At 66.2% G+C, this 57,671-nt stretch carries 41 protein-coding genes (2 of these 41 running past the window's edge); 18 read left to right on the top strand and 23 right to left on the bottom strand.

Features of this window, described 5'->3' with window-relative positions; all coding sequences use genetic code 11:
• On the bottom strand, positions 1-2,544 hold the 5' portion of the coding sequence (locus tag IFT87_RS14785; protein WP_052148914.1) for a TonB-dependent receptor. Its footprint begins 744 nt before the window's first position; 2,544 of the gene's 3,288 nt are visible here — the first part of the coding sequence; the start codon lies at positions 2,542-2,544; the stop codon falls past the left edge of the window.
• Between IFT87_RS14785 and IFT87_RS20150 the strand changes: the two genes are divergently transcribed.
• The 5 genes from IFT87_RS20150 to IFT87_RS14765 all read left to right on the top strand — a co-directional run bounded on the left by IFT87_RS20150 (position 2,543) and on the right by IFT87_RS14765 (position 9,004).
• On the top strand, positions 2,543-2,719 hold the full coding sequence (locus IFT87_RS20150) for a hypothetical protein (protein WP_197975285.1): 177 nt from the start codon (positions 2,543-2,545) through the stop codon (positions 2,717-2,719). The genes IFT87_RS14785 and IFT87_RS20150 overlap by 2 nt on opposite strands.
• A 209-nt stretch (positions 2,720-2,928) precedes the next feature.
• Positions 2,929-4,491, top strand: a complete 1,563-nt coding sequence (locus IFT87_RS14780) for a tryptophan halogenase family protein (RefSeq protein ID WP_342211167.1) — start codon at positions 2,929-2,931, stop codon at positions 4,489-4,491.
• Between the two features lie 56 nt (positions 4,492-4,547).
• Complete coding sequence (locus IFT87_RS14775) at positions 4,548-5,984, top strand: tryptophan 7-halogenase (RefSeq protein ID WP_274602545.1); 1,437 nt, start codon at positions 4,548-4,550, stop codon at positions 5,982-5,984.
• Positions 5,981-7,492 carry a tryptophan halogenase family protein gene (locus IFT87_RS14770; protein WP_192191059.1) on the top strand — a complete coding sequence of 504 codons (1,512 nt, stop codon included), beginning with the start codon at positions 5,981-5,983 and terminating at the stop codon, positions 7,490-7,492. The genes IFT87_RS14775 and IFT87_RS14770 overlap by 4 nt, the downstream gene beginning before the upstream one ends.
• Before the next feature lie 3 nt (positions 7,493-7,495).
• Entirely contained in the window at positions 7,496-9,004 is a 1,509-nt protein-coding gene (locus tag IFT87_RS14765; RefSeq protein WP_192191057.1) for a tryptophan halogenase family protein, read from the top strand.
• Between the two features lie 32 nt (positions 9,005-9,036).
• Here IFT87_RS14765 and IFT87_RS14760 read toward each other — a convergent pair whose 3' ends face one another.
• From IFT87_RS14760 to IFT87_RS14750, 3 genes are all read right to left on the bottom strand, one after another.
• Positions 9,037-10,056: a cupin-like domain-containing protein gene (locus IFT87_RS14760; protein WP_037527568.1), complete on the bottom strand. Its 1,020-nt coding sequence runs from the start codon at positions 10,054-10,056 to the stop codon at positions 9,037-9,039.
• A 161-nt stretch (positions 10,057-10,217) separates the two neighbouring features.
• Entirely contained in the window at positions 10,218-11,855 is a 1,638-nt protein-coding gene (locus IFT87_RS14755; protein ID WP_031441393.1) for an alpha-L-fucosidase, read from the bottom strand.
• Positions 11,856-11,949: 94 nt separating this feature from the next.
• Positions 11,950-14,346: a glycoside hydrolase family 31 protein gene (locus tag IFT87_RS14750; protein WP_192191055.1), complete on the bottom strand. Its 2,397-nt coding sequence runs from the start codon at positions 14,344-14,346 to the stop codon at positions 11,950-11,952.
• Positions 14,347-14,587: 241 nt separating this feature from the next.
• On the opposite strand from IFT87_RS14750, the gene IFT87_RS14745 reads away from it, so the two are divergent.
• The 8 genes from IFT87_RS14745 (at position 14,588) to IFT87_RS14710 (ending at position 27,463) form a co-directional block, all read left to right on the top strand.
• Positions 14,588-17,383 carry a TonB-dependent receptor gene (locus IFT87_RS14745; protein ID WP_162235436.1) on the top strand — a complete coding sequence of 932 codons (2,796 nt, stop codon included), beginning with the start codon at positions 14,588-14,590 and terminating at the stop codon, positions 17,381-17,383.
• 214 nt (positions 17,384-17,597) lie between these two features.
• The gene (gene galA / locus IFT87_RS14740) at positions 17,598-20,522 is read left to right on the top strand and encodes a beta-galactosidase GalA (protein ID WP_192191053.1); all 2,925 of its coding nucleotides are present in this window, start codon (positions 17,598-17,600) and stop codon (positions 20,520-20,522) included.
• A gap of 41 nt (positions 20,523-20,563) precedes the next feature.
• On the top strand, positions 20,564-22,225 hold the full coding sequence (locus tag IFT87_RS14735; RefSeq protein ID WP_192191051.1) for a DUF5597 domain-containing protein: 1,662 nt from the start codon (positions 20,564-20,566) through the stop codon (positions 22,223-22,225).
• A 189-nt stretch (positions 22,226-22,414) separates the two neighbouring features.
• The gene (locus IFT87_RS14730) at positions 22,415-22,948 is read left to right on the top strand and encodes a Csu type fimbrial protein (RefSeq protein WP_192191050.1); all 534 of its coding nucleotides are present in this window, start codon (positions 22,415-22,417) and stop codon (positions 22,946-22,948) included.
• A 65-nt stretch (positions 22,949-23,013) separates the two neighbouring features.
• Positions 23,014-23,469, top strand: coding sequence for a spore coat protein U domain-containing protein (locus IFT87_RS14725; RefSeq protein WP_206757232.1), 456 nt, complete (start codon positions 23,014-23,016; stop codon positions 23,467-23,469).
• Between the two features lie 17 nt (positions 23,470-23,486).
• Positions 23,487-24,224 (top strand): fimbrial biogenesis chaperone, encoded by a 738-nt coding sequence (locus IFT87_RS14720; RefSeq protein WP_052148908.1) that lies wholly within the window; start codon positions 23,487-23,489, stop codon positions 24,222-24,224.
• A 15-nt stretch (positions 24,225-24,239) separates the two neighbouring features.
• Positions 24,240-26,519, top strand: a complete 2,280-nt coding sequence (locus IFT87_RS14715) for a fimbria/pilus outer membrane usher protein (protein ID WP_192191046.1) — start codon at positions 24,240-24,242, stop codon at positions 26,517-26,519.
• Positions 26,519-27,463 (top strand): Csu type fimbrial protein, encoded by a 945-nt coding sequence (locus IFT87_RS14710; protein WP_052148905.1) that lies wholly within the window; start codon positions 26,519-26,521, stop codon positions 27,461-27,463. The genes IFT87_RS14715 and IFT87_RS14710 overlap by 1 nt, the downstream gene beginning before the upstream one ends.
• A gap of 51 nt (positions 27,464-27,514) precedes the next feature.
• On the opposite strand, the gene IFT87_RS14705 is transcribed toward IFT87_RS14710, so the two are convergent.
• From IFT87_RS14705 to IFT87_RS14685, 5 genes are all read right to left on the bottom strand, one after another.
• A complete protein-coding gene (locus tag IFT87_RS14705) occupies positions 27,515-28,687 on the bottom strand; it encodes a winged helix-turn-helix domain-containing protein (RefSeq protein ID WP_037527561.1) in 1,173 nt (390 codons plus the stop codon).
• Between the two features lie 136 nt (positions 28,688-28,823).
• Entirely contained in the window at positions 28,824-29,102 is a 279-nt protein-coding gene (locus IFT87_RS14700; protein WP_037527559.1) for a hypothetical protein, read from the bottom strand.
• 66 nt (positions 29,103-29,168) lie between these two features.
• Entirely contained in the window at positions 29,169-29,672 is a 504-nt protein-coding gene (locus IFT87_RS14695) for a ferritin-like domain-containing protein (protein WP_031439927.1), read from the bottom strand.
• A gap of 80 nt (positions 29,673-29,752) precedes the next feature.
• Positions 29,753-30,217: a hypothetical protein gene (locus tag IFT87_RS14690; RefSeq protein WP_037527552.1), complete on the bottom strand. Its 465-nt coding sequence runs from the start codon at positions 30,215-30,217 to the stop codon at positions 29,753-29,755.
• A 77-nt stretch (positions 30,218-30,294) separates the two neighbouring features.
• Positions 30,295-31,467: a zinc-dependent alcohol dehydrogenase gene (locus IFT87_RS14685; protein ID WP_192191045.1), complete on the bottom strand. Its 1,173-nt coding sequence runs from the start codon at positions 31,465-31,467 to the stop codon at positions 30,295-30,297.
• Between the two features lie 516 nt (positions 31,468-31,983).
• Between IFT87_RS14685 and IFT87_RS14680 the strand changes: the two genes are divergently transcribed.
• Together IFT87_RS14680 and IFT87_RS14675 are read left to right on the top strand one after the other, a co-directional pair.
• A complete protein-coding gene (locus IFT87_RS14680) occupies positions 31,984-32,649 on the top strand; it encodes an HAD family hydrolase (protein WP_037527550.1) in 666 nt (221 codons plus the stop codon).
• A gap of 5 nt (positions 32,650-32,654) precedes the next feature.
• Positions 32,655-33,668 (top strand): SDR family oxidoreductase, encoded by a 1,014-nt coding sequence (locus IFT87_RS14675; protein WP_037527547.1) that lies wholly within the window; start codon positions 32,655-32,657, stop codon positions 33,666-33,668.
• 72 nt (positions 33,669-33,740) lie between these two features.
• Here the strand turns inward: IFT87_RS14675 and IFT87_RS14670 are convergent, their stop codons facing one another.
• The 6 genes from IFT87_RS14670 to IFT87_RS14645 all read right to left on the bottom strand — a co-directional run bounded on the left by IFT87_RS14670 (position 33,741) and on the right by IFT87_RS14645 (position 40,960).
• Complete coding sequence (locus IFT87_RS14670) at positions 33,741-34,400, bottom strand: nicotinamidase (protein WP_042466708.1); 660 nt, start codon at positions 34,398-34,400, stop codon at positions 33,741-33,743.
• A 66-nt stretch (positions 34,401-34,466) separates the two neighbouring features.
• On the bottom strand, positions 34,467-36,068 hold the full coding sequence (gene treF, locus IFT87_RS14665) for an alpha,alpha-trehalase TreF (protein ID WP_031439931.1): 1,602 nt from the start codon (positions 36,066-36,068) through the stop codon (positions 34,467-34,469).
• A 69-nt stretch (positions 36,069-36,137) separates the two neighbouring features.
• The gene (locus IFT87_RS14660) at positions 36,138-38,834 is read right to left on the bottom strand and encodes a TonB-dependent receptor (protein ID WP_249403362.1); all 2,697 of its coding nucleotides are present in this window, start codon (positions 38,832-38,834) and stop codon (positions 36,138-36,140) included.
• Between the two features lie 99 nt (positions 38,835-38,933).
• Positions 38,934-39,914 (bottom strand): FecR domain-containing protein, encoded by a 981-nt coding sequence (locus tag IFT87_RS20500; protein WP_192191043.1) that lies wholly within the window; start codon positions 39,912-39,914, stop codon positions 38,934-38,936.
• Complete coding sequence (locus IFT87_RS14650) at positions 39,911-40,432, bottom strand: RNA polymerase sigma factor (RefSeq protein ID WP_235188309.1); 522 nt, start codon at positions 40,430-40,432, stop codon at positions 39,911-39,913. Before IFT87_RS14650 ends, IFT87_RS20500 begins: the two co-directional genes overlap by 4 nt.
• Positions 40,433-40,618: 186 nt before the next feature.
• The gene (locus IFT87_RS14645) at positions 40,619-40,960 is read right to left on the bottom strand and encodes a hypothetical protein (protein WP_031439936.1); all 342 of its coding nucleotides are present in this window, start codon (positions 40,958-40,960) and stop codon (positions 40,619-40,621) included.
• Between the two features lie 249 nt (positions 40,961-41,209).
• On the opposite strand from IFT87_RS14645, the gene IFT87_RS14640 reads away from it, so the two are divergent.
• The 3 genes from IFT87_RS14640 to IFT87_RS14630 are packed head-to-tail and all read left to right on the top strand — an operon-like array spanning position 41,210 to position 45,928.
• Entirely contained in the window at positions 41,210-42,967 is a 1,758-nt protein-coding gene (locus IFT87_RS14640; RefSeq protein ID WP_084215254.1) for a type I secretion system permease/ATPase, read from the top strand.
• The gene (locus tag IFT87_RS14635; RefSeq protein ID WP_037531502.1) at positions 42,964-44,337 is read left to right on the top strand and encodes an HlyD family type I secretion periplasmic adaptor subunit; all 1,374 of its coding nucleotides are present in this window, start codon (positions 42,964-42,966) and stop codon (positions 44,335-44,337) included. Before IFT87_RS14640 ends, IFT87_RS14635 begins: the two co-directional genes overlap by 4 nt.
• A complete protein-coding gene (locus IFT87_RS14630) occupies positions 44,327-45,928 on the top strand; it encodes a TolC family outer membrane protein (RefSeq protein WP_192191041.1) in 1,602 nt (533 codons plus the stop codon). Before IFT87_RS14635 ends, IFT87_RS14630 begins: the two co-directional genes overlap by 11 nt.
• 24 nt (positions 45,929-45,952) lie before the next feature.
• Here the strand turns inward: IFT87_RS14630 and pelF are convergent, their stop codons facing one another.
• The 8 genes in view from pelF to IFT87_RS20745 are tightly spaced (at most 24 nt apart) and all read right to left on the bottom strand, a layout consistent with a single transcriptional unit that may run on beyond the window.
• A complete protein-coding gene (gene pelF, locus IFT87_RS14625) occupies positions 45,953-47,485 on the bottom strand; it encodes a GT4 family glycosyltransferase PelF (protein ID WP_306286471.1) in 1,533 nt (510 codons plus the stop codon).
• Complete coding sequence (locus IFT87_RS14620; RefSeq protein WP_192191039.1) at positions 47,461-48,375, bottom strand: hypothetical protein; 915 nt, start codon at positions 48,373-48,375, stop codon at positions 47,461-47,463. The genes pelF and IFT87_RS14620 overlap by 25 nt, the downstream gene beginning before the upstream one ends.
• On the bottom strand, positions 48,372-49,340 hold the full coding sequence (locus IFT87_RS14615) for a hypothetical protein (protein ID WP_192191037.1): 969 nt from the start codon (positions 49,338-49,340) through the stop codon (positions 48,372-48,374). The genes IFT87_RS14620 and IFT87_RS14615 overlap by 4 nt, the downstream gene beginning before the upstream one ends.
• Positions 49,337-50,809 (bottom strand): hypothetical protein, encoded by a 1,473-nt coding sequence (locus IFT87_RS14610; protein ID WP_192191035.1) that lies wholly within the window; start codon positions 50,807-50,809, stop codon positions 49,337-49,339. Before IFT87_RS14610 ends, IFT87_RS14615 begins: the two co-directional genes overlap by 4 nt.
• The gene (locus tag IFT87_RS14605) at positions 50,806-52,527 is read right to left on the bottom strand and encodes a tetratricopeptide repeat protein (RefSeq protein WP_192191033.1); all 1,722 of its coding nucleotides are present in this window, start codon (positions 52,525-52,527) and stop codon (positions 50,806-50,808) included. Before IFT87_RS14605 ends, IFT87_RS14610 begins: the two co-directional genes overlap by 4 nt.
• Positions 52,524-53,420 (bottom strand): endo alpha-1,4 polygalactosaminidase, encoded by an 897-nt coding sequence (locus IFT87_RS14600; protein WP_306286374.1) that lies wholly within the window; start codon positions 53,418-53,420, stop codon positions 52,524-52,526. The genes IFT87_RS14605 and IFT87_RS14600 overlap by 4 nt, the downstream gene beginning before the upstream one ends.
• On the bottom strand, positions 53,417-54,814 hold the full coding sequence (pelG, locus tag IFT87_RS14595; RefSeq protein WP_192191031.1) for an exopolysaccharide Pel transporter PelG: 1,398 nt from the start codon (positions 54,812-54,814) through the stop codon (positions 53,417-53,419). Before pelG ends, IFT87_RS14600 begins: the two co-directional genes overlap by 4 nt.
• 24 nt (positions 54,815-54,838) lie before the next feature.
• On the bottom strand, positions 54,839-57,671 hold the 3' portion of the coding sequence (locus IFT87_RS20745) for a M10 family metallopeptidase C-terminal domain-containing protein (RefSeq protein ID WP_192191029.1). 563 nt of this gene lie beyond the right edge of the window; only the last 2,833 of its 3,396 coding nucleotides appear in the window; the start codon falls outside the window, past its right edge — the gene reads right to left on this strand; it ends in the stop codon at positions 54,839-54,841.

Here is a 57,671-nt window from a genome sequence, read left to right as displayed (position 1 = left end):
GATGTCGCCTGCCGTGATGTTCTGCGCACCCCGATCAATGCCGAACAGCGGGTCATTCTCATCGGTGATCGGCGGGAAGTTCACGCGGTTCGTGGTCACGACATATTCCTGCGACGCGCGCAGATCCTGTACGTTCGGCCGGCTTAGCCCCTTGCTGTACGCGAACCGGACGAGTTGCTGCGAGTCGACATTCCAGCGCAGGTTGAAGGACGGAAGCCAGTTCTCGTTGGTCTGCTTGAAGCTGATCGGTACGGCCGCCTGAGCGCCGTACGCGATCGACTGGGGCAGGAAGTCCGCGGGATCGTCCCGGCTCTCCGCATCATCGGTTCTGGTCCGCTCAAGAACCCCGTCGCCATCGGTGTCGGCAAACGCCGGTGTCTGGGCATCGGCCACGAACGGCCGGAACGCCTGGAACCCGGTCGATCGCAATTTGGTGCGGACATATCGGACGCCGAAGTTTGCGGCGATCGACATGCCGTTGTCGAACTCGTGCTTGAGATCAAGGCGAGCGTACGCGTTCGCCGTCTGCTCCGTGATATTGGACGTGTCCTCGGGGCGGAATATGGGGACCCCGAATTTACTGCCGTCGTCCGTACCCCTGGGCACCCAGTTGTAATTGCCGTTGGCCAGCTGCGGCTCTGCGTTCAGATATTTGCGGAATGCGGAATAGTCGTTGAGAAGTGCGGAGTTCGCAAAGACGAAGGTCTGGTTCGGCCCTTCGACCACGCCGCCCCGGAAGAAGTTGGCGAAGCTGATGGCTTCTGCAGCCTTGGTGGGCTCCTGAAAGGTGCCGACCACGCCGTAACCGCCGCGACCATCCCATGCAGGCGAGATTGCACCCCAGTTCAGCGCCATTTCCGAGTTCGTCTGGCTCCGCTCGGAGTAGCGACCGCCGAATTTGACGCTGTCGAACCAGCCGGCAAGTCCGTCACTCCCCGACACGTCGTACGCGGTATCGGCACGGAAGGCGTAGAGATCGCCCTTGCCGACCTGGAACTGGTCGGCCGCGAATTGCCAGGTCGCGCCGTTCAGATCGCCGGACGATGTCGGCGACGCGAGCGGATTGGCATCGCTGTCACCGCTGAAGCGCGTATTGCCCGGATTGAAGCGATGGGCCGGGTTGACCGAAAAGGCGATCCGCGGGTTATCGAGATCGGGCGCAATCTGCCAGTCGAGATAGGTGTTGAAGCCGCCCCAGATCTGACGCTGCCGTGCGCTTGCCTTGGTATATTGCCCGTCGACCGTCACCAGGAGGCGTTCGGTCGGCTGCCACCGCAGATTGAGGCTGAAATCCTCGGTCTTGCTCTCTTCCGTCCTGCCGATGCCGAGCGATCCGACCGGCGATCCCACCGCGCCCGTCCAGGCATCGATCCGGTTGGTGACGAAGCCCGATTCCATCAGACCGCCGCGAATTGGGATCAGCGTCTCGCAGTCGCCAGGGTTCGAGGGGAAGCCGCCCGCGCCGCTGCACATGGCGACACCATCAGATCCGAAGCCCGGCTTGACCTTGAGATTGCTGATCCCTGCCGTCGTGCCCGTATCGTGCTCGGGGAACCACTCGAACGTCCGCTCGATGCTGTCCGTGTCCTCCTCAACCCGGATATACTTGGCCGTGAGTTGCAGCGTATCATTCTTCCACTGCAGCGCGCCGTAGTAGCTTCGACGATCACGATCGACGTCGTTCGTACGCAACTGAAATCCCGGCGTCGTACCAAGGATGCGTGACGGATCCACGCCCGTGAACTCGGACAGCTTCGCCGCGCCGGTCAGGCTTGTCTGCGGAACGTTGCCGGTCGCGTCGAGGACGCGCGGAAACGGCGAATTCTGCTGCCAGCCGTTGATACGCGAACTCAGCTTTGACCGCGAAACCGACGCTACCACGCCGAATTCACCGATCCCCGTCTTCCATCTGCTGCCGCCCGTGATGCTGCCCGACGGCGACGACTTTTTGCGAAGGTCGGTGTAGGTATTGTCCGCCGAGATTGCGAGAAACGGCTTCTGGCGATCGAATGGTTCCAGGGTGCGCAGGTTGATCGTGCCGCTGATGCCGCCCTCGATGAGATCGGCCGTCTGGTTCTTGTACACATCGACTGCGCCGATGAGCTCCGGCGGAATACTCGAGAAATCGAGCACGCGCCCGCCATTGGCGCTGAACGCGTCGCGGCCGTTAAACTCGGAGCGGACAAAGCCCAGACCGCGGATCAGGTTGCCCTGGCCTTCGGGTGAGGGGAAGTCGGGTGACGCGCCGCCGGTCGCGAACCGCGAGATCGTCACGCCCGGGACGCGCCCGAGCGCCTCTGCCACCGACAGATCGGGCAAGGTGGCGATGTCGGAGGCTGTGATCGAGTCGACGACCGTGTCGGCGTTGCGCTTGATGTCCTTCGCGCTTTCGAGTGCGGCGCGGATGCCCCTTACGACGATGTCCTCGGTCGTCGTCTCGTCGAGCTCGGTCGTCTGAGGCGCGGTCGCCGGGTCGGTATCCGGCAAACCGGATTTCGGCGGCGAGGTCTGCTCGTTTGCCGGTGACGAAACCGTCTGGGCCATGGCTGGTGACCCGATCAACGCTATCGAGAGCGCCGAAGTCGAAAGCAGAAAGCGCTTGGTCGAGCTTGATAACGCCGGAAAAACCGAATTTTGCATCACAGCATCCCCTCTTTGTCCGGTTTGTTCCGGGCTTCCTCCTCACCTGCGCCAGCTTCTGAGTGATCTGAGCTTTTGAGCTCTTCATCACGACCGGTCGTCAAATGTAAGAGTAATGCTACGTCCGCTTTCTGCGACAATCAAGACCTGAATATTGCGACAGAATGCTTGTCTTTTAATCACTTGCCGACGTTCGCGACCGCGCTTGCCTTCCCGAGCTCAGGCTTTAATCAGGCGTAAGGCGCCAATAGGCGCGGGGAACAGGAGGGGCAGCGGCGATGCCATATTGTGGTGCACCCGCAAGATACGTGGTGGGCGTTCGTGGCAGAACAGTCTGACATTAGCAGCATCTGCATTGTCGGCGGCGGCACCGCAGGATGGATGGCCGCGGCCGCCCTGGCGGCCAAGCTGGCGGGCCTCCCGATAGCGATCACTTTGGTCGAGTCGGACGAGATCGGCACCGTGGGCGTTGGCGAAGCGACGCTGCCGCATATTCGAGCATTCAACCTCGCGCTCGGCATCGACGAAGCGGAAATGATGCGGGCGACGGAGGCCACCTACAAACTGGGGATCGAGTTTTGCGACTGGGGCCGCCGCGGCGATCGATATATCCACCCGTTCGGGGATTTCGGGCCGACGACCAACGACGTGCCCTTCTATCAATACTGGCTGAAGCTGCGCCAATCGGGAGACCGGAGCCGGATCGACGAATATAGTTACCCGGTCATCGCCGCGGAGCAGGGCCGCTTTCGACGGCCCTCTGGTGACCTGGACGCCGTCGAGTCGACCTTTGGTTATGCCTATCAGTTCGACGCGGGGCTCTATGCGCGATTTCTCCGAGGCTTTGCCGAGAAAAGGGGGGTGTCGCGCACCGAGGGGAGGGTGGTCAGGGTCGTACAGGACGGTGAAACCGGCTTTGTGCGCGATGTCGTGCTGACGAACGGCACGACGCTATCCGCCGACCTGTTCATCGACTGCTCCGGATTTCGCGGACTGCTGATCGAGACCGCCCTGCAGAGCGGCTATGACGATTGGAGCGCATGGCTGCCGTGCAATCGGGCGATCGCGGTCCCGACGCAGAGCAATGGCGCGCTGCGCCCGTTCACCCGGGCGACCGCACGCACCGCCGGGTGGCAGTGGCGGATCCCGCTGCAACACCGTGTCGGCAACGGCCATGTCTATTGCAGCAGCTTCATTTCCGATGACGAGGCGCATGACCAGCTCGTTGCCGGGCTCGACGCACCGATGCAGGCTGAACCGCGCCGGCTGTCGTTCACGACGGGGCGGCGGCGCGAGTTCTGGAAAAAGAACGTCGTGGCGATCGGGCTGGCAGGCGGCTTCCTCGAGCCGCTCGAGTCGACGTCGATCAACCTGATCCAGGATGGCATCACCGAACTTCTCGCGGTCTTCCCGGACAAGGGATTCGCGGCGCGCGACATCGCGGAATATAACCGCCGCATAGGCCTTCACTATGAGCGCATCCGCGACTTCCTGCTGCTGCATTACGTCGCAACGCAACGCGACGACAGCGAGATGTGGCGGCATTTCCGCAACCTCCGCCTGCCCGACAGTCTATCCGAGCGGATCGACGCGTGGCGTACCCGCGGTCACCTGATCCAGTACGAGTTCGGCCTTTTCCTGTCGCCGAGCTGGGTCGCGGTGTTCCTGGGTCAGAATCTCGTTCCCGACCGGCATGATCCGCGCGTCGAGAGCATGAGCGTCGATGCTCTGACGGCAAGAGCAATGGACGTGCGCGCGAGGGTAGATGCTGCGGTACGGCGGACACCCGAGCACACCGCGTTTATCCGGGAAAGCGGAGGAGCGGCGCGTCTGGCCGTTGCCGGGGCTTGATCGACGGACCGGGGTCACCTGCTGCGTTTACCCACGGAAACGGTGTCAGTCACATCATGGTCTGCGGTGGAGGACTTGCCGCCTGGATGACGGTGGCGACGCTTGCGCGCCAGCTCCCGGACACGGTGCGGATCACGCTTGCAGAGATCGATAGGGATCACCGCTGCGCCGACCTTTTCTACGGCACCGTCTCCGGTCCAGGCAGCTATGCGTTCAACCTGGCGGCCGGTGTCACCGAGCCCGCTCTCGTACTCGGCAGTTCCGCCGCCTTTTCCTGGGGCAGCAAATATGTGCACTGGGCTGAAGGCGGGCGATCCTGGATCCAGTGCTTCAACCTGACGCTGCCGGTGATCGACGGCGTCCTGATGCACCAGTATCTGGTACAACAGGGCATGACGCGGCTCGACCCGTTTCTTCTCGGTGCCGTCGCCGGAAGCCGGGGCACGTTTGCGCATCCCCCGCGATCACCTGGTGCTGCCGGTCAGCAGCCGCTGGCGCGTGCGGAATATGGCTACCATTTCGACCCGGCAAGCCACGCCCGGTGTTTCGCCGCCGCCGTACCGCCCGGCCGCATCCACCATCTGAAGGGGGCGCTGACCCGGGTCGCGGTGGGCGACGGAGCGATCACCGGCATCGCACTCGATGGTGCCGACATGGTGACGGCCGACCTGTATCTCGATTGCAGCGGACCGTCGGCCGAACTTCTATCCCGGCTCGATCCCGCGTGGCTGGGCGGGCGCGCGCTGCAGATCTCCGCAGACGACGTGGCCGAGGCCCGGCTTGGCCCGCCGGTTCGCAGCGTTTCGTTTCACGACCAGGGCTGGGCGGCACAGACCCCGCTGCGTGGGTCGACGCGATCGCTGACGGTCTCCGATGCAACTGCGTCGTGCAACGCGAGAGGCGGGCTGAGCGCGTCTGCGACGCTCGGGCGGCGCCGTCGGGCCTGGGCGGGGAACTGTGTCGGTATCGGGCACGCGGCCGGCATCGTCGAGCCCCTCACACCGGCGCCCATGATGCTGCTCGAACGCGACATCGAACGGCTGATGACGCTGATCCCCGTTTCGACGGCGTCGATGACCGTCGAAGAACGCGAATATAACCGCAGGCATGGCGAGGATCACGATCATGCGATGCGCTTCACCCGCGCGCTTCTCGAAACGTCCGCCCTGCCGGACAGCGATTTCTGGCGCGCGGCACGCGACGCGCCGGACGCGGAACTCGAGCACAAGCTCGCGATGTTCGCCGAACGCGGGTTGCTCGTCTCCTACGATCTCGAGCCCTTTCATCCCGAGGACTGGCTGATCATGCACTTCGGTATCGGGCGACGTCCGCGACGCCATGATCGCCTGGCGGACCGCGCCGATGCCAAACGGGTCCGCCGCTATCTCGACGATGCGGCACAGCAAATCGCGACTGCCGCCGCCGCGTTGCCGTCGAACCACGTCTATATGACGCAGCTGGAACGCTATCTCCGCCAGGATCCACGAAAATGACGCAGGCCCCCCTAGGATCCATCGTCATCGTCGGCGGCGGCTCAGCCGGCTGGATGACCGCCGCCGCGCTTTCCAGCCTTGTCGAAAGCAAGGACGTGTCCATCACGGTCATCGAGTCCGATGCGATCGGCACCGTGGGTGTCGGAGAAGCCACCATTCCGGACATGCTAGTCTTCAACCAGATGCTCGGCATCAGCGAAGCCGAGTTCATGCGTGCCACCGAGGCGACGTTCAAACTCGGGATCGAGTTCGTCGACTGGGGTCACAAGGGCGACCGCTACATTCACCCCTTTGGCCAGCACGGTGTCGACATGGAGGGGATCGACTTCCACCAATATTGGCTGCGCTTGAACAGGGATGGCGGCACTGCGCCGATCGAGGACTACAGCCTCTCCGCGGTTGCCGCCGGCGCGGGTCGCTTCGCCTTGCCTGACCCGAACCCGCGATCGGTGTTCTCGCATCTTCGCTATGCCTATCACTTCGATGCGACGCTGTACGCGCGATATCTGCGGCGTTACGCCGAAAAGCGGGGCGTCAAGCGCATCGAGGGCGTGGTGAAAGAGGTTCACCGGACCGCGCAGGGCGACGGCATCGCCGCCGTGACGATGGACTCGGGTGCGAAGGTCAAGGGCGACTTCTTCTTCGACTGCACGGGATTTCGCGCGCTGCTGACCGGGCAGACGCTGGACATCGATTTCGTCGACTGGAGCGCGTGGCTGCCGTGCGACAGCGCGCTGGCGGTGCCGAGCGCACATGTCGGCCCCCCCCCGCCCTATACCCGGTCCACAGCGCGCCCCGCCGGTTGGCAGTGGCGGATCCCGACACAACGCCGCGTGGGCAATGGCCATATCTACAGTCGAAGCTTCATGGACGATGACGAAGCGGAGCGGGTCCTGCGCAAGGGGGTCGAGGGCGCGCTTCTCGCAGAGCCCCGCGCGATCCGTTTCAAGGCCGGGCACCGGCGGCAGTTCTGGCGCGGCAATTGTATCGCTATCGGGTTGGCGGCTGGTTTTCTGGAGCCGCTTGAGTCGACGTCGCTGTATCTGATCCAGGAAGGGATCAGCCGCTTCATATCGCTTTTCCCCAACGGGGATATTCCCGATATACTCAGAGTAGAATATAACCGCTACATGCAGAAGAAATTCGAGCAGGTGCGCGACTTTATCGTGCTGCACTATGTCGCGACGAACAGGGACGATACGCCGTTCTGGCACTATTGCCGGACCATGAGCGTGCCGGACAGCCTCCGGCACAAGATGGAATTGTTCCGCGAAACGGGGCGCATCTTCCGCTATGATGACGAGCTTTTTGCCCGCCCGAGCTGGGTGGCGGTGATGCTGGGCCAGGGAATCATGCCCGAACGGTGCGATCCGATCGTCGCGGCGCTGCCCGCGCGCGACGTGGCGAACAGCCTGCAATCCATGGCGTCGGCGATGAAGGACGCTGCATCGCGCATGCCGACACATGCGAGCTTCATCGCGTCCTACTGCGCCGCGACGGAGGGCTGAGCGATGGACGAACTTGCCATTCGCAGGATCGTTGTGGTCGGTGGCGGCACCGCCGGCTGGATGGCGGCGGCTGCCCTATCCCGCGTCCTGGGTCGCGCGGTCGAGATCGAGCTGATCGAATCAGAGGCGATCGGGACGGTCGGCGTCGGCGAAGCGACCATCCCGCACCTGCAATATTTCAATAGGCTGCTCGGGATCGACGAGGACGACTTCGTCCGCCGCACGGCCGCGACGTTCAAGCTGGGGATCGAGTTCGTCGATTGGGGTCGCATCGGCGACCGCTATTTTCATCCGTTTGGTACCTATGGTCAGGAAATGGAGGGTTTGCACTTCCATCATTTCTGGCTTCGTCAGGCCCAGCTCGGCGGGGCCCTCGAACTGGACCGATTCAGCATCGGCGCCGATGCCGCGCGGGCCCAGCGTTTTCAGCGTCCCGACCACAGCCGCGCCGGCTCGCCGCTCGGGACGATCAGTTACGCGTTCCAGTTCGACGCCTCGCTCTACGCCCGCTACCTGCGCGAGCGGGCCGAGGCCAGTGGCGTACGGCGCACCGAAGGGCGCATCGTCGATGTCGCCCTCGACAGCGGCAATGGTCATGTCCAGGCGGTGACACTGGAGGACGGCAGCCGCGTTGCGGGCGACCTGTTCATCGACTGTTCGGGCTTTCGCGGCCTCCTGATTAGCAAAGCGCTTGGCGCCGGCTTCGAGGACTGGAGCCATTGGCTGCCCTGCGATCGCGCGGTGGCGCGCGCCTGCCGCCGGACCACCGACCCGCTTCCGTACACCCGCGCCACCGCCAAGGCGGCGGGCTGGCAATGGCGCATCCCGCTCCAGTCCCGCACCGGCAACGGCTATGTCTACTGCTCCGATCACCTGAGCGATGATGAAGCGCTCGCTGGGCTTAACGCCGCGCTTGACGGTGATCCTCTGTCGGAACCGAACTTCCTGAAGTTCAAGGCCGGCGTCCGGCACAAGGCCTGGGACCGCAACGTCGTCGCGCTCGGTCTGGCGAACGGCTTTCTCGAACCGCTCGAATCGACGTCGATCCACCTGATCCAGTCGGCAATTGCGCGCCTGCTCACCAACTTTCCGGACCGTCGTTTCAACCAGCACGACATCGACTATTATAATCGCCGCACGCGTGTCGAATATGAGCAGGTGCGCGACTTCATCATCCTGCATTATGCCACCACGACCCGCGATGACTCCCCGCTGTGGCGGTACTGCCGAAGCATGGCGTTGCCCACGTCGCTCGAAGAGCGCATCGCGATATTTCGCGAGAATGGCCGACTATATCGCCACGACAATGAACTGTTCAGCGAGACGAGCTGGCTCGCGGTCATGCACGGGCAGGGGCTTGTTCCAAGGCGCTACCATCCGCTCGCCGATCTGCTGCCCGAAGGCGAACTTGACAAGCGCATGACGCACATCGCAAATGCGATGCGGCTGGCGGTCGACCGTATGCCCTCGCACCAGCAGTTCCTTGACCAGATCGGTCGCACTGCGGCCTGACGTCCGGCCGGCAGCGGTGACGCCGGGAAGGCTTATCGCGCGCCTAGTGCGTGGAGGAGATACTGCTTGATGCGATCCGTCCGCGATGGCGACGCCGCCCCGAGCACGCCGCGTGCTGCCTCGGGCAGGTGATCGGCCACCCGTTCGGCCGCGTCGTCGAACGCATAGTGATCAAACCATTTCCGCCATACCGCGCGTTCGCGCGGCGGTAGGTCGCGTACCGCCATCAGCGCATGGATCATCGCGGTAAACGGGCTCGTCGCCTCGTGCCCTTCGGCCCAATAATTAACCAATATGTTGAGCGGCTCGTACGAGCGCACATTATGCCACCACAGTGCCGGAATGAAGATCGCGTCGCCGGGCCCAAGGTCCGCGACCAGCGCATGGCGCATCGCCTCGGCAAAGCGCGGGTAGCGTTCCAGGTCGGGTTGATCGGGGTCGACCATGCTCGCCGGCTGCCCCGCCATCGTATGATCGAGCGGCCCAACATAGAGATTCTCGAGCTGCTCGGGTGGGAACAGGAGGAAGCGGCGACGGCCCGCGACGACGCACGCCAGGTTCGCCGATCCGTCGTAATGCGTCGAAATCCGCGTCGCGTTGCCGATCCACACCCGCGCCTTCGCGCCAGGCAGCGTCAGGTCGAGCGGGTTTGCCTCGCTCCAGCCGGGCAGGAGCTGTCCTGTCGGCGCAGACCCAGCATAGAGGACGGGCGCCGCGGGATCGTTTTCAAACCGAAGCAATTCCGACAGCAGCAACTGCAACGGAACCATCTGACGGTTGAAGTTGAAGCCCTGGACGGCATCGTCGTAGAAGAAGCGGCCTTGTATCTCCGGCCGCCCCGCCATCACCTGAACGGGGACACCACCGTCGAACTTCTCCATGTATTGCGCTGCGCTCCGGGCACCGCCGCTTGCTGCCGCAACCGACGGCCAGGTGGAGACTTGAGCACGCAGGACTACCGGTTCACCACGGTTGAGGATTTCGGCTTCGAACGTTGCTGAGTCCACCCGCGCACGCTCGGCAAGCGGGCGCGCCCAGTCCAGATTGCTCACCCCTCGTCATCCTTTCATCCCGCCCCGCCAATAAGTTTGGCGCTGCGCTACCCAGGTTTCTCCGGATATAACTGGCTGCGAAGCTGGTGGCGACCGCGTATTCTACCTTCGAACGCCCGCTCGAGGGGGAGCAATGGCCGAGCACCGAGAAACCCGACGCCCTAGATCAGGCCGCGGCCCTCAATTTTCACGACCGGAACGAAGCCGTCGCCGCGGTCGGCGGGCATTGCGAAATGCAGGCCGTGCGGGTCGCGGCGGTGCGCTATGCGGTCGCCGCCGAGCAACGTTACGCGCTCGACGACGCCGTCGGCGAAGCGGTGGCGTGCGAGCGCCTCGATCGTCACGTCGCCGCGTGGCCAGCCGAGGAACAGCGCATAGAGCGCGCCCTTGTTCGTGGTGAAGCGCACGTCGCGCGGCGTGAACACCCCCGACGACTGCTCGTTCTGCATGCCCGTCTGCAGCTTGGTCGGGCCTTCGCCGTAGATCCGCCATGGGCGCGAGCCGAAAATCGCCTCGTCGTTGATCGCGATCCAGCGGCTCATCCCGTCGAGGATCTTTTCCTCCTCGCCGTCGATCGAGCCGTCGCCGGGCTGCGGGATCGAGAGCAGCAGATTGCCGTTCTTGGACACCACGTCGGCAAGCCGCTGGATGACCTGCTCGGCGGTCTTGTAGCTTTTGTCGTTCAGGCGCGCGACATTGTAGAACCAGTCGCCGATACATGTATCGGTCTGCCACGGCTCGTCCCACAGATGGTCGGTGAAGCCGCGTTCGACGTCCTGCACCAGGCCAAACCGGGCATAGGGCTTCAACTGCTTGGCGGTCAGCACGACATCGATCTTGCCGTGCCAGGCGATCGACCGATTATAGTAGTCCGCCGCCGCCTGGAGCCCGATCGGGCCGAACGGCAGCTCGTAATCGTCGAAATAGCAGAAGTCCGGCTTGTACTTGTCGATCAGGTCGGTCTGCCGCAGCAGCCATTTCGCGGCATAGGACGGGTCGTTCGGCGGCGGGGTCTCGATCCACTGGCCGTCATGCGCATCGTGCCAGGCGTTCATCGCGGCTATCGTGTCGATGCCGTTCGGCAGGACCGCGTGCGCGCCCGTATAGAGCTGTTGCGGATCGAGCCCGTCCCACCAGGTGCCGTGGCCATCGGCGGCCCGGAGCGTGAACGCGTCGTAACGCTGTCCCTTGCGCGGCCCGATCGGATCATAGCCATAGGCGGTCTGATACCAGTGCCAGCTATGCGCCGCATGGTTCGAGACGCCGAACTTCAGCCCGGCCTTGCGCGCGGCCTTCTCCCAGATGCCGACGACGTCGCGCTTCGGCCCGACGCGCAGCGAATTCCAGGCGTGATAGCGACTGTCGTAGCAGTCGAGATTGTCGTGATGATTGGCGAGCGAGACGAAATATTTCGCCCCCGCCTTGGCATAGCGGGCGATCAGCGCGTCTGGATCCCAGCGCGCTGCGGTCCAGCGGTTCATCACCTCCATCATCCCCGATCGGGTCGGATGGCCATAGGTCTTGAGGTGATGTTCGTACGCTGGATGGCCCTGCAGGTACATGAAGCGCCCATACCAGTCGCCTTGCTCGGGTACCGATTGCGGGCCCCAATGCGACCACAGGCCAAGCTTGGCATCACGAAACCACTCGGGGTAGCGATAGTGATCGACCAGCGACTGCCACGTCGGCTGCACCGGGCCCCGCGCCAGCCCCATCGGGCTCTGCGCGAGCGCATGGGTTGCGGGTCCGAGTGCAGCTATACCGGCGAGCACCGACCGACGGCTGAGGTCGCTGCTCACGGGGTTGCGACGGATCTGACGGGCACGCCGTCAAAGCGCGCGTGCGCTGCCGTCGGTAACCCGGTCAGGAGCCGTGCGGCGACGCGGCTACCGATCACTTCGGTGCCACGATCTGGACCAGGGACCCGGCGTCCTGCCCGGTCGGCAGCTTGCCCGACGCGGTCAGGCGCCGGCTCTTGTCGTCCCAGCGGAGGGTCGCCTTGCGTCCGCCCTTGGTCCGATAGTCATTGGTCACGCCATTGTCGTCGTAGAGCGCGAAACTGGCATCCGCGCCGGGATAGACGCGAATGGCCTCAAGCGACTGCGCCGTCGCGGTGCTCGGGACCTGGACGCCCATCGGGATGATCGACCCGGCGCGCACGAACAGCGGGATCCTGTCGATCGCTGCGTTCGCGGTGACGGTCTGCCCACCGGTAAAGCGCTGGTTGGTCCAGTAATCATACCAGTCCGCCCCGGCTGGCAGATAGACCTGGCGGCTGGTTTTGCCCTGTTCGGTGACGGGGGCAACCAGGAAGGCGGGGCCGAACATATACTCATCGCCCATGTCGGCGACGTTGGGATCGTTCGGGAAATCCATGAACAGCGCGCGCATCATCGGCGCATTGCTCTCATAGGTGTGGCGCCCGAGCGAATAGATATAGGGCATCAGCGAATAGCGCAGCTTCAGGAAGTTCGCGAGAACGGGCTCGGCCGCTGTGCCATATTCCCAGAGCGCAGTGGCGGGGCGCTGGCCGTGGATCCGCAAGGTCGGCGTGAACACGCTATAGGCGAACCAGCGCGTGAACAGCTCGGGATAATCCGCATAGTCGGGCGCCATCGCGGTCGCGCCCGCCGGATCGAGCAGCACCGGACGGGTCGCCTTGGGCCCGTTCGGCCACTGCCAGCCGCCGATGTCGCTGCCCCAATAGGCCATGCCGCTCGCGGTGAAGCCGAGCCCGGCGGGCACCTGCCGGTGCAGCGCCTCCCAGGTCGACTTGATGTCCGACGACCAGAACAGCCCGCCATTGCGCTGGGCGCCCAGATAGGCGGCGCGCGACAGGATCAGGTTGCGCATCGTGGGGCGATCCCGTGCCGACCCGTCCGCGACGCTCATCGTGTGGAGCAGCGGGAAGACGTTGTGATAACGGTCGCCCGAGCCGATCGAATAGAAGCTGCCGTCGGGCACCAGATCGGGCTCGGTCTCGTCGAGCCAGAACCAGTCGAAGCCCTGGCTGGCGATATTGTCGCGGATTCGCTCCCAGAACCAGTTGCGCGCATCGGGGTTGGTGCTGTCGAGCAAGGCGCCTGCACGATCGGACCGGATCGGCAGTCCGTCGACGGCGTTGCCATCCTTGTCCTTCAGCAGCCAGGACTTGCTCGACAGCAGATTAAAGTAGCGCGATTCCTTTTCGAACCGCGGCCACACGCTAATGATCGAATGCATCCCCATCGCCTTGAGCTTGTCGTTCATGCCCTTGGGGTCGGGGAAATAGGTGCGGTCGATGTCGAGCTGACCCATGCGCGACCAGTAGAACCAGTCGAGCACCATGATGTCGAGCGGCAGGCCGCGGCTGCGATACCCGTCAGCGATGCCGAGCAGTTCCTTCTCTGTCTCGTACCGCGCCTTGCTTTGGATAAGCCCGAACGCGGCCTTTGGCGGCAGCGGGGTCGTCCCGGTCAGCGTGGCGTAGCCGGCATAGATCTCGTCGGTGGTCGCGCCCGTGATGACGAAGAACGAGACGCGCTCGCCGACTTCCGACTGCCAGTGCGTCGCACTGTGGAGGCCGGGGGACACGACGGTCGAGGATGGATTGTCCCAGACGATGCCATAGCCCTTGTTGGTGACCATGAACGGCACGCAGACCGTCTCACCTGCGGGCGCATCGTAATTGTGGCGGCAGTCGATCGTGCGGCCGCGCAGGTCGAGCTTGCCTTCCTGGTTCTGGCCCAGCCCGTAATAATGCTCGTCGGCGGGGGAGGCGAAGCTTGCACCGACGCGGAACGTCTTTTCGCCGTTGACGGTATGCGGCCCCATCTCCCACCCGGTCATCTGCGTCAGCATCGTGCCGTCGGGCTTGCGGATCGTCACCGACACCGGCGGCAGCGATGGCGCGAAATAGCGTTCCATCTGCGTGGGGGCCTTGGGCCAGGGCTTGGCATCGACCGAAAGCGACAGCGCGGCGGACGTGAAGATATCGGCGCCTGCATCGTTGCGGTGCGTCCAGCCTGCGGCATTGGGCTTGGCGTTGGGACCGTCGCCCGGGGGGGCGTCGACCTGCCCGCGGTCGGTCGCGATCGTCACGCGGACGATGTTGGGGGCATAGGCCTCGATCGAAACCAGGCTGCCGTTGCGATCGACCGTCGCGATCGGCGCTGCGAACCCGCTCGTCGCAATCGTCGCCAGCGAAACCCCAACGGCAAATCGCGCGATCAGGCGCGACCAGCTCGGCGATACCGTGCTTCGGGAATCGTCGGACGGCTGCGTGACGACACAGGCTGGGGCGATATGCATCGAAATCCTCTCCGCGGGTCTGTGCCCGTTGTGGTACCGCAAACTTCGCCAAAGCGGCAAATTTGTCGTATAATTGCAGGTCCGGGCTATAGATCAACCGAATTCTCCGCCAAAAATATGACTTGTCAGACAATTCGTCGATTGATACCGATACCACACTTCGACCGCAGAGCGCTTCATGGCTCAAAATGCGGCACAAATTTCGAGCGGTGGTCCGTTCGGTATCCTGGGGAGATGGTGTTTGAACCGCGTAAAATTCCGTTCGGCTTGTGTGCTCAAGGCTCTGGCAAGCGGGGCATCTGCCCTCGCAATTGTCTCGGCATTCACGGTAGCCGCGAGCGCCCAGCAGGCGCCCGCTATCGTCCCCGACACGGCCGAAGAGGTTGCCCCGTCACCGATCGATCAGGGTGCGCAGGCGGGAACCGTCGCACCGAGCGGGGACGTTGCGAATGCGAATGCGGATGCGGACATCGTGGTCACCGGGGTCCGCGCCAGCCTTCGGAGCGCACAGGCGCGCAAGCGCAACGCCAGCCAGATCATCGATTCGATCGTCGCAGAAGACATCGGCAAGCTGCCCGACAACAACGTATCCGAGGCGCTGCAGCGGATCAGCGGCATCCAGATCGAGCGCAACCAGGGCGAGGGCAGCCGGATCGCGATCCGCGGCCTGACCCAGGTCCGTACCGAGCTGAACGGTCGCGACTATTTCACCGCGGGCGACGGCCGCACGATCAGCCTTGAGGATATCCCCTCCGAACTGCTCGCCGGGATCGACGTCTACAAGAACCCTGCCGCCGACGTGATCGAGGGCGGTCTGGGCGGCACGGTCAACCTGCGCACGCGGATGCCGTTCGACTTTTCGAAGCCGACGATCAGCGGCAGCGCGCGTGTCACGCATCACGATCTGGCGGACAAGACCAAGACCTCGTTCTCGGGTCTGATCACCGACACCTACCAGACCGGTTTGGGCGAGATCGGCTTCCTGCTCAACGGATCGCTCCAGCGCGGCGCCTATCGCACCGATGCCTTGTCGATCGAGCCCTATCAGCTGCGCACCGGCATCGTCGATCGGACCGGCAATGGCAGCACGGCTGATGCCGCCGACGCGGTGATCGTGCCCAACGGCGTCGGCCAGTTCAACAATGTCGGCGATCGCCGCCGCATCGGCATTTCCGCGGCCGTCCAGTGGAAGCCTGCCGACAATCTCGAAGTCTACGGCCAGTTCGACTATGCCAACTACAAATTCAACCAGGTCGGCTATCTCGTCTACCCGTTCGGCCGCGGCGGTGCGCCCATCACGCCGGGGCCGGCGAGCAGCTTCTCGTTCGACGAGAATGGCGAGTTCCAGAGCGGCACGTTCCAGAACGTGTTCGTCGAGGGCAATACCTATCGCAGCGATCGCCGTTCGAAGACCGCATCCTATTCCGGCGGGCTCAAGTTCAATCCGTCGAGCCAGCTCACGCTGACCACGGATGTCAGCTATGTCGACAGCCGCACGAAGACCGAGTTCTTCGCGCTCGGCGTCGGCAGCGACCAGCCCAACACGCTCAGCGTCGACATTACCGGCAAACTGCCCGTGATCGGCGTGACCGGGGCAGGGTCGCCCAGCTTCCTCACCGATCCGGCGAACTTCTCCTATCTCTACATCCTCGATTCCAGCAGCCGCAGCCACAACGACCAATGGTCGGTACGGCAGGACGTCGAATATGAGACGGATGGCGGCTTCTTCACGTCGATCAAGGCGGGTGTGCGGTACACCAAGCTGAACGCGGTCGTCGAAAATCCGGTGTTCGGCTATGTCGACCTGTTCGATACGCCACGCGTGCCGCGTACACCGCTCTCGGCGATCCCCGGCTATTACAACCCCGTGCCGGTGAAGAACTTCTTCCGCGGCGATGCGGCCGGGCTCGGCAGCTTCCTGATCCCGCCGTTCGACGTGATCCGCGGCGATCTGAACGCGGTACGCCAGACCTTCGCCTCCTATTATCCCAATGGCCAGGTCGCCGTTCCGGAATATCTGCCGACCGGTCGCAACGACGTCTCGGAACAGACGATCGGCGGCTATTGGGTCGCGCGGTTCAAGTCCGAGACCATTCTGCCGTTTGACGGCAATCTCGGTGTGCGCATCGTGAATACCAAGACCAACGTCGCCGGTTTCCAGACGCCGTCGGGCGGCCCGACCATTCCGATCGACCAGACCAACAGCTACACCTCGGTCCTGCCGAGCCTGAACATCCGCTTCCCGATCACCGAGACGCTGCAGCTGCGTCTGGCCGCGTCGAAGGGCCTGACGCGACCGGATTACAATCTGCTCAACTCGGTCCTGACGTTCGATCCCGTCAGCCGGCGGGGCTCGTCGGGCAATCCCGATCTGAAGCCGCTGCGCGCCGATCAGCTCGACGTCTCGTTCGAATGGTATTTCAACAAGACCAGCTCGGTCTACGCGGCCGCATTCTACAAGGCGGTCAACGGCTTCATCGCGCGCGTGGACGATCCGGTGGTGATCGACGGCACGCAATATCAGATCAATCGGCCGGTCAACGGCGCGAACGGCAAGATCAAGGGGTTCGAAGTCGGCTATCAGCAGTTCTTCGATTTCCTGCCGGGGCCGCTGTCGGGCTTTGGGGTGCAGGCCAACTACACCTATGTAGACTCCAAGGCGCCCAATCCGAGCGCCGGTGCGATCCCCGGCGCGCCGATCTCGGTGCCGCTCGAGGGGCTGTCGAAGAACAGCTACAATCTGGTCGGCATCTACGAGAAATACGGCCTGTCGGCGCGCGTCGCGTATAACTGGCGCGACGATTACGTCCGCACCACGTCGGCCAGCGGGACGGGCAATCTGCCGATCTACGACCGGGCGTTCGGCCAGCTCGACGCCTCGATCAGCTACGACGTCACGCCCAACATCACCGCGTCGGTGGATGCCACCAACCTGCTCAACACGCGGCGTGAGACGTTCTTCGGGTTGGACAGCCGGCCGCGCGACTATTCGGTCGTCGATCGCCGTTTCGGCGCGACGCTCCGCGTAAACTACTGACCGGCCGAAGCCCGGGGGGCTCGAAAGACTCCCGGGCTTCAGGTGCGATCCCGTGTGCTGTCGCGACCCGAACCTGTAGCACAGCACCGCGATCGGCGACGTGGGGTTGCAATGCCCTCACCAAGGCGCCCACCAGTGTCCGACTGATGCGAACGCCAGCATTGACGGTGCAACGAACGGGGCCCGCCCGGCAGCGATGGATAGGAAGCCAGAGATGACGGATGCGCACGAGACTGGTCGGCTGAACCGGCGGCATTTCCTGGGAAGCGGAACCGCGATCGGCGTGGCGCTGGCCACGGACGGTGTCGCGCAGGCTGCACCGGTGCGGGCGCCAGCGATCGGCGCATTGCCGATGCCGGCGACCCGCGACGATCTGCCGCTGCGCCCGCCGGTCGAGGATCCCAGCCGGCTGCTGCTCGATCGCAGCTGGCGCTTCCATATCGGCGATATCCCGATGCCGGAAATCCGCGGCCATGGCTGGTCCTACAACAGCGCCAAGGCGGGGCAGGCGCAGGGTGCGGCGGCGATGCAATATGACGATTCGGACTGGCCCGAGGTCGATCTGCCGCACGATTGGGCATCGACGATGCCGTTCGAAGAAGGTGCCGATGTCTCGCAGGGCTATCGCCGGCGCGGCTTCGGCTGGTACCGGCGCACGCTGCGGCTCGATCCGGCGGACCGGGGGCGGTATCTGGAGCTGCAGTTCGGGGGGATCGCGACGAATGCGACGATCTGGTTCAATGGATCGATCGTCGCGCACAACTGGAGCGGCTATAATTCTGTCTATATCGATATCACGGATCTGGCGCGGTATGGCGATGATCTGAACAGCATCGTCGTGCGGGTCGATGCGCAGACGATGGAGGGATGGTGGTACGAAGGTGCCGGGCTGTACCGCCATGTCTGGCTGGCGAAACGCGATGCGACCTACATCGCGACCGACGGCATCCACGCCGATCCGCGCCGCGCCGCCGATGGCAGTTGGAGCGTCCCCGTCACCGCGACGCTCGGCAATATCGGCAAGATCCCGGCCGAGGCGAGCATCGAGGTCTCGCTGATCGATCTCGACGGCCGCACGATCGCGACGCAGACCGCTTTGGCGCACCTGCCGTCTTTGAAGCCCGGCACGGCCACGCTGACCATCCCGGTCCCCGCGCCGCGGCTATGGTCGATCGACACGCCGACGCTCTACACGCTGCGGACGCGACTGATGCGCGGCGGCAAGGCCGTCGACGAACGCACGTTGCGGATCGGGTTTCGCACGCTGCGCTTCGACGCCGCGACGGGCTTCCATCTCAACGACCGTCCGCTCAAGATCAAGGGCACGTGCAACCACCAGGATCACGCCGGTGTCGGCGTCGCGGTGCCCGATGCGCTGTGGGACTGGCGATTGCGACGTCTGAAGGACTTGGGATGCAACGCGATCCGCTTCGCGCACAGCGCGATCGCGACCGAGGTGCTCGACGCATGCGACCGGCTCGGCTTCCTGGTGATGAGCGAGAACCGCAACTTCAACACCAGCCCCGATTACATCGACCAGCTCGAATGGCTGGTCCGGCGCGATCGCAACCGGCCGAGCGTGTTCATGTGGTCGGTGTTCAACGAGGAGCCGATGCAGGGGACGCCCGCCGGGTATGAGATGGTCCGCCGCATGTCGGTCGCGGTGAAGGCGCTCGACGACAGCCGACCGGTCACCGCGGCGATGAACAGCGGGATGTTCGCCCCGGTCAATGTCAGCCAGGCGGTCGACGTGGTCGGCTTCAACTATCAGCGCGACCAGTATGATCGGTTCCACGCCGCCAACCCGACGCTGCCGCTGACGAGTTCGGAGGACACCAGCAGTTTCATGACACGCGGTGCGTGGGAGACCGACCGCGCCGCGCACGTGATGGCGTCATATGACGAGGAACCGGCGGACTGGGGCAGTACCCACCGCGAGGGCTGGAAATCGGTTGCCGAGCGGCCGTTCGTCGCGGGGACGTTCGTGTGGACCGGGTTCGACTATCACGGTGAGCCAACCCCGTTCGAATGGCCGTCCGCGGGCAGCTATTTCGGGATCATGGACCTGTGCGGCTTTCCCAAGATGGCGTTCTATCTGCACCGCGCACAGTGGATCGACGACGTGCCGCTGCTCGATCTGATGCCGCACTGGAATTGGCCCGGGCGCGAGGGGCAGGCGGTCAAGGTGATGGCGCTGACCAATGTCGAGTCCGTGCGGCTGATGCTTAATGGCGGTCTGATCGGCGAGCAGAAGGTCGATCGCTACACGATGCCGAGCTGGCAGGTGCCCTATGCGCCGGGCCGGCTCGAGGCGATCGGCTATCGCGGCGGACGCGAGGTCGCGCGCAGCGTGGTCGAGACGACCGGCGCGGCGGTGGCGCTGCGGATCACGCCCGACCGGCGTGCGATGGCGGCGGATGGCGAGGACGTGCAGCCCTATACGATCGACGCGGTCGATGCGCGCGGACGGCATGTCCCGACCGCCAATCTCGACGTCACCTTCGCGTTGAGCGGGGGCGCGATCATCGGCCTCGGCAATGGCGATCCGGTCAGCCACGAAGCCGAACAGGGCAATCGTCGGCGCCTGTTCAACGGCCTGGCGCAGGTGATCGTTCGCGCGGGCGGCGGCGGCGCGGGCACCGTCAAGCTCTCGGCCAGCGCGGCGGGATTGCGCCCGGCCATCAGCATTGTGCGTCGCCTCGCCACGCCGGCTCGTCCGTTCGTCGCGCCCGACCGCATGACGCTGACGGTGCAGGACTGGCGGCAGTCGCCTGCCGCCACCGTCAGGCCGTCGCCCGGCATCGTGCTGGCGGACAACGACATGAACAGCTGGCTGTATGTCCGCGCCGGCGAGATCCAGCCGCCGCAGGGCATTGGCCGCTGGACCGTGCTGCGTGCCAAGCTCACCCCGCACCGCGGCACGCGCGAACGCGGCGGGACGATCGTGTTCAAGGATCTGGTCGGTCGCGGCGAAATCTGGATCGATGGCAAGCGCGCCGCGACGAAGCCCGATTTCGCCGCCGCCACGCTGCGCGTCGCCTTCCCGCCAGGTCCCGGCGAGCGGATCGTCACCCTCCTGCTCGAAAGCGACGGCACGGTCGCATCGGGCCTGGGCGGGCTCGTCTTCGTCGAGGACTGATCCGGCCCGACTTTCCCGTTTCCCGTTCGAGGTACTGCATCATGATCTTCCGCCCCTCCCGCACACTCGCCGGCCTGACCCTCGCCGCCACGCTGTTCGCCGGCACCGCGCACGCGCAGACCGCGACCGAGGTACCCAGGCTGGTGACCCGCGACGGGCATCACGCGCTGATGGTCGATGGCGCGCCGTGGCTGATGCTCGGCGCGCAGGTCAATAATTCGAGCAATTATCCGGCGATGCTGCCCAAGGTCTGGCCGACGATCCACGCGATGCACGCCAACACGGTCGAGGTGCCGATCGCGTGGGAGCAGATTGAGCGAACCGAAGGGCAATTCGACTTTTCCTTCCTCAACCAGCTGCTCGCCGAGGCGCGGCAGAACAAGGTTCGCCTCGTCCTGCTGTGGTTCGCGACGTGGAAGAATACCTCGCCCAACTACGCCCCCGCCTGGGTCAAGCTCGACAACGCGCGGTTCCCGCGGATGACCAACGCCAAGGGCGAGACGCATTATGCGCTGTCGCCGCTCCATCGGTCGACGCTGGAGGCGGACAAGCGCGCCTTCGTCAGGCTGATGCAGCATCTGAAGGCCGCCGATCCGCAGAACACCGTCATCATTGTCCAGCCCGAGAACGAGGCCGGTACCTATGGCAGCGTCCGCGATTTCTCGCCGGTCGCGCAGAAGCTGTTCGACGGTCCGGTCCCGGCGGCGTTGCTCAAAAAATTCCGCAAGCCCGCGGGCAGCTGGAAACAGGTGTTCGGTGCCGATGCCGACGAGTATTTCCACGCCTGGTCGATCGCCCGCTACATCGAGGAGATCGCGGCGGCGGGCAAGGCGGTGAAGCCGGTGCCGATGTACGTCAACGCCGCGCTCGCCTCCGCTTTTGGACGGCAGGCGGCGACCACCTATTCGAGCGGCGGACCGATCCATCACGTGATCGACGTGTACAAGGCCGCGGCGCCGTCGCTCGATCTGGTCGCGCCGGATATCTATGCGCGCGATCATGCTGCGTATCTCGAATATCTGAAGCTCTACGGCCGTGCCGACAACGCCCTGCTGATCCCGGAGACGGGCAATGCGCCCGAGTTCGCACGGTATTTCTATCCGGTGGTCGGCAGGGGCGGGCTTGGTTTCGCGCCGTTCGGGATGGACGATAGCGGCTATTACAACTTCCCGCTCGGTGCGAAGACGCTGGATGCGCCGACGATGGAACTGTTTGCGCGGAACTACCGCGTGTTCGAGCCGATGATGCGGGAATGGGCCCGGCTGGCCTTTGCCGGCAAGACCTGGGGCGTGGCCGAGCCGACCGACCCCAAGGCCGAACACAGGCAGGTCATGGACCTCGGCAAGTACCGCGCCACCGCGACGTTCGGCCAGTATCAGTTCGGCACCGACAAGCCGACCGGCAACCCGCAACCGACCGGCGGTCTTGCTATCGCCGAGATCGGCCCCGACGAATATCTCGTGACCGGATTCGATACGCGCGTCTCATTCGCGCTGGCGGATGCGAACAGCGGGCGTTCGATGCTCTACGATCGGGTCGAGGAGGGGCATTACGACGCGCAGGGACACTGGGTGTTCGACCGCGTGCTGAACGGCGATCAGACCGACTACGGGATCAACTTCACCGATCGTGTGCAGGTGCTCCACGTCAAGCTTGGCAGCTACAAGGGCAATCCGGTCATCCCGGTCGGCAATCCGAATTAGGAAGCACAGCGGTTGCCAGACCCGGCATGTTCGATGACCGGCCACGAGAGCCGTCATCTTATTGGAACCATGTCATAATCGTTGGATCGAAAGCTATCGTCGGCCAGATCGGTTGTTCAACATCCTGTTAACTGGCGACCATTGAGAACAGCCCAAATGGAGGGCTGTTTTATCATGATTTACCGTAAGATGACGAGCAGGGTTCTGGGGATTGCGGTCGGCATGATCGCGGCGTCCGGCGGGGCGACATCGGCACATGCACAAACCGCCAGCGGCACGATCGGCGTGTCCCTGAACATCCTCGCGGCCTGTGCCGTGAATGGCGGCAACAGCGCCGCGACCATGGGGCGGATCGGGACGATCGCCTTTGCCGATCAGTCGGGCGTCTTCGGCAACGCCGATGCGACGATGGTCGCGCAAGGCAGCACGAATGCGGTCACGGTGTTGTGCACACCGGGCCTCGCGCCGAAGGTCACGGTCGGGGCGGGCGCGAACGACGCGGGCAATGTCCGTCAGCTGGCCTATCTGGGGCAGACCGTCGCGTATCGGCTGTATACGGACGCGTCGCGGCAGGACGAAATCACCATCGGCAGGCAGATCAGCCTCGGCACCGCGGCCACCTCGGCGTTGACGCTGCCGATCTATGCCCGTGCGTCGAGCAATGGCCTGGCGCTGCCGGCGGGCACCTATACCGATACGGTACAGGTGACGCTCAGCTGGTAGCGGCGGTGCGCGCCGTCCGGGCTTTCCTCGCGGTGTCGGCGATTGCAGGCTGTGCGTCGGGGAGCATGGCCGAGACCAGCCGCACGTTCAGGGTCGGCGCGGTCATCGCCAATGGTTGCGCGATCAGCGCCGACACCGGGGGCAGTTGGGGATCGATCGACCTCGGGTCGGTGAACGGGGTCGATGGGGGAGCCGCGCAAGGCAGCCTGGTCACCGCGGTTGCCGCCGGATTGCAGATCGACTGCACTCCGGGAATGAGCGTCATCCTCACGGCGGACAATGGCAGTCAGCCGTCCAACGGGGTGCGCCAGCTCGTCCACGCGACCCGGCCTGCCGATCGCGTTCCCTATCAGCTGTTCGCGAACGGCAGTCAGACGCCCTGGACGTCGCAGGCGATCGCGCTGGCGTTCCCGGTCGGGACGTCGCGGCTGTCCATTCCCGTCCAGGCCCGTGCCGTCGTCCAGCGCGGCGTGGCGGCGGGGCGATATTCCGATGTGGTTCGCATCACCGTCACCTGGTGATGCAGCAAGGACAAGTCATGAAGATCCTGCGTATGTTGACCGCCATCGTCTCGCCGCTTCTCCTGCTGCCAGGCACAAGTCGCGCCGCGGCGGTCATCATCTGGCCGGTCGATCCGAAAATTGCCGCCACCGAGCGCGCGACCGCGTTGTGGATCGAGAACAAGGGCAACGAGCCGATCACGATGCAGGTCCGGACTTTGCGCTGGTCGCAGGGTCCGCAGGGCGATCTGTACGATGATCAGGACGAGGTCGTTGCCAGCCCGCCGATCGCAGTCATCCCGGCGGGACAACGGCAGATGATCCGTGTGCTGCGGCGCGAGCGGCCTGCCGCCGCGGCGAACGACCAGTCCGGCCCGGGGGAGCGCAGCTACCGCTTGTTGATCGACGAAATCCCCACCGCCAACGCGCCGAATGCGAGCCGGCTGCCGGCGGCCGAGCTTGCGGTGCAGATGCGCTATTCGGTGCCCCTCTTCACCTATGCGGGGTCCGTCAACGCGGCCAGGCCGGAGCTGACCGCGACGGTGGAACGGAGCGGCAGCAGTCGGATGCTGGCGATCCGCAATACCGGCATGCTGCATGCGCGCCTCGTCGATATCCGGACGGCGGACGACAAGAAGACCAGTCTTGCTTCGGGGCTCGCGGGCTATGTCCTGGCGGGTCAGACGATGCGCTGGCCGGTGCCGGAGGGTGTCCCGGACATCAGTCCGCTGATGGCAAACGTCAATGGCGCCGATCAGCGCATTGCCGCGCGTTGATCCGTCCGATACGCCATGATCCGCGGTTCGCTCCTGTTGACGACCATGCTGGTCTGCCTGCCACAAATGGCACGCGCGGGTGACCCGGTGCAGCAGCTCTTCGTCGAGCTGGTCGTGAACGGCCGTGCTACGGGTGACCTGGTGCCGCTGCGGATCGTCGGCACACGCATGCTCGTGCCGGCCGAGGCGCTCAGCCGAAATGGCGTGACGCTCGAGGGGGAGGGCGGCGGGACGGAGCGCGACGTCGCGTCGCTGCCGCACACCCGCGCCCGCTATGACGCCGCGCTCCAGACGCTCCATCTCGAAACCGCGCCCGACTATCTGCCGACCACCCGGATTGCCGCGGGTGGAAGACCCCGCGCCGCCACGCTCGCCAGCTGGGGCGCGATGGTCAACTGCCAGTTTTACGCGCAGCGCGCCGACGGCGGCTCCCTTGCCTCCTTATGGTCCGAACAGCGGGTCTTCGGGCCGATCGCGACGCTGTCCAATTCCGGCGTGCTGCGGGTCGGGTCCGGCATCGGCGGTTATCTGCGCTACGATACGCATGCGAAAATCATCAACGAGGATCGCGCGCTGACCGTCACGGCGGGTGACCTGATCACGCGGTCCTTGCCCTGGAGCACGCCCGTCCGGCTGGGTGGCCTGCAGCTCACGCGCGATTTCAATACGCGGCCGGACCTGTTGACGATGCCGCTGCCGAGCTTTGCGGGCAAGGCGGCCGTGCCGTCGGCGGTGGACCTGTTCGTCGACGGCTATCGGCAGCAGGGCGCAGACGTCGCGCCCGGTCGGTTCGTGCTTCAGGATGTCCCGGTGATCAACGGCGCGGGTGAGGCCGTGATCGTCACGACGGACGCCGTGGGCCGGCAGATCGCGACCACGATCCCCTTCTACGTCTCGTCGACGCTGCTACGCGCCGGGCTCACCGATTTTGCAGCCGAAGCCGGCGCCATCCGCCAAGGCTATGGCATCCGCAACTTCGATTACGGCACGCTCGCCGCCAATGGCTCGATCCGACGCGGCATGACGTCGTTCCTGACGCTCGAGGCGCATGCCGAGGCGACCGCCCGGCTTCGGCAGATCGGGGGCGGGCTCGTGGTGGCGCCGTGGCGATTTGGCACCGTCGCGCTGTCGGTCAGTGCGTCGCGCTTGGGTCAGGCCGCGGGCCATCGCTGGTCGCTCGGCTACAGCTATACCGCGCGTCACTTCAGCATTGCCGCGCAATATGACGATCGCAGCAGGGGCTTTCGCGAGCTCGCCAGCTTCGACTTAGCAAATCCCGCGGCTCGCCGGCGGACCTATCGCGCGATCGCCAACGTCAATCTGGCGCGGCTGGGCACATTGGGGGCTGCGTATATTTCGGGGCGGACCTTGGGATCGGTCGACGAACTCACGCTACGTTCGCGCCTGCTGTCCTTGTCCTATGGTCGTCCGGTCGGATCGCGCGCGAACCTGTTCGTGACCGCGGATCGCGATTTCGAACGGGGCGCGACCAGCGCCCAGCTGCGCCTGTTCATCCCGTTCGGACGCAATGCGGCCAGTGGCGGGATCAGCCGTTCGGCCGGGCGCAATCTCTATCAGGTCGGTTATACCCGGGCGACGCCGACCGATGGCGGCCTTGGAATCGATGCCGGGATAGCAGCGGCAAGCCGGGGGCCTGCATCGGGGCAGGTGACCGGGACATGGCGCGCGCCCTTCATCGAAGTGCAGGCCGGGGGCGCGACGGCCCAGGCGCGCAGCTCGGCCTGGATTGGCGCATCGGGTTCAATCGTGGCGATGGACGGCGGCCTGTTCGTCGCCAACCAGGCGAGCGATGCCTTTGCGGTCGTCGAGACTGGCGTGGCAGGCGTTGGCGTCAGTTACGAAAACCAGCCGGTCGGCGTGACGAACCGCAAGGGCCATCTCTTCGTGCCCAATGTCGTGCCCTATCTTCCCGTCCGCTTCGCGATCGATACGCTGTCGCTGTCGGAGAACCATGTCGCATCCGCGGTGGAGCAGCGGGTTGCCATGCGACAGGGCAGTGGCGCCGTCGTGCGTCTGAACGTTCGCATGACGCGCAACATCCTCGCGGTGCTCGTCGACAGCACCGGGGCAGCGCTCAAGCCGGGCGGTCGCGTCCGGCGCGAGGGACATCCCGACGTCGCCATCGGCTGGGACGGCATCGCGTATCTGGAGGATGTCGGCGAACAGGTGTCGCTCTCCGCGCTGACGTCGGACGGAACGGTGTGCCAGGCGACGTTCGGCGTCTCCGCAGACGTCGCGGCGCTGTCACGGGTAGGACCGGTCTCGTGCCGGTGATGGCGTCGCTGCGGCTGTTCTTCGCACTGGTGGTCCTGAGCATCGTCACGGGCCCCGCATTCGCCGCCTGCACGACATCGTCCGGGGCACTCACCTTCTCGCCGGTGTCGTCGTACGACGTGCGAGGGGGCACGGTGCCGCAGGTTGCCGGATCCGCCGGTCTTTCCTGCACGGGTTCGGTGCTGACCCTGATCGGCGGCAATTCGGCGCGCGCGACCATCACCAGCCTCAACCAGTTTCGCCTGGTCAAAGGCGCCGACGCGATCGCCTATCAGGTATCCGCCGATGCCAGCGGCAACACGCCGTTCACGCAGGGATCGACGGTCAACTATATGAGCGGCAGCCTGCTGGCGCTGCAGGGCGGTGGAAGCAGTTTCACCACGCCGTTGTTCGCGCGTTTGACGGCGGCTCCCAATGTGGCCGCCGGGACGTATAGCGACACACTGACGGTGCAATGGGACTATAGCGTCTGCAACGGGGTGAATGTGCTCGGTGTCGTCTGTACGGGCTATGATAGCGGGAAGGTCGTCATAACGCTTCAGGTGACGCTGGTGGTCGGCAACGACTGCAAGATCACCGCGCCCGACCTGTCCTTCGGCAGTGCGGCGCTCGTTACGCAGTTCGGCCCGGTGACCTCGGCCGTCCAGATCGATTGTACCCGCGACGCCGTCTACCGGATCGGCTTCACACCCGGCGGTGCTGGCACGGGCTCGGCGTGGCGGCAGATGACCAGCGGCGCGGGCGCGACGTTGCAGTATCAGATCTATCATGCGGATGGCGTCACCGTCTGGAACGAAGCCAACCCGCTTACCGGCGCAAGCCCCGGAACGGGCAGCCTGACCCCCGTCAGAACCTATTCCTATGTCGCCAGGATCAATCAGGCGCAGGTCACGCCGGCGGCGGGAAGCTATCAGGACGCCGTCAGTGTCGTCGTGACATTCTGATCGATCAGCCACTGACCTTTGGCGGCAATCCTGCGATCGCGGCATCCTGCATCACGCGGGGCGGATGATGTCGCCGACACGAACGTCCGACAGCCCGAGCCATTGCGCCATCCGCTCCAACTCGATGTGGAGCCGCGGCAGCGTGTCGCCGGGCGCCCCCGGTTCGAGCGTTATGCGTTTTGCCAGCAGCACGCCCGCTTGCCGGTCCGCCTTGAGATCGACCCGCGCGACCAACGCCTCGTCCATCAGGAAGGGCAGCACATAATAGCCGTGGGTGCGTTGCGCCTGCGGCACATAGATCTCGATACGATACCGGAAGCCGAACAGGCGTTCGGTGCGGCCGCGTTCCCAGATCAGCGGATCGAAGGGCGCCAGCAAGGCCGCCCCGCGCACCCGGCGGGGCACCGCGGCGTCGCGGTGGAGCCAGACCTTCTGGCTCCACCCGTCCACGCGGACCGGCACCAACACCTGATCCTCGGCCAGATCGGCAATGGCATGATCCGCCTCGACGGGCTTCAGCCGGAAATAATCACGCAGCTCGGCAGCGGTCGCGATGCCGAGCGCGCGGGCGCTCCGCTCGATCAGCGCCCGCTGCGCCTCGGCAACGCTCGGTGTGGGCAGAGCCAGTACAGCAGGGGGCAGCACCCGCTCGGGCAGGTCATAGACCCGCGCGAAACTGCCCCGCCGTGTCGCCGTGGTGATCCGGCCCGACCAGAACAGCCATTCCAGCGCGTGTTTGACGTCGCTCCATTCCCACCAGCCGCTGCGGCTCGTGCCGCTTTCGAAGTCGGCGGCGGTCAGGGGGCCCTCGGCTGCGATGCGCGCCAGCACGGCGTCGGCTTCGCTGCGATGCTCTGTCGCAAAGCGGCGAAGCGCGGCGTAGCCAATCTCGCCTCGCTCAGCGCGGGCCATCCGCCATCGCAGCAGCGGATGAAGCTCGAGCGGCAGCAGCGACGCCTCATGCGCCCAATATTCGAAGAAGCGGCGATGCGGCTTCGGGCCCCAGGCGGCGCGCTCGAGCAGCGCCCGGTCGTAGCTGCCAAGCCGGGAAAACAGTGGCAGGTAATGCGCGCGGGCCAGCACGTTGACGCTGTCGATCTGGAGAAGGCCCGTCCGATCGGCGACCTTGCGGACATGCGCCGCCGTGACCCGAGGAGGCGGCGGTCGGTCGAACCCCTGGGCTGCAAGGGCAATGCGGCGCGCATCGGCCTGCGATATGATCATGTGGTTATGATGGTCGCAAATGACAGCGACGGTCAATGTCACCGCGGTTGTCCCCGCCGGGCTACAGCGTAGTCCGTGTGATCCGGAAGACGCGGGGCGTACAGGCAATCGCGGAACGCCGCGAGCGCCTTTGTCGCTACTGGTCGGCGACCTTGATCTCGGTAATTTCTGCGTTTGAAAGACCCGGTTTTTCAGCGCGGAGATAGTGGAGCAATTCGCCGATCTCCCGCGCATCGAACCGGAGGTCGAGATCGTCCATATGGATGGCGACGGAACGCTGCCGCGCCTCCGACAGACCAGCGACGATATCGACGCACGCCTCCAGCGTTCCGCGGCCGACTTCCGTTGGTGTCGCGCCGGCGGACGATGCGTCAGCGAAGATCCGGGCCGGCTCGCTCAAGGGGTAGGTAGTCATGACTGTCGCGTCCGTCGTCTACGGGGCAGGACATCGCCCGCCGGGGTGAGCCGGCGGGCGATCGTTTCAGGCGTCTTCGGCGTCGATGTTGACGCTCGTCTCGGCGAGCTTCGTCATATATTCGTCGCCACCGTAAATGTCCTTGGTGGCCGCATTCAGCGCCTTGTGATCATCCTTGAGACCCAGCGCCTTGGCATAGGCCGCGGCCGTGCCGAAACCGGCGATCCCGTAATGCGTCATCCGCTGATATTGGGCGATGATCATGACATCGAGCAACGGACCCTTTGCCGGACCCTCTTCGACGACATGCTTGGTGGCTTCGGCAACCAGCCCTTCCATGCCCTTGCAATGCTCCTTGGAAACCTTCTCGTCGTTCGACGCGATCAGTTCCTTGAGGAGATCGGTATGCTTCTCGATATCCGCCTGCGACTTGGTCAGCATGTCCTTCAGCGCGGCATCGCTGGCCTTCGACGTGATCTTCTTAAGGACCTTCTTCATCTGGTCGTTCGCCGACCACAGGTCCTTCAGCTCGTCGGTGTAGATGTCTTTCAGATCTTCGGGTGCAGACATGGGATACTCCTTGCTGGTGCACGGGCCAGAAATGCCCGGTGGCGTGATTGACGTTGAATAGGGGGCGTGCCGTCCAGGCGTCAGCCCGCGCCGGGCTTCGCCTGTTCGTTCTCGTAGCGCGCATCGGTGCCCACTTTGCCCGTTGCCTCGGCCTCGGCGATACCGGACGTCTCGACGACCTTGATCGTGCCATGCTCGGCCGCGATCGAGTGCGGGGTCCGATCGGCATCCGGGTCCGCCGCGATCGTCGTGCCGCCGCCACCGCTCGAGCCGGCAGCCGCGTTCCCCGCGCTGCCTCCGCCTTTGCCCGCCTGACCGCCACCATGATAGGCGATGTCCGTCTGGCCGCCCTGCGACGCGGGGCTGGTATCGGCGTCGGTCTTGCCTTCGTGCGGGTTGGGATAGGCGCCGCCCGCGCTCTCACCGCCGTCGCTGCGACCATGAACGCGGCCGTCGGTATCGCTGCGAGGCGACTCCGAGACGCCATCCGGTGCGCCCTTGCTCGCGGGATTGCCCGGGACGGGGGTATGAACCTTGTCGCTCATGAAAACTCCTCGTGACGGTCGTGGATAGGAAGCGGCCACCCCGATCGGCATGCCGAGCGGACCGGGGTGGGGCAGGGTTACGGCCGCAGCACGACCTTGATGACACCGTCCTGCTTGTCGCGGAACTTCTGGTACATTTCGGGCGCATCCTCGAGGCTTGCAGGGTGAGTCACGACAAAGCTCGGGTCGATGTCGCCGGCTTCGATGCGCGCCAGCAAGGGCTTGGTGTAGGCCTGGACATGCGTCTGGCCGGTCTTGATCGTCAGCCCCTTGTTCATCATCGCGCCGATAGGGATCTTGTCGCCCATCCCGACATAGACGCCGGGGATCGAGACCGTGCCACCCATCCGGCAGCTCATGATGGCCTCGCGCAGGACATGCACACGGTCGGTGGCGAGGAACGTCGCCGCCTTCACCTTGTCGATCACTGCATCCATTGCGCCATGACCCGAAGCCTCTGCACCGACGGCATCGATGCAGCTGTCCGGACCGCGGCCCTTGGTGCGGAACTGGAGTTCGTCATAGACGCTGTCGACCTCGGCGAAGTTGATCGTCTCCGCACCGCCGGCCTCGGCCATCGCCAGGCGCTCGGGCACCTCGTCGATCGCGATCACACGGCCTGCGCCGAGCATCAGCGCCGATCGGATCGCGAACTGGCCGACCGGACCGCAGCCCCAGATCGCCACGGTGTCGCCCTCTTCGATGTTCGCATTCTCGGCGGCCATATAGCCCGTCGGGAAGATGTCGGAGAGGAACAGCGCCTGATCGTCGGTGACGTTGTCCGGCACCTTGATCGGGCCGATATCGGCCATCGGCACGCGCAGATACTCTGCCTGGCCACCGCAATATCCGCCAAGCATGTGGCTGAAGCCGAACAAACCGGCAGGCGAATGCCCCATCGCCTTGATCGCCATTTCGGCATTCGGGTTGGTCCGCTCGCACGCCGAGAACAGCCCCTTGCGGCAGAAGAAGCAATCGCCGCAGCTGATCGTGAACGGCACGACGACGCGGTCGCCGATCTTCAGGTTGGTAATCTCGGAGCCCAGTGCGACGACGACGCCCATATTCTCATGGCCGAGAATGTCCCCGGCCTGCATCGTCGGCTGATAGCCGTCGAGCAGATGAAGATCGGACCCGCAGATCGCGCAAGACGACACCTTGATGATCGCGTCACGCGGATGCTTGATCTCGGGATCCGCGACAGTATCGACCCGAACATCGCCTTTTCCATGCCAAACCAGTGCGCGCATCAGAAAGTCTCCGTCTTTTAAGTGGCGTGCCGTACTTTCAAAAGTACCATTTGCCGTCAGAACTCATCAGTCATCGGGCGATCTCGACGGAGCGTAGTCGGCAGAAACAACAACGAGATCGCCGGGTGGCGTCATCGCATCATGTGTTCTACCGTCAAGCCACGCGTCAGGCCCCGGATATTGATGGAGACATAGCGATTTGGATGTCCTCATCGTTCCTGACGATCTTGACTATTCGTCGAGAATATTTCGTATTGATCCTCATCAGTGTGACTAAACGCCTGGGATCATTGGTAAATTGCCGGAAATGACCGTCAGGTTGGGCTCCTCGCCGGCGAAAAATCACGCCTTGAACAGTTTCACGGAGGCCGCGCGCCCCGCCATGCTTGCCGTCGTCGGGGCCAATTCGGACAGCGGACCGTTGGGATGTCAGCAACCTTCGCCGACACTCACCGGCGCACCTGCGGGGCGCTGGCAGGCCGGCTGGCAAACGCGACTTCGATTCGGGAATTAGATATGCAGATCAAGGCCATCCTCTTCGACATCGACGGCACGCTGGTCGATACCAATGACATGCATGTCCTCGCCTGGGAGGAGGCCTTTGCAGGTGTCGGGGCGTCCTTCGACCGGCAGGTGATCCACGATCAGATCGGCAAGGGGACCGACATGCTCGTGCCGACCCTGTTGCCCGGTGCCGACGCGGAGGAGCAGGAGAAACTCGGCGATACGCACGGCGAGATCTTCAAGGCAAAATATCTCGAGACTGCCAAGCCGTTCGCTCGCGCGCATGATCTGCTGGCGCACGCGCATAGCCTGGGGCAGCAGGTCGTGCTCGCCTCGTCGGCGTCGGGATCGGAGCTCGATCATTACATCGCGCTGCTCGAGGCGCGCGATCTGATCGGCGCAACGACGAGCAGCGACGACGTCGAGCGCACCAAACCCGCCCCGGACATTTTCGCCACCGCGCTGAAGGCGCTGCCGGGGATCGATCCTGCAGAGGTGATCGTCGTCGGCGATACGCCTTATGATATTGAGGCGGCCGCCAAGTGCGGGATCGCCGCGGTTGCGGTCCGATCGGGCAAGTTCAGCGACGAGCAACTGAACGGCGCGGGTGCGGTCGCGATCTATGACGATGTCGCGGCCTTGCTTGCCGATTACGCCCAGTCGCCACTGGGGCGCTGATCGCCATGGTCCTCACACTGAAACCCCTTCGCGATCAGGTCATCGTCGTTACGGGCGCGACCAGCGGCAACGGCCTCGCAATCGTCGAGGCCGCCGTGCAACGCGGTGCGGCCGTCGTCGCGACCGCGCGGAACGACGCCGCGCTCGAGGCCCTCCGCGCCCGTCTGTCGGCCGATGGCGGACGCATTGCGGTCTGCGTCGCCGACGTCAGCGACATGGCCGCGGTCGAGCGTGTCGCCGCCGTTGCGCTCACGGCGTTCGGCGGCTTCGACAGCTGGGTGAACAATGCCGCGACAGGCACGTACGGCACGCTCGATCAGGTGCCGGTCGCCGATCACCGGCAGGTGTTCGACGTCAATTATTTTGGCGTGCTGCACGGATCGCTGGTCGCGGCCCGCCATCTGCGCGAGCGAGGCGGCGCGATCGTCAACATCGGCTCGATCCTCAGCGACCGCGCGATCGTCGAGCAGGGGCCCTATGGCGCGACCAAGCATGCGGTGCAGGCGCTGACGGACACGTTGCGGATGGAGCTCGAGCAGGAGGGGGCCGGCATCTCGGTCACGCTGATCAAGCCCGGCGCGATCGACACGCCATTTCCCGAACATGCGCGCAATTTCATGGATCAGCCACCGCGCCTGCCACCGCCGCTCTACACCCCCTCCGTCGTCGCCGACGCGGTGCTGTTCGCTTGCGAGACGCCGCGGCGGACGCTGTATGCTGGCGGTGGCGGGCGGCTGGCCTCGCTTCTCTCGCGCTCCGCACCGCGGGTGAGCGACCGGATCATGGAACTGGTCGGCACGTTCGCGCAGCAGAAGCCCGGGGATCCCGGTGATCCGGCACGCCGCGACAATCTCTATGATCCGCGGGCTGATGCGCTGCGCGGGACCCAGCATGTCCACGCGCGCACATCGAGCAGCGTGCTGCAGGTGCAAAAGCTTCACCCCGCGGTTGTGATGCTGGGTGTTGTCGGCGCTGGTATCGTCGTCGCGCTCGGCCGACCAAAGGGTGGACGCCGGTAATATCAGGCACGGAAAGGGTAGGGAGCGTGCGCGGCGTCGACACGTGACCATCCTTCCGCGCCATTTTGAAGTCTATATCAACCGGACGCCGGCTGCGCGGAACTGCGCTTCAGCCACGTCGACTGTCGTTCCATCACCTGCCGGCATCGCGATCGCTCGCGTGTAGTCCGTCAGGATAGACGCTTCGAAGCCCTCGCGCCGCGCATCGAGTGCCGACCAGGCGACGCAGAAATCATAGGCCAGCCCAACGAACACGCACCGCCGGACCTGCTTGTCCCGCAGATACCCGGCCAGCCCCGTTCTCGTCGTCTTGTCGTTCTCGAAAAAGGCCGAATAGGAATCAATTTCCGAATTATACCCCTTACGAACGATGACGTGAGCGCGGCGGATGGTGCCCTGCACGTCGGGATGGAACTCGGAACCAGCGGTTCCCTGGACGCAGTGATCGGGCCATAGGACCTGCTCGCCATATGGCATCGGCACGGTATCGAACGGCTGCCGACCGGGGTGGCCGCTCGCGAAGGACTGGTGTCCCGCAGGATGCCAGTCCTGCGTTACGACGACATGCCGGAACCGCGGAGCGAGCCGTTCGATCCCGGCCATGATCTCGTTCCCGCCCGCAACCGCCAGCCGGCCGCCCGGGCAGAAGTCGATCTGCGGGTCGACGACGATGAGCGCGTCCGACCCCGTGATCGCTGCGTCGCCGGTGAACTGCTCGATATCCAACGTCATCTCCTGCAAAGCCGACAGGTCGCGTTAAAGGCGGCCGATGACAAGAATGATCCTATTGCCGAGCGCCTATTTGCGAACACTGGTCGACGGCTGGGCCAGGTCCGGGAAGCGATCGAGGATCGCGCTGGTCACGCCGTTGGTCCAGCCGAACCCGTCCTGGACCGGATATTCGCCGCCCCCGCCCGGTATGCGCTGTTCGATATTATACTTTTCGAGCATCTTGCCGGTGTCGGCATAGGCCGCGCCGACCGTCCCGAGCCAGCGTCTGGCGATGTCCTTGGCCAGCGCCGGTTCGCCGTTTCGCTCGAGCCCTGCGATCGCGACCCATTGCAGCGGTGCCCAGCCATTGGGTTCGTCCCATTGCTGCCCGGTGTTGAGCGTCGTCGTGCGCAGGCCGCCCTCGGCGACCAATGATTTGCGCACCGTCGCGGCGACGGCCTTCGCCTGCGCCGGCGACGCAAGCCCGACGAACAGCGGGTGCAGCATCGCGGCATTGATGCTGGTCGTTGGCTTGCGCGACGACAGGTCCCAGTCGGCGTAGCGCGCGGTCGTCGCCTGCCAGAGATAGCGGTCGATCGCCGTCTTGCGCTTGGTCGCCAGGGTCGTGAATTCGGTCACGCAGGGGGTGTCGCCCGCGGTCTGGCAGCGTGCGGCGATACGGCGTTCCATCGCCCAGATCAGGCTGTTGAGATCGACGGGCACGATGTCGGTGGTGTGGATTGTGGCGAGCAACCGGGGATCGCGGAGCCAGCGTGAGCTGAAATCCCATCCGCTCTCCGCGCCCGCACGCAGGTTGCGCTGCGTATCGGCGGCGGCGCGGGGTGCCGCCCTGGCCGCGGTCTCGACGTCCTCGGCATAGGATTCGTCGCGCGGCGTATCGCGGTCGTCATAATAGCGGTTGAGCACGCTGCCGTCGGGCATCCGCACGACGCGGAGACAGGCCGGGTTGCCGTCGAGGCAGGTCGCGCCCTTCATCCAGAAGGCGTGCTCGGCGCGCAACGCCGCCAGCCGACGCTTCGCGACACCGGGGTCGGTGTTGGTCGAGAGATCGAGCATCAGCGCGTAATAAGGCGGCTGCGAACGGCTGAGATAATAGGTCCGCGTCCCGTTCGGGATGTGCCCGTAACGCTCGATCAGGCTGGTGAAATCGTCGAGCATCGATTCGACGAGCGGCTGCTTGCCGTCGACCTTCAGCCCGAGCATCGTGAAATAGCTGTCCCAGTAATAGATTTCGCGGAAGCGCCCGCCCGGTACGACATAGGGCGCCGGCAGCGGCAGGGCGGAGCTGCCTGCGACGGGGGCGACCGGCTGACGGACGAGTTGCGGCCACAAGGCCCGGACATGCGACCTCAGATCGCCCGAGCCCCGGTCGTTCTCGCCGGGCACCACGAAATTGGCGAGCACGAACGCCTTCAGCGCCGGGCCGGCGGGTCTGGTCCGCGCATAGTCCGCCATGATCGCCGCGGCCGCGCGCTTGGGGACGGCATCGACGAACGTCTTGCCGTCCGCGAAGACGTGACCCTGCTGCACGGCCTGGAACAGCGGGCCATAGATATCGGCGGGCGACTGGGCCTTCGCGGCGGATGCAGTCGGTCGGGACGGAGCGGTCTGGGCAGGCGCCATCGCGGCGACCGAGGCCAGGGCGGCAAAACGGCAAAGGGTTTTCATGAAGATCGCAACCATTTCGCCAGGGTGATCGATCCCCCGACGGGGCGGGATCGATCACCCTTGGCTGTGTCAGAACTTGAACGCGGCGGCGAACCGGATCGAGCGACCCACGATCGGTCTTGCGAGGATCGTGCCGCTGCCCTGCGATCCGAGCGTGCGCGGATTGCCTTCGGTCAGCCCGATCTCGTCGGTCAGATTGTCACCGATCACCTGGAACTGCACCTGCCGGTTCAGATCGAGCGTGATCCCTGCGTCGAGCTTGTAAAAGCTCGGCAGCACCTGCGCGTTCTGGACGTCGGAGAAGCGGTCGCCGATATAGCCGATCGTCGCATAGACTCCCGCCTTCGCATCGCCGCCGAGCTCGAGATCATAGGCGGGGGTCACGCGCCACTGCCATTTCGGCTGGCGCTGAACCCGATTGCCGGTGAGATCGGTCCGGCCGCCATCGGTGAAGAAGTCGCGGTAGCTGGCGTCGAGATAGGTCGCCGACCCGCTGAGCGTGAAGCCGCCGAACGGCCGCAACTGCCCCTCGAACTCGACGCCGGTCGCCTTGGCGCCGCCGACCGACGCGATCGGGGCGCCGCTGGTGATGACCGTCGTCGCAAGGCCGTCGAACGTGTTGTGGAACAGCGTCGCGTACAGGTTGGCGATGCCGGTCGAGACCTTCACGCCGCCCTCATAGCTGTCGACCTGCGGTGCGACGTCGATGCCGTCGCGCAGATTGTCGAAGAACGGGAAGCTGTTGCCGCGGCTGTAGCGGACGAACGCGCCGACCTGCCGGGTCAGGTCGTAATTGACGCCGCCGGTCCACGACCAGGCATCGCCGCGATAGCGGATCGTGCGGAAGGTGCCGTTCAGCTGCGCATCGCCATTGTCGTAGAGCGTCAGCGGATTGCCGTCCGCACCCGCCGCCGGGACCGTCGCTGCAAGGTTTTCGAGCGTGCCGTCGACCGAGTGATGCTGCCACCGGACGCCGCCGTCGATCCGCAGCTGGTCGGTAATCTGCAGTTCGTCGACCGCATAGCCCGCGACGTCCTCGCCGGTGTAGCGCGCGTTGACCTTGAACGTCGATCCGCCCGAGAAGCCGTCCCGCGTGACGATCCGGCCATCCGCGAATGTCAGATTCAGTCGGCGGGCGTTTGGCTCGGCGGTGAGCAGCATGCTGTTGCCGAGATTCCATCGGTCACGCGACTTGTACCGCGTGTAGTAGACGCCGCCGGTCAGCGTGTTGCTGCCCGATTTCCACTCGAGCGCGAAATCGTTGACGAAGGCCTGGATGTGCTTCTCGACGCTCCAGAGGCCGGCCTCGACGACCGCCTGGTTGGGCGAGGCCGCCGCACCGCCGGTCGCGAAGGTGAGCGACCCGATCGTCCCGCCCCGGCCGGCGGCATAGGCGGCGGCGGTGACCGGCGCGGCGCCGCCGGGGACGAGACCGATCGTGTTCGCATCGCCCTCCATCCAGCTGCCGCGATCGCGAACCGTGATCCCGCTGCCGAGTTCGTAATCGAAATTGCCGCCCAGATTGTAGATCTTCGCGCTGCGGCCATCCGCCAGATCGACCCGGCTGCCGTCGTTGCGCACGCCGATCCGCGTGTCGCGCCCAACGAGCGTTCCGGTGCCTGCATCAAAGCCGGGATATTCGCGGATCTTGTCGCCGTCCTGGACGACCGGGATGGGCAGCAGCCACTGGCCGCGATCGTCGAGATAGCGACCGAAGAGCAGGATCGAGCCCTTGTCGAAGTCATGGCGGATATTGCCGGTGATCTGACCACCGCGCTCCGCCTCGAACTGCGCGTCGCGGATCCCGCGCGAGGTCGAGTAATAGCCGCCGAGCATATAGGTTGTGCTGTCGTCGATCGGCCCCGAGACGTAGCTGTCGACGCGGAACTCGCCGAAATCGGTGCCGCTGAGTTTCAGCAATCCGGCCGGCGTCTGCTTGCCCTCGCGCTGGACGAGGTTGACGGTCAGGCCGGGCTGACCGTTCGAGAACAGCGCGCCGGTGCCGCCGCGCACCGCTTCGACGCGCTGGATCGTCTCGTCGATACGGATCAGCTGCGTGTTTTCGAGGAACGACAGCGTCGGCGGCGGGAAGAAGGGCACGCCCTGCGTCTGGAAGGTGACATATTCCGCATCGCCACCAGATGGATAGCCGCGCACGAAGATGTTCGCGCCGGTCTTGCCGCCCGAGCTTTCGGTGCTGACCCCCGGCACCGCGCGGAGGACCTCGGCGGTGCTGGCAGTGCCGAGCCGCTGCGCCATGCTGCTGTCGATCGTGGTGACCGCGAACGCGGCGTCCTGGCGCCGGGTGCCTGCGCCCGCGGTGCCGATGACGATGATATCGGGGGCGGTTTCCTCGGGCACCTGCGTCGCAGCCGGATCGGCTGCCGCCTGCGCCGGGGCGACCTGAACCGCCGCTGGCGTGGCTTCGGCCGCCTGAGCATGCGTGTCGATGATCAGATAGGCCCCGCCCGGCGTCAGCCGGTGGCCGAGACCGGAGCCTTTCAGGATCGTCGTCAGCGCCGCGCCGACGTCCATCCGGCCGGCCACCGCGCGCGCGGTCTTGCCGCGGACGAGGGTGGGGGAGAACAGGATCTGCCTGCCACTCTGGCGCGAGAAGGCGAGCAACGCGGTGCTCATGTCCTGCCGCGCGATGCGGATGCCGATAGCGGCCTGCGCGGTGACGCCGATCGGGATCCCACCTGCGCCGAGCGCCAATGCGGTCAACATCACGCCGCGTATCAGCACGGCCCTGCCTGTGGATGTCATGCAACCCTCCCTGTTCCTGCGATCCCTCTGCCGGGGTCGATCTGACAGTAAAGACGCGGGACGTTGGAAAACCCGAACCGGGTTTTGCCCTCGGGTCGATTATTTTTTCGAGGCGATCGTGATGCTGCCGTTCGGGTGCCGATCGACGCTGACGGGAAAGCCCAGTTCGAGCGCGTCGAGGAACGGCTGGACCTCGCCCGTCCGGAACGCGCCGCTGATCCGGACCCGGCCCGCCGCGGCGTCGACGATCGCGATCTGCTGGACGCTGTAGCGATTTATCTCGGCGACGGCCTGACTTAATGCCTCGTCCTCGAACACGAGCCGGCCTTCGCTCCAGCTTGCCAGCCGCTGAGCGCTGCCGGGCATGTGGCGAACCGACACGCCGCTGGCCGATGCGGTGAGGACGTCGTCCGGCACCATGGCGACGGGCTTGCCGGGCGCGCCCTTGCCGGCGACGCTGACGAGCCCTTCGAGCAGCGCGACGCGCACCGCACTGGTTTCGAGCCGCACGTCGAACGCGGTGCCGTGCGCGGTGACCGCCTGCGCGCCGGCAGTGACGACGAACGGCCGGGTCTGATGCTTCGCGACCTCGAACAAGGCCTGTCCGCGTTCCAACACCAATCGACGCTCGGTGCGCGTATAGGCCATCCGGACCCGCGTGTCGGTATCGAGAGTCAGCCGCGACCCGTCGGACAGCGTGACCATGAGGCGCTGACGTGTCGCCGTCCGGTACACGGGTGTTTCGGCGACCTGCACGGCAGGCGTATCATCGGCGAAGCGCCACAGCGCCAGCGGCGCGACCACCGTGGCACAGGCGGCCGCGGCCAGCATCCACGGCGCGACTCGTCGCGGCTCGCGGCGCAGCGCGGCACGCGCCACGGCCGCGTGCCGCAATGCCAGCAGGTCGGGATGGTCCGCCAGCGCTGCAGTCGCAGCCCGTGCTTGGGCTATCACCGCCCAGGCTGCAGCGTGATCCGTTCGCGCATGCCAGTCGTCGAACCGCGCACGCATTGCAGCGCTCGGGTCGCGGTCCAGCCGTTCGGCCCATGCCGCGGCTTCGATCATCACGGGATCGCTCACCGATGCCAGTCCTTCAGGCGTTCCGCGACATGCGCGAGCGCGCGTGCCTGGTGCTTCTCGGCGGCACGCGTCGAGATCGCCATGGCATGCGCGACATCGGCCATCTTCAATCCCTCCAGCATCCTGAGCACGAACACGTCGCGTGTCCGTTCGGGCAGTTCGGCAAGCGCACGCCGCAACGCGTCCGCGATGTACTTACTCGCCAAGACGCGGTCGGGCGCGAAATCCGAACCTTCAAGCGAGAGATCGTCGATTGGATCCGACAATCCCGCGCCCCGCGCCTGATTGCGCCGGGCCTGATCCTTCAGGACATTGGCCGCAGTGACGAAGATGAAGCTGTCATGCTGGCGAATGCCGTTCGGGTCTTCCAGCCGACTTAGCCTCAGGAAAACCTCCTGGACCAGGTCGGGGACGTCGTGCGGCGCGGACACACGCCGCGTGAAGTACCGGCTCAGCGGCCGGGTATAGGTCTCGACCAGCGTGCGAAGGATCGTTGTCCTTTCGCCAAGGCCGGACACTCGCTCCCCCTCCATAGCCATGACCGGTTTCTAATAGCCGGGTCTGTTACGTCAATGTGTCTCGCTGCTCGGTATTTGACGCGGTCAATCTTACGGCACTCAAAATCTATATCGATGCAGGCGAACGCGCAGTGTTTTAGAAGCCGTGAACACCGTTTTCTGGGTCGCTCGACGAGGCGTAGCTTGTCAGCGTTGCTTCTTTGTCGTCGTCGCGGTGAAATCAGGATCCTTCTTGGCGACCCAATCCACGAATTTGCGGACGGTGGGATCGGCGAGCAGCGCGTCGACATTCATGCCGTGGCGTTGCAGTTCGGAATTGGTGAAATTCGCCATCAAGGTCTGCTGGCAGATCGGATGCATCGGCACGACATCGCGACCGCCCCGGCTCTTGGGCACGGGATGATGCCAGACAATGGTCTTGCCGAGCGCGCGGCCGCAGAGCCAGCACGGCGCGACCGGTGCCGGGCCTTCCTCGTCTTCGCGATCGGGCTCCTCATACGGGGCATGTTTCGAATGTTTGCGGGCCATGTCGCTGCGTAATCTCTCAGTGGATGTTTGCACGCCGTAGCGGCGGGCCCGGCACCATTACACCTGCGACACGCAGGATGACCACAGGAACGGATGTCGGGATTGGGTGGGGTCGGTCCCGGGCCAGACGCTGCGCTTCGCACGGAGCGAACCCGTACGCGCGTTAAGACAGAGATCGTCGAGCGGCAGATCGGCCTTGCGCAGCGCCTGAGAAACCGTTCGTTTAAACTTCGTGGCTAAGACGACGCGATGCCGACGTCCTCCCCAGCGCCCCTGACGGCACCATCCGATTTCGGGCATAATGCGCTGGGGCGTGCCGTCAGGGGGTGTCGACGGCATCTGGTCTTCGCGGGTCTGTTCTCCGGATTGGTGAACATCCTGTACCTCGTGCCGTCGATCTTCATGCTGCAGGTGTATGACCGGGTCGTGCCCACGCGGGGCGGGACGACGCTGCTGCTGCTGACGCTGATCCTGGTGCTGGCGCTGGTCGTGTTCGCGATCCTCGACGCGGTGCGCATGCGGTTGCTGCTGCGCGCCAGCATGCGGCTGGAGCGTCAGGCGGCACCGGGGATCCTGCTGCGGATCCTTGGCACCGATGGCGCGACGACCGGCCAGCGCAGCCAGGCGATGCGCGATTTCGACACGGTGCGCGGGACGCTGACCGGGCCGACGATCATCGCGCTGTTCGATGCGCCCTGGGCGCCGATCTATATCGGCATCGCGTTCCTGCTCCATGTCTGGATCGGCGTGCTGGCGCTCGTGAGCGCGCTGCTGCTCGGCGGGATCGCGATCCTCAGCGACCGGGTGACCGCGGGGACCGCGCGCGACACGCAGGCCCGCGCGGTTCTCGCGACGCGCGAACAGGATGTGTCGATCCATGGGTCGGAGGTCGCGCGCGTGATGGGGATGCGCAATGCGCTGATCACCCGGCATCTGCTCGAGCGCGCCGAACTCGTCCGCCGTCAGGCCGCGCTCGCCGGGACCTCGGGGCAGTTTCTCGCGATCACCAAGTTCCTTCGCCTGCTGCTCCAGTCCCTCGCGCTCGCGCTCGGCGCGCTGCTGGCGATCCGGCAGGATATTTCGGGCGGTGCGATCTTTGCGGCGTCGCTGCTGCTGGGGCGGGCACTTCAGCCGGTCGAGCAGATCCTCGGGGCGATGAAGCCGCTCGCTGCCGCGCGCAATGCCTATCGCGATCTCGATGCCTTCTGCCGGATGCCGGGACCCGCGATCGACGCGACGACGCTGCCCGCGCCGACCGGCCGGATCGACGTCCGCGGTATCACGGTGCGCGCGGAAGGCAGCGACCGCGCTTTGCTGTCGGACATAAGTTTCGCGGTCGCGCCCGGCGAGATCGTCGCGCTGGTCGGCCCGAGCGGTGCGGGCAAGTCGACGCTTCTGCGCGTGCTGTCGGGTGCGCTGTCGCCGGACGCTGGCGAGGTGCGGATCGACGGTGCGAGGCTCGCGGACTGGAACCGCGAACAGCTTGGCCGGCACGTCGGCTACATGCCGCAATCCCCGTCGCTGTTCCCGACCACGGTGCACACCAACATCTCGCGGTTCCAGTCGGTGCTGGCGGGTGAGAGCGAGCAGCTCGACGCCGCAGTGGTCGAGGCGGCACAGGCGGCGGGTGCGCATGAGGTGATCCTCGGCCTGCCCAATGGCTATGCGACGATGCTGAGCATGGCGGACGGGTCGGGGCTGTCGGCGGGGCAGAACCAGTCGGTCGCGCTGGCGCGCGCGCTGTTCGGTACGCCGACGATCCTGTTCCTTGACGAGCCCAACGCGCATCTCGACAGCGATGGTGAGGCGCGGCTGGTGACGACGCTTTCGACCCTCCGCGCGCGTAGCGCGACGGTGATCGTGTCGACGCATCGGACCGGGCTTCTGCAGGCGGTCGACAAGATCATGGTGCTGCGCAACGGCACGATCCAGCTGTTCGACGACCGCGCCAAGGTGTTGCGCCCGCCCAGCGCGGGACCCATCGCCGCAACCGGAGGCGCACGATGATTCCCGCCGAGCTGGCCAGCCCGGTTCCCGCCGCCGGTGGCGCAAGCCTCGCGGATCGCCTCCGCCTCGACGACTCCCCGCGGCATGCGATCCTGATCGGCGGGCTGGTCGCGATCCTGTTCTTCGTCGTGGGGCTCGGTTGGGCGGCGTTCGCGCGGCTCGATGCCGCGGCGGCAGGCGAGGGGCAGGTGGTCGTCGCGGGCAATCGCCAGACCGTCCAGCACCGCGAGGGCGGGATCGTCGCGGCGATGGCGGTGCGCGACGGCCAGCACGTCCGTGCAGGCGACGTCCTGTTCCGGCTCGAAGGCGCCGAAGTCACCGCGAGCGAGCGTGCGCTGGCCGCCAGCGTCATCGACCTCCAGGCGCAACGGGCCCGGCTCGAAGCGGACGTTCGCGGCGGCGAAGTCGTCTGGCCCGCGGACTTCGCGTCCGCACAGGGCGACGACCTCCGTCTCGTCGAGCGGGCGAAGTCGCTCCAGCTTGCGCAGCGGGCGGCACGCTCGGCCGCGCTTGCCGCCAATGGCGCGGTTCTTCGCCAGCAGGAGGCGACCGTCGCGCAGCAGACGACCGGCTTTAACGCGCAGGCTCAGGCGACCGCCCGCCAGCGCGCCTCGCTCCGGCAACAGCTCGACAGCACGCGGGCGCTTGCCGACCAGGGCTATGTGTCGCGCAACACGGTCCGTGCGATCGAACGCTCGATCCAGCAGCTCGAAGGGACCGACGCCGACTATGTCTCACGCTCGGCGGCCGCGCGCGAACAAATCGGCCAGACCCGCGCGGAAGGCGTTCAGACCCGCCGCAAATATGTCGAGGAGAGTGCGACTTTGCTGCGCGACACGCAGTTCCAGCTGAACGAGGTCTTGCCCAAGCTGGCTGCGGCGCGCGAACAGCTGGCGCGCACGATCATCCGCGCGCCGGTGGCGGGCCGCGTGGTGGGGCTGCGCGTATTCTCCGTGGGGGGCGTGATCCAGCCGGGGCAGGCGATCCTCGACATCGTTCCCGACGCTGCCCCTTTGGTGGTCCGTGCGAACTTCTCGCCGGGCGATATCGACGGGGTGTTTGCCGGGCGGGAGGCGGAGGTGAAGTTCCTGTCGCTGCACGAACGCGACCTGCCGATCCTGCTCGGCACGGTTCGTACGGTTTCTGCGGATTCGCTTCGCGACGAGCAGACCGGTCGCAGCTATTTCAGCGCGGAGGTCACCGTGCCGCGTGCTCAGATCGCCAAGATCGAGGCTGTGCGCGGTCGCGATACGGGGATCCGCGCTGGCGTACCGGTCACCGTCCTCGTCAAGCTGCGGTCGCGGACCGCACTCGACTATCTGCTCGATCCGTTGACCGAGGCCTTTTCACGGTCGCTTCATGAACGCTGAGAGGATCTGCCTCGCCGTCGCCATGCTGCTGCTGCCGGCCATGCCCGCGCTCGCGCAGACGGCACAGGAGGCAGCTACCGCAGCGCCCGAAACGCTGGGGCAGGCGATTGCCGACGCCTATCGCAGCAACCCCTCGCTCGAGGGCCAGCGCGCCCAGCTTCGCGCGCTCGACGAGCAGATCGTCCAGGCGGGGGCCGCGTACCGGCTGACTGCGGGCATCAACATGACGCTGCAATATCAGTCGCAGGACCAGCGCGGGCTGCTTGGCGGTTTCGATACGGCGCGGGGGCGGACCCTGGGGGCGTCGCTGACCGCATCGCAGATCCTGCTGAACGGCGGGCGGACCGCGGCGCAGGTGTCGGCGGCCGAGGCAACCGTGCTTGCCGGCCGTGAACGCCTGCGCGAGGCGGAGAACGCGATCCTGCTCGAAGTCGTTGATGCCTATGTCTCGGTGCGGCGCGACCAGGCGCTGGTGGCGATCCAGCAGCGCTCGCTCGACTCCTATGGGCGACAGGTGACCCAGGCGATCGCGCGCGAACGGGGTGGCGACCTGACCCGTACCGACATCGCGCAGGCCGAGGCGCAGCGCGAGATCATCCGCGCGCAGCTGGCGCAGGCGACGGTCAACCTCCAGGCAAGCCGTGGGCGGTTCGCGGCGGTCGTCGGGCGTAATCCGGGCACGCTGCTCGTGCCGCCGACGCTGCCCGGCCTGCCGCGCTCGCTCGATGCCGCGTTCGCCGTGGTGGAGAAGGAGAGCCCGAGCCTGTGGCAGGCGATCCTCGCCACCAAGGCGGGGGACGCGCGGATCGCGGCGCAGCGCGCCGAACGTGCGCCGATCGTCGCGCTGTCGGGAAGCTATGGCTATGGAAGCCCCTATTCCTACCGCCTGCGCGATGCTGGTGCACAGGCGACCGGCGGGGTCACGGTGACGATGCCGCTGTTGACCGGCGGCGTGATCGGCTCGCGCGTCCGCGCCGCGGTCGCCGAACGCCAGCAGCTCGGGTTCGAGGTCGAGACGGCGCGGCGCGCCGCACTCGCCAATGCCCAGAACGCCTGGAACCAGGCGGTGGCGGGTGGCGAACAGATGGCGGCGGGGCAGCGCGCGACCGAGGCGGCGGAGTCGGCGCTCACCGGGGTTCAGCGCGGCTTCGCGGAAGGATTTCGCTCGAACTTCGAGGTGCTGGATTCGGAACAGCGCCTGCTGACCGCGCAACTCGTGTTCGTCAACACGACCTATGGAGCCTATGCCGCCGAGGCGCGGCTTTTGGCCACGCTCGGGCGACTGCAGGCGGCGGCGATCGATCAGGCGGTACCGGCCTATGATCCGGCGCGGAATACGCGGGTGGTGCGGGCCAAGACATTCGGGCCGTTCGATCCGATACTTGCGCCGATCGACCGCGCGCAGAAGCCCGCCGGCACCGCCCCGGCTGCACCGATGATCGCGCCCGCCACCGACGCACGAATCAGGCCGGCGGCCGTCCAAGCCTTGCCAGGGCCGATCGGCAATGTGCTGCCGATCGCGCCGGTTCCGGTGATTGCGGGCCCGGTCGCGGCCGATCTGAGCGATACGGTGGTCACGAGCGGAAGATGATCCGATCCGGCGTACTCGCGTCGGCTACCGCTCGATCAGTGTTCCGTAGAGTTTCTCATAGGCCCCGATGATCGTGTCGTGATCATAGTCGCGGCGGACGCGTTCGCGCATGGTTTCGCCCATTGCCGATCGCATTGCGCGATCGCCCGCGATCGCGAGGATGCCCGCCGCGGTCGCTGCGGGATTGACCAGCGGGGTGACGATGCCGCCATGGCCTGAGTCCGCCCCGCCGCGTCCCTCGATCATCTCGCGGCAACTTCCGACGTCGGGCGCGACCACGGGGATCCCGCAGGCCCCGCCTTCCAGGATCACCAGCGGTTGCGCTTCGGACAGGCTGGTGAGCACCAGCAGGTCGATCCTGGCCATCCAGTCCTCGATCCGCACGCGCCCCGCGAAGTGGAAGACCGGGGACAGGCCCAGATCCTCGACCAGCCGCGAGCATTCCGCAGCATATTCCGGGTCCTCGTCCTCGGGGCCGAGCACGACGAAGCGGATGTCGGGGCGTTCGGCATTCGCGATCGCGGCGGCGCGGATGAACGTCTTCACGTCCTTGATCGGGACCACGCGGCCGAGCAGCGCGACCAGCGGGTGTGCCGGATCGCGCTGGTCGGGAAGTGCGGCGAACCGCTTCGAATCGATCCCGTTGGGGATGACGCGGACCCGGTCGGCGGCCGCACCCAGCCGGCGCTGGACCGCCGTATTCTCGCCGTACAGCGCAACGATCGGATCGCAGCTGTCATAGCAGGCGGTCGCATAGCTGGTGAAGGCACGGACCCAGAGGTCGCGCAGGTCGCGTACGCTGCGTTCGAGCTCGAGCCCGGTGTCGACCTGATCGCCGATCCAGTCCGCCATCATCACCTCGATCTGGCGTTCGAGCAGGTAGATGCCGTGTTCGGTGATGAACGCCGGGCGCCCGGTCTCGCGCGCGGCGCGGGCGGCGAGCAGACCTGCGAAGCCGGTCGAGATCGTGTGATAGGCCTTGGCGCGCGGCAGGGGCGCCGTCAGCACCGCGAGCAACCCGCCGAGCAGCACGCGCATCGCCCAGAAATAATGATGGAACGAGGCCTTGGGCAGCATCGCCTGATAATGGCGCCTGAGCCGTGCGAAGACGGCCGGGTGCGACAGGATGTCACCGGGGGTAAGCGGTCGCGCGATGCCGCCGATCACGTCGATCAGCGTCGCCAGCCGCTCCGCGCCACCGGTTGCAACGAACGCGACCAGCGCGTCGGCTATCGGTACCGCGATCCGGTCCGGGATCGCGCGCGGCATCGCCGGCGCGGGCGCCAGACCGATTTCGACGACCGCGACGACGTTGGGCGGCGGGGCGAGCTGGAACGCGAGCAGCCCTGCACCCGGCTTGATCGCGGCGATCACAAACCTGACGTCGGGCAGATGCGTGATCAGATCCTGCAGCCAGCCGGATACGCCGCCGATCACATAGGGATAGGCGCCCTCGACGATCAGGCAGATGTCGGCGTCCGGCATGTCGAGCGGCGCGTGCCGGGACGTTTCGGCCAAGGCGGACAGCGGGATCATGCCACCGCGCCCGTCAGCCACCAGTTCGCCAGCGTCGTCGCGCCGCGGTCGTTCGCGCCGGTCGGACTATCGGCCCGGTCCACCGACGCCTGAATCGCGGTCGCCATCCAGTCGATCGCGTCATAATCGCCCGCGGCCCAGAACGCCTCGATCATCAACGCATCGCGCGTGTCCGCATGCCGGTTGTCCCCCCCGTCCGATCCCGCGGCAGCCATCGTCGCAACCGCGTCCTCGCGCAGGTGGAGGCGCTGTGAGTCGGACAGCAGCACGTCCGAACGCGCGTGATCCCCGAGCAGCCGCGCCAGATTCGTCACGGCGTCCGGATCGCCGCCATCGGCAACGCGGGCTGACAGCCGCGCACGGGCGAGCACCAGATTTTCCGCGACGCGCGCCGACGCGGCCGCCGCAAGCGCGCGGATCGTCTGGTCGCTATCGGTCAGCGCCAGCGCGATGAGCGGCGACAGCGCGGGCTCGAAGGACCGCACCACGGTCTCCAGTGCCCGCCGCCGCTCGGCGACCGCGCCGTGACGCATGATCGTGACCAGCGAGCTCAGCGTATCGGGGGTGGCGTGATGAACCCGCCCGTCGAGCATGCGGGCCACCGCGAGACGCGCGCCGCGCTGTGCGGAACGCCCGGCAACAGGGCCGAACATCTCGTCGTCGGTCCGGTGTGCGGCAGGTCTGACGAAGCGAGCAAGGGGCAGGGCAACAAGCAGGCCAAGCGGGCCCGTCACACCCAGCATCGCCGCCGCAAAACCGGCCGCCGCACCGCTGCGGAGCCACAAAGTGAGCCCAATCCCGCTAGCCACGACATGGACTGCGAGCGCCCAGCCGGCCGCAAGTTCGAAAAGCCAGCACGCCGTCAGGACGACCATCTCCAGCAGCGCGAGCGCAGCGAGGCGGTGGATCACGCGACCAGCCCGGCGGCTCTGACCGGCCGCTGGGTTGCGTGAAGCGTATCGGCGAGCAGCGGCGTCAGCCAGGCGGCGATCTCGGTCATTTCGGCGGTACGGCTCGCGTTCAGCGTCTCGAACGGCAGCGCATGTAGGACCAGGCACCCGACAAGTTCGCCGGTCTTCAGATCGGGCAGCGCGATCGCGGCGACGCCGATACCGTCGAGCAGGCTACGATCGCTGCGCTTCGCGACGTGCAGGATCCCGTGGGGCCGTGCCATCCGCTCCATCAACGTCGCTGGCAGGGTGTCGCGCCGTCCCGCGGTAACCGGCCCGCGGATCCATGCGCGGGCCTCGTCACCGGTCATGCGGTAGCAGGTGAAGTCGGGGGTTCGTGCGGCAAGCGCGATCAGTTCGCTGATTGCGCCACGTCGTTCAGCCAGGTCCTGCGAACAGAGTCGCGCGGCCGTCTCAATCGCATGGCCGACGGTATGCGCCTCGGTCGCGATCTGCACCTGCAACAGCCGGTTGGTCCGCGACAGCGCCGCAAACGCCTCGGTCAGCCGCGCCAGGTTCCGCGCCGCAACCCCGCCGCGCTTTTCCAGCCGATCGTGCCGTGCGGTCCGCATGATCGTCACCTCGCCGATGACTCCGGCAGCGACGAACCACATCAATGGCTGGAGCGACAGATGGAACAGGTGGTCGAGATAGTCGCGCGCGCCCGTGTCGTCGTGGACATGCGCGAGCCATAGCCCCGACGCGATTCCCGCCGCGAGGACGCCGGGGCCGGTGCCATAGGCGAGCGCCATGACCAGCACCGGCAGCCAATAGGGGTTGGGCTGGACGCGCGTGAACCCGGTTTCGCCCGTCAGCCACCAGTCGAACGCAGCCAGCACGGCGAAGGTGAGGGTGATCTCCAGCGCGATGCGCACGGGGCGTCGCCACCGGGTCTGCCATTTTGGCGCAGCGTCGTCGTGCGTCACTGCGTATCCCCGAGGCTGCGTGTCAGCAGCGCGCGCGCATAGAGCTGGCGACCTGCAAACCCCTGCCGCGCGATCGACGTGATGCCGCCGCTGCCCTCGACCCGCCACGCGACCGCGATCGGGGCGGCGAGGCCGAGGCTGGCGGTGGGGCCATCACCGCCGAACCGATCGACAGTCCAGCCCGCGAGCGCGGTCATCTGCACCGCGCCGACCGCGCCACTGGCGAGGCCTTGGATGGTGTGGTTCTCGCGGGTGGCCAGCGGGATGACGGCAAGGCGGTCTGCGCCAAGCTGCATACGCTGAACATATTCCGCGTCGAAGCGGTAGGTCAGCCCGAGCGCCGGGAACTGGCGGCGAATGAGATAATCCACCCCGGCGCTCGCGACGATGGTGTCGCTTGCACCGCTACCGGTTGCGAGGCCGTACCGGTAGGCGCCGAAATCTCCTTGCGCGACCACGCCCGGCGTCAGGCGGTAGGTGACGCCGATCAGCGCGCGCGAGAGATATCCTCCCGCCAGCACCTGCGCCGGGGTCGAATAGTCCGGCATGTGGCGGCTCAAGGTCGCGCGGAACTGAGCGTCGGCGGCCCCTGCCGTAATCCTGGCACCGCCACCCGTCACCGCATCGTCGAGCGCGGCGGAGGCGAAGAGCTGGATGCGGACCGCGCCGTCGAACGCTGCGGCCAGCGAGGCGTCGACGACGGTGTCGCCGGATCGCACGGTCGGCGCGGCGGTGGCGACGTTGCTGACGAGATGGCGAACGCCGCCTCCCACGTCGAGCGTGCCGCCGACCGCTGCGTCGATCCGCGCGGCGAACTCTGTCTGCGCGAGGTCGCTGCCGTCACGCGCGGTGACGCCGATGCTGGCGGCCCCCGCCGCGGCGGCGATCGTACGCCGTGCGGTCAGGTCGTCTGCCTTGAGCACGCGGTACTCGCGCGCCGCGCCGCGGACGTCGCCCTGCGCGAGACGCGTGTCGGCGAGCAGACGGGCGGCGCGTCGGTCGGCCGGATAGCGCTGTGCAAGGCTCGTCGCCGCGCGCAGGGCCGATCCCGGATAGCCGGCGGCCACGTCCGCCTCGATTGCGGCCAGTGCGGCGTCGGATGCGCTGTCGTCGGTAGCCTCGAGCAGCGCGCCGTCCGCGGGCGGAGAGAAGGCGAGCGCGACGACTGGGCCCGTCTGCCGCCAGCGCATCGTCCAGCCCGCCGCGGGACGGAGGACCAGGCTGTCGTCGTTCCAGCGCAGATCGCCGATAGCGTCGCCCGCCGCCTCACGGAACGCGGCAAGCCGTGCGGGCGCGATCGGTCGATCGAACCGCGCGACCAGTTCGCCGTCACGATCCTCGATCCGGACGACGGCGTCGTCGGGCCAAGCGAGCCGGGACTCGGACGTGACGATCCGGCCATCCGCGAAAACGGTCCGGGGTACGACCAGCACCGGCGCATCCGCGAGGCAGAGAAACAGGCTGATCATTGCACCAGCACCGTCCGCGCCCGGCCCGGCTGGCCCTGCGTGATCAGCAGCCGGGCGTGCAGCGCGGCAAGCGATCGGTCCTGCGGCGTTTCGGATCGCAGCGTCTCGACCAATCTTACCGCCTCGTCCCGCCGACCGAGCTTCTCGAGCACTTCCGCGCGCGCCCTGCTGTCGGCAGGCGTCTGGGCGAGCGCGCGTTCGAGCCAGGGGCGTGCCCCACGCGCCCCACCGATCCGCGCCTGCACGTCGGCCATCAAGCGCAGCGCGGACAGATCGGTCGGGGTGGTCGCGAGATGCGCGTCGAGCCATTGTACCGCGGCCTTCGCATCGCCCGCGTTCCACGCCACCCAGGCGAGGTCGAGCTGATCACGCGGCCCGGCGATCCCGCCAGCGACGCGGCGTTTCGTGATCGCCGCCGCCTGTGCCGGATCGATCCGCGCGGGCGCCGCAGCGGACACGGCGCGGACCTGATCGGGGGATAGCGCGCGGCCGTCGAGCAACGCGGTCAGCACCGTCCGACCGGCGGCGTCGTTGCCCGCCGTGCGCGCCAGCGACAGTCGGATCAGCATCACGTCGGTCTCGTCCGCGAGCGGATGCCGGGACAGGAACGCCAGCGCAGCGCCCGGTTGATCGCGTTCGGCATAGCAGGCCAGCCAGCTGCGCTGCCGGGTCGCGCTGCCTTGCACGCTCTGCTGTTTCAGCCAGGCGAGATCGTCGGATCCGGGGCGCGGACCCATTAGGTACAGCAGGCGCTGCGCTGCCGGCGCAGTCGGTGCCAGCCCGGCCGCCGCACGCCGCAGCACCGCCGTCGCATCCCCGCGATACCCGGCCGCGACTAGGCGTTCCGCAATCTGCTCGAGCGGCGCACCGGATCCGGCCGCATGCGCCAGCAATTCGCTGCGCAGCCCGGCGCGGTCGCCGGCCTCGGTCAGGATTGCCTCGCGTGCCGCCTGACGCTGCTCGACCGGAAGATAGCCGGCTGCCCGCAAGCCTGCGGCGGTGTCTTTCGAACGCGCAGCCACCCGGATGGCGAGCCATGGGTCCGCGGCGCGCCAGTTCGCGGTCGTCGCGGTGTCAAGCAGCGCGATAAGGTCGCGCCGTCCGGCCTTGTCGGCACGACGCGCGAGATCGAGCGCCAGCGCGGTATCGGGCGGCGGGATGACGTGGTTCGCCGCGGCCACGATCACCAAGTCGGGCCGATCGATCGCATAGGCCGCCGCGACGATATCCGCAGCGGGCAGGGCGCCTCGCTTCTCCACCGCCCGCGCGACCAGCGCGGCAGCGTTCGCGGCGCGTCCGGTCCGGTGAAGAAGATCGATGCGGAGGCGCCACGTTGCTGCGGTCGCACCATCGGGCCGGGCCGCCAGATAATCGAGCGCAACCGCCGGTCGCTTCGCAGCGACCAGATCATAGGCGACCTGCAGCGTGGACACCGGCTGGCCCTCTGCGATCAGCCGCGTCGTGAGCGCGGCGAGCGTCGCTGCGTCCGCGGTCGCGATCTGCGCCGTGATCGACGGATGCGCAGGCGGCAGCACCGGTGATGCTGGCGCGGGCATCGAACTGCGCGCAGTCGAAAACGGCACCGGCTGCGCCCGACGAACGGCGGGGAGGATTTCACGCTCCTTCGGCAACAGCATCAACCCGCCCGCGAGCAGACCGATCCCGGTCAGCGCGGGCAGCAGGAGCGCAAGCCGTGCGCGGTCGCGGTCGATCCTCACCCCGCCGGCTCCGGCATGAGCTGGTCGAGCGCCAGGGTCGCGACATAGGGGCTGAACCCCGCCGCACGCTCTCGCGCATACAGCGCCGCGACCTGTTTCGTATCCGCCGGATCCCAGTAATCCAGCGTCATCAGCGCCAGCGCCGGGTTCCGCGCCTGTGCGGTGCGCAGGCGACCCGCTTGCCAGGCCCAGTCCGAATCGCTCAGCAACTCATAGTGTTTGGCCGCAAAATTCCACCGCGACGCCATCGCCTCGCCGAGCAGATAGTCGATCTTCGGCGCGACGTCGGGCAGCAGCGCATAGCCGCGGTTGAGCATGATGCGGATCTTGGGGAAGCGGGCGCGCACGGCGGCGATCAGCGATACGCCTGCCGCTACCATGCCCTTGTTGGCCACCGGATCCTGCTGTTCCATCGCCTCGGCATTATCCATCGTATCGATGAAGATTCCGTCATAGCCGAGCGCGAGGATCGCGGGGACGAGCCGGTCGACCACCGCTGCCCGCCACGCCGGATGACGCAGGTCGGCGAGCCGCGCGTCGGGCCAGTTGGGGTTGGCGGCCTTGAGCGCGCCGGCCTTGTCCAGCCCGGCGAAATAGGGTCGGTTGCGTTCGACTTCCCCGAAGCTGACATAGCCGAGCAGCGTGCTGCCCGGACCGCGAAGCGGCGCGATCGGCCGCGCATGATGCGGCTCGAGGACCAGCAGCGCGCAGCCGCGTGCCAGCACGGGATCAGTCGCGGCACCGTAATCGACGCCCCAGCGCACCGCAGCGTTCGCGGACGGTCCGGGCGCAGCGTCCGACTGGTGGCGGCCGCCCAATGCCCAGCCGGCCGCGCCGAGCGCGAGCAGCCTCTGGACTACCCCGCGGCGGCGCATATCCGTAAATCCCGTCACAACAGACGTCCTCCATGCCCCACGACGGAGGGATTGTTGCCGACGAACAGCAGATAGGTGAGGTTGACCGTGGCTTCAGCGACCAGCGCGAGGCCGACTGACGCCCCGACGACGGCGCCGGCCATATAGCCCCAGCCGAACGCGGCGAACCCCGTGTCCCATTGGAGAAGTGTCGCAAGTCCGCTGCCAATCGCGAAAGCGGTCCAGGTCACGAGGATCCGCCCGAACAGGTCATAATAGGCGAGCACGACCGTGGCCGCGATCACCACGAGGTGGAAGACGGTGCCGAGCGCGGTCTGGCGAAACGCGAAGACCGCGCGTGCGTCCGCGCCGATCAGCTCGAACAGCGGCACCGCGAACACCCAGGCGAGCGCCGCGACGAGCGCCTGTACCAGCAGCATGATCCGCAGCCCGTCGAACATTGTCCGCGCGAGGTCGCTGCGCGCCTCCTCGATACGCTGCAGCGTCGAGGTGCCGGTACACCGGACGATCATGTCGCCGAATGCGCGATCGAACCGCGTCTCGGCGACGATCAGCAACAGCGTCAGGCCCGGCACCATCGTCAGCAGCCCCAGAAAACTGCCCTGATCGTTGATCGGGTTCAGGCGGAGCAGTCCGATCGCGCGAATGCTCTGCGGCCCCGTCCACAGGAGCCATTTGTCGACCCAGATCGCCGCGACTCCGGCAATGCCCGCCGCGGCAACGATAAGTGCGAGGCGTGGCGCCATCGCGTCCCGCGTCGGCAGGACGGGCGATGCGGAGAAATGTCGGCGGATCACCGCCATGATCGCGGCGAGCGTCAAGCCGACGCCCCCGGCAATGACCGCGAGAACGGTGGAGACGTCGGGCCTTGGCAGTAGCGCCAAGAGCAGCATCGCGACGCCGATGCCGAGCAGATAGGCGAGGGGTATCGCTCGGTACCGGCGCAGCGCGGTAAGCAGGGGCGCGGCGATCCAGACCTGCGTCAGCCAGGCAAGGATCAGCGTCGCAAGCGCGGCCTCGCCAATTGGAAGTCCGGCAAGGATCCCGAACACGATCGCCCCGATCGCCAGCGCGATCCCGCCGCCGGCCGCGAGCGCGACCAGCATGATGCCCGATACGCCGCTTGCGTCCCGCGCGAAGATCCGATCTGCGGCCATCCGTGTCGCGAGAATGCCGACCGGCGCCGCGGCGAGCGCCGACAGGCTGAACGCATAGACGAGGATCGTCTGGACGGTCCGCGCGCCGCGTGCGGCGAGATGCGTGCCCAACCAGTGGGTGAGCAACGCCATCGCGACCGCGGTGATCAACCACGGTCCCGCGCTGATCACCGCACCGAATGCAGCAGCGCCGACGATCCCGCCGACACCGCCCTCGCGCGCGGTTTTCGCTAACTGGAAGCCTATGCCCGCCATAACTTCGCCGGCCTATGGCGCAGCTTACATGAAGAAATCGTTCGCGGTCAGCACATGTTGACCGGCCAGCGCGATCGAAAAATCGGCGCCCGCACCGCTGTCGATATTGCCCTCGACCACGGTGAATTCCTTCCCGCCGATCATCTGGTAGCTGTAGCGCAACTGCCCCGGCGCGGTGAAGCGCGCGCTCGTGCCGATGAAGCTGAACGCCTGATCGCCGCGCGCGAACAGCGACGTGTTGGCGTCGATCATCGACAGGTCGATCTTGTCCTGCCCGACGGTGAAGTCGGTGATCACGTCACGCGACGCCGATGCGAGGCTGTCGCCCCTGGCCTCGAACCGGAAGATGTCCGCGCCGGCACCGCCGGTCATCATGTCCAAGTCGTCGCCACCGATCAGGATGTCGTTGCCGTCGCCGCCGCTCAGGATATCCCTGCCATTGCCGCCGATCAGCGTGTCGTTGCCCGCGCCGCCGTTGAGCGTGTCGTTGCCGAGCCCGCCAATGAGCCGGTCGTTGCCGCCAAGCCCGTTGAGCACGTCATTGCCCCAGCTGCCGTCGAGCACGTCCTGCTCGCCGGTGCCGTTGATCGTCTCGGAGAAAATCGTCCCGGTCTTCGTGATGCCGACCACGTCCGTCACGCCGATCGTCAGCGTCTGCGTATCGATCGCGCCGCGTGCGTCGGTCGCGACCACCGTCACGCCGTATATATTGTCCCGATTGGCATCGGTGGGCGCCTCGAAATCAGGGCCGGTGACGAACTTGAGCACACCCGTCGTCGCGTCGATCAAGAAATTCGCGCCGTCGCCGCCCGCACCGATCGAATATTTGATCGAATCGCCCCAGACGCTGTTCGCGTCGGTCGCGGTGATCGTCGTCAGTGCCGTGCCGTTCTCAGCGATCGACAGCGATCCCGTCGTGCCGCCCGCGAACGACGTCAGCACCGGATCGACATTGGCCTGATGACCGATCTTCACATCGTGAACGCCGATCGCGCCGAGGTCGATGGTCAGGATCTCGCCGATCTGGCTCGCGATCGTCCCGCCGCTCACCGTCGTCCAGTCGGTACCGGGCGCCTTCAGATCGACGGTGACCTTGCCCTCGCCCTCGACCGTGAACGCCAGGTCGCGTCCGTCGCCGCTCAGTGTCGTCAGCGTCGCGCGCATCGGCAGCGCGGTGATGTGGGTCACGTCGTCCGCCACCGCGCCCATCGTGATCGCATAGGTCCCGCCCGCCTTGGGCAGGAACACGGTGTCCGCGTCATAGGCGTACCAGTTGGCGACACCCTTGATCACTTGGCCGCTGCTCTGGCCGTCGACGTCGAGCGAGAAGCTGCCCGTCGTCGCGCCGACCGTCGCCGTGATCGTGTTGCCGACGACGGTCGAGGTGATCGTCGCATTCTGGAACGCGCTGACCCGGCCTGCCAGATCGGCAAGCGTCACGAACTCCACCCCCGCCGCCGCGGCCTGCGCGATGAAGGTGGTGAACATCTGCTTGGTGTACGGGCTGGTCGCGCCGTCGCTCGACCACATGGTCGGGCCGTAATCATGCCACGGCCATACCACGACCGGCGCATCGCCACCGGCGGTCAGCGCGGCGAATTCCTTGGCCCAGATGGCGGTGGCTTCGGCAACGGTCTTCTTCTGGAACTCGATCAGCGAGAAGTCGAACGACGTGTTCGGCGCGATATAAACCTTGTCGTCCGTGGCGTTCTGCGGCGTCATGTACCCGACCGCGTTGGGATAACCCGCACCGACGCCCGAATAGCCGCCGCTGAGATAGGTCACGTATTTCAGGATTTCCTGGCTCGTCGCGATCTGCTCAGGCGCACCCGGCACCGCGGCACCGCCGACCGTCACGGTCTTGCCGAGATACGCGCTCAGCTGCTTTTCCAGCTCGGCACGCGACTGGCCGAACTCGAACGCGATCTGCGCATCGGTCAGCAGATTGGTGTTCTCGGGATGCGTGTAGCTGTGCGAGCCGACCTCGTTGCCGGCATCGAGCAGTGCCTTGTAAACGGGCAGCGAGACCGCCCAGTCGGTCGACTGACCGTTCGCCGCATCGTTGCCGACATTGACGTAATAGCTGCCGACGAAATTATAGTCGGTCTTCCATTCGGTGAGAATCGGCAGCAGCTTGTCATAAATGCCGGGCGCGGTCCCCGCCGGATTGACCTCGTCGCGCTCCTGGCTCTGGTCCATGTCGACGCGCGACGCGAACAGGCCGCTCTGCCGCGTCATCTGCAATCCGACGGACAGCCCGTTGCCATGGACCGAATAATCGATCGCCTTCTGGAGCAGATTGTCGTCGGCCATCACCGCTTCGCTCGAGAACAGCACGTTGCGCCCGCCGGTCTGCGTCGCGATCGCCGCCGCATAGGTCTGGCCGTTGACCGTCTCGGTCGCGATCGTCGTGCCGGTTCCGCTGACGCTGGCGAACGCGTTCCAGCCGATGCCGGTATATTCCCGAATGACCTGCCCGTCGGCATAGCCGTCGAGCACCAGCTGTGATGCATCGCTCGCCTTCACGGTCACGTCTGCAGGGAAGCCGCCGGTCACGCGCGTCGCGTCGAACAAGAGCTTCATCCGCGAATAGGAGTCACCGGCCAGCGCGGCATTGTCCGCGCCGTTGGTCATGAACTCGCCCGCCGCGACCAGGCCGATGCCGAATTGCGTGGTCGCCTGTTCCAGCGTCTGCGCGATCTGGTCGGCCTTGCCCGCCTCGACGTTGCGGAACGACGGGAAGACGATCGTGTCGTATTTCGCGAGCGTCGCCAGGTTGGTGAGATCGCCCTCGGTCAGGATGTCGAACGGCACGCCCGCCTGCATCGCCTGGCTCTGTGCCGCCATGAACAGCTGC

The organism is Sphingomonas sp. CFBP 8765 (assembly GCF_014841445.1).
GTDB classification, from domain to species: Bacteria; Pseudomonadota; Alphaproteobacteria; order Sphingomonadales; family Sphingomonadaceae; genus Sphingomonas; species Sphingomonas aerolata.
This window is presented reverse-complemented; position numbering and strand designations above follow the sequence as displayed.

What these genes read in the sequence shown, in the direction of transcription:
- pelG (WP_192191031.1), bottom strand. Translation starts at nt 54,814, where the DNA reads ATGGCGGGCATAGGCTTCCAGTTAGCGAAAACCGCGCGCGAGGGCGGT.
- treF (WP_031439931.1), bottom strand. Translation starts at nt 36,068, where the DNA reads ATGAAAACCCTTTGCCGTTTTGCCGCCCTGGCCTCGGTCGCCGCGATG.
- IFT87_RS14670 (WP_042466708.1), bottom strand. Translation starts at nt 34,400, where the DNA reads ATGACGTTGGATATCGAGCAGTTCACCGGCGACGCAGCGATCACGGGG.
- IFT87_RS14750 (WP_192191055.1), bottom strand. Translation starts at nt 14,346, where the DNA reads ATGCATATCGCCCCAGCCTGTGTCGTCACGCAGCCGTCCGACGATTCC.
- IFT87_RS14690 (WP_037527552.1), bottom strand. Translation starts at nt 30,217, where the DNA reads ATGAGCGACAAGGTTCATACCCCCGTCCCGGGCAATCCCGCGAGCAAG.
- IFT87_RS14685 (WP_192191045.1), bottom strand. Translation starts at nt 31,467, where the DNA reads ATGCGCGCACTGGTTTGGCATGGAAAAGGCGATGTTCGGGTCGATACT.
- IFT87_RS14680 (WP_037527550.1), top strand. Translation starts at nt 31,984, where the DNA reads ATGCAGATCAAGGCCATCCTCTTCGACATCGACGGCACGCTGGTCGAT.
- IFT87_RS14645 (WP_031439936.1), bottom strand. Translation starts at nt 40,960, where the DNA reads ATGGCCCGCAAACATTCGAAACATGCCCCGTATGAGGAGCCCGATCGC.
- IFT87_RS14705 (WP_037527561.1), bottom strand. Translation starts at nt 28,687, where the DNA reads ATGATCATATCGCAGGCCGATGCGCGCCGCATTGCCCTTGCAGCCCAG.
- IFT87_RS14715 (WP_192191046.1), top strand. Translation starts at nt 24,240, where the DNA reads ATGATCCGCGGTTCGCTCCTGTTGACGACCATGCTGGTCTGCCTGCCA.
- IFT87_RS14640 (WP_084215254.1), top strand. Translation starts at nt 41,210, where the DNA reads ATGCCGACGTCCTCCCCAGCGCCCCTGACGGCACCATCCGATTTCGGG.
- IFT87_RS14710 (WP_052148905.1), top strand. Translation starts at nt 26,519, where the DNA reads ATGGCGTCGCTGCGGCTGTTCTTCGCACTGGTGGTCCTGAGCATCGTC.
- IFT87_RS14700 (WP_037527559.1), bottom strand. Translation starts at nt 29,102, where the DNA reads ATGACTACCTACCCCTTGAGCGAGCCGGCCCGGATCTTCGCTGACGCA.
- IFT87_RS14730 (WP_192191050.1), top strand. Translation starts at nt 22,415, where the DNA reads ATGACGAGCAGGGTTCTGGGGATTGCGGTCGGCATGATCGCGGCGTCC.
- IFT87_RS14765 (WP_192191057.1), top strand. Translation starts at nt 7,496, where the DNA reads ATGGACGAACTTGCCATTCGCAGGATCGTTGTGGTCGGTGGCGGCACC.
- IFT87_RS14720 (WP_052148908.1), top strand. Translation starts at nt 23,487, where the DNA reads ATGAAGATCCTGCGTATGTTGACCGCCATCGTCTCGCCGCTTCTCCTG.
- IFT87_RS14775 (WP_274602545.1), top strand. Translation starts at nt 4,548, where the DNA reads ATGGTCTGCGGTGGAGGACTTGCCGCCTGGATGACGGTGGCGACGCTT.
- IFT87_RS14725 (WP_206757232.1), top strand. Translation starts at nt 23,014, where the DNA reads ATGGCCGAGACCAGCCGCACGTTCAGGGTCGGCGCGGTCATCGCCAAT.
- IFT87_RS14735 (WP_192191051.1), top strand. Translation starts at nt 20,564, where the DNA reads ATGATCTTCCGCCCCTCCCGCACACTCGCCGGCCTGACCCTCGCCGCC.
- IFT87_RS14675 (WP_037527547.1), top strand. Translation starts at nt 32,655, where the DNA reads ATGGTCCTCACACTGAAACCCCTTCGCGATCAGGTCATCGTCGTTACG.
- IFT87_RS14635 (WP_037531502.1), top strand. Translation starts at nt 42,964, where the DNA reads ATGATTCCCGCCGAGCTGGCCAGCCCGGTTCCCGCCGCCGGTGGCGCA.
- IFT87_RS14610 (WP_192191035.1), bottom strand. Translation starts at nt 50,809, where the DNA reads ATGATCAGCCTGTTTCTCTGCCTCGCGGATGCGCCGGTGCTGGTCGTA.
- IFT87_RS14770 (WP_192191059.1), top strand. Translation starts at nt 5,981, where the DNA reads ATGACGCAGGCCCCCCTAGGATCCATCGTCATCGTCGGCGGCGGCTCA.
- IFT87_RS14660 (WP_249403362.1), bottom strand. Translation starts at nt 38,834, where the DNA reads ATGACATCCACAGGCAGGGCCGTGCTGATACGCGGCGTGATGTTGACC.
- IFT87_RS14630 (WP_192191041.1), top strand. Translation starts at nt 44,327, where the DNA reads ATGAACGCTGAGAGGATCTGCCTCGCCGTCGCCATGCTGCTGCTGCCG.
- IFT87_RS14695 (WP_031439927.1), bottom strand. Translation starts at nt 29,672, where the DNA reads ATGTCTGCACCCGAAGATCTGAAAGACATCTACACCGACGAGCTGAAG.
- galA (WP_192191053.1), top strand. Translation starts at nt 17,598, where the DNA reads ATGACGGATGCGCACGAGACTGGTCGGCTGAACCGGCGGCATTTCCTG.
- IFT87_RS20150 (WP_197975285.1), top strand. Translation starts at nt 2,543, where the DNA reads ATGGCTGGTGACCCGATCAACGCTATCGAGAGCGCCGAAGTCGAAAGC.